The following is a 57,521-nucleotide window of genomic DNA, read 5'->3' on the forward strand; positions in this document are numbered from 1 at the left end:
GCCATCGAGGAAAACTGTGCATATCAACCGCTATATGCAATCTGGTGTGCTCCCTTGTATTTTTCTTTTTTACGTACCTTTCGGTACGACAAACAAAAATCCAATCGCACGACTACACATAGCCCTGCGTTAGGCATAATTTAAAATCAACCAAGATTGAAAAAAGACTTTCTAATAAGCCTTGTAATACTACTCCTTTCCTTAATCAATATTTTTTTTCATCAAAACCAATTGATTTCACTTTCAGTTGGAATATCCGTCCTTGGTATAATAGGATTTATTTCTTTTATTTTAAAAAACAACTTATACAAAACACTATTCTTAATTTGGATATTAGCACAGTTTCCAATAATTGAAGTACACGAAATCAAGAATGGAATTAAATACGTAAACCCCATATTTGATTTATCACAAGCTTTCAGAATTAAAATCGGATTTGGACTGACTTATTTACCAAAAACTTTTTATATCGGCATAAACTTTATTCCTTTTGCATATTACGCATTGTATAAATTATTGGTGGCAAATTCACTGATTTCTAGTAGCGTGACAATTATTCCTGTAAGCGAACAATCTCCGATAACTAAATTCGCTCCTTTAACCGCCAAAATAATCGATACTGAAAATGGATTTTTAAAAGCCGAACTTTCCGAAAAAATTGAAATCGAAGGAAATGAGTATCAAATTTTATTATTTAAAACTATAGATAAAAGCATTTTTAATCTTGATAAAACAAGACAAAAATGTATTATAAAATTGATTCTCATCAACACTGGAATAGAATTACAAACAGAGGGATTTATAAAATAAAAACTATGCCTAACAAAGAACTGAGATGAAAAACAAGCTTTTTTAGCTCAATGTTGACATAAAGTTTTCATCATAGGGAAGTCCGTTTTTTACTACGCCAAAAGCTTGTTTGTAGCCTTCTCAAAAAATAGGACAGTTTAAAATTCAGATTTTCTAACTTTAATTTTTAACTGCCGTAGAATTATCAGTAATAGTTTTTGGATATATTTCGGTACATAAGTATATTTCTTTTCCATTGAAAATACTTACTAGATGAACTACCTACAACCTACCTATTATTTCGACTTTGAAAGCACTGAAATTCAAGAGCTGATCAGATCACTTCAAAACAAAGAGTTATATAATAAAGAAAAAACCGTTGTACTGTACACAAAAATAAGGGATGATTGGAGGTATGACCCTTATAGCATTAGCCTTACAAATGACAATTACAAGGCAAGTGTCATCGCCAAAAAAAATTCCGGTAATTGTGTTGAAAAGTCCATCTTACTAATTGCTTGTTTACGTGGCCTTGGTATACCCTCACGCCTACATCTAGGAAAAGTAAAGAACCACATTGCCGTGGAGCGACTCACAGAAAAATTCGGGAGCAATGAGCTTACTCCTCATGGAATGGTTAACGTTCGTTTAAACAATAAATGGCTTAAAATGTCTCCCGCTTTCAATAGTTCACTTTGTGAACGAATGAACGTAGACCCTTTGGAGTTTGATGGAGAAAATGATTCCTACCTACAAGCCTATAACAATGACGGTACCCAATTTATGGAGTATACGGATGATTATGGTTATTTTGATGACGTACCCGTAGATTTCATGAAAGCCAATATTAAAGAGCACTATCCCCATATTTTTGATACCGGAGAAAACATTACAGAATTTAAACTTTAAAAAATCCTACCATGAACATTACCGTACTGGACGGCTATACCCTTAACCCCGGAGATTTATCTTGGGACGGTCTAAAAGAGCTAGGAAACGTTGTGATTTATGATAGAACTCCGCACGATTCCCCATCTATTTTACAAGCTATAGGAAATTCCGAGATTATTTTCACTAACAAAACGCCCCTAACCGCAGACGTATTAAAAAAAGCACCCCAATTAAAATACATTGGGGTGTTGGCCACAGGATATAATGTAGTGGACATACAAACGGCCACAGAGCTAGGTATTTTGGTCACCAATGTTCCTACTTATGGTACACAAGGAGTTGCACAAATGACCATGGCCCTGCTCCTAGAAATGTGCCATCATGTGGGGGAGCACAACCGATCGGTACATAATGGGGACTGGGTACAAAGTGCCGATTTTTGCTACTGGAACTACCCCCTGGTAGAACTGACAGGTAAAACCATGGGCCTTATAGGGTTTGGAGAAATTGGGCAGGCAACCGCCAAACTTGCCAATGCTTTTGGAATGGAGGTTATTACCACCGGCAGCAGTAGATTAAAGGAACCCCAAGACTGTACCTATGTTAGCTTGGATGAACTTTTAAAAACATCGGATATTATAAGTCTACACTGTCCCTTAACGGAGGAAACTGAAGGTATGATCAATAAACACTCCATTGAAAAAATGAAGGACGGGGTCATGCTCATCAATACCTCCCGCGGCCCATTATTAATTGAGCAAGATGTTCGAGAGGCTCTCTTAAAGGGCAAAATTAGTTTTGCGGCGGTAGATGTCATCTCAAAGGAGCCCATGGAAAAAACGAACCCTTTGTTGGGAGTAGAAAATTGTATCATTACTCCCCATATTGCATGGGCCTCACAAGCTGCTAGAAAACGTTTGATGGATACCGCTGTTTCTAATTTGAAAGCCTTTCTTTATGGTAAGCCACGGAATAAGGTTAATTAGATAAAAATTCTTTAAATAATAACATAAAATTTGATCCTTAGGATATTCAATCCAGTATCTTTGTCGCCTTTTTTTTTATAAACCTTGTGAAACTTCTATGCGCTAACTGGCTAATTAGAAGTTTTTCTTTTTTAAAGATGAATGCGATATGGACCTATTATTTTTCTTAAAACTATTGATTGCCATCGTATTTGTAGTTGGCCTCTCGTTAATTGCAGAAAATGTTAGTCCCAAAATTGCAGGAATCCTTTCCGGATATCCAACTGGCTCCGCAATTACGCTATTTTTTTTCGGATTGGAAGTTAACCCCGAATTCGCCGCAAAAAGTGCTCTTTATAATATGGTGGGCTTAACTGGCGCTCTGAGCTTTGTATTAGCCTATTACATGGCTTCAAGACATATTAAAAAATATCCTATTTTCTTTTCTTCCATATGTGCCATTGTCACATATCTTCTAATAGTATGGATTTTGCACCACTTACAGGAAATAACTTATTGGACTATAATACTTCCGGTAACCTTCTCATTTTTTTGTATTTATTTCCTAAAAAATATAGAGAACTTGAAAATCAAAAAAAAGGTAAAATTGGGGTTGGACACTTTGATAATTAGGGCATTTTTTGCGGCCCTGATTATTTTGAGCATAACCATGGCGCCGAATTTTTTTGGTCCGGAATGGTCAGGTTTATTTTCCGCATTCCCCACTACCCTATTTCCATTGATAGTAATTATACATTATAGCTATTCCAAGGAACATGTACATACAATTATTAAAAATGTTCCAATAGGTATGTTTTCCCTCATCATTTATTCGTTAACCGTATCTATGGTTTATCCTACTTTTGGAATTTACTGGGGCACCCTACTTTCTTTTGCTTCGGCCACAGTTTACCTTTTGTTTTATAGTGTAGCCAAAAAGTATTACACAAAAAAACGAGTTTCATCCCTACATAAGCTGTAAACAAAAAGGGTTCAAAGTTTTGAGGGGTCTATAACCACATGTTTTACGGATTCCCGATTATAGGTGTACGTAGCATGTACCAGACCGTCTTGGGTCTGTATAATAGCCGGATAGGCATACCCATGTTCAGATTCCACATTTTCAAGGGTCATGACCGGTTTCCAATTTTTCCCATCTTCGGAAATAGCTAGATTTAACAGGTCCCTACCCCTATTCTCCTTGGTTCTTACCTTATGGTTATAAATTAACAATTGTCTACCGTCTTTTAAGCTCACGACATCCGTTCCGGAATTGGGGTTGGGCAAATCAATTCCCTCTACCTCGCTCCACGTTATTCCATTATCGCTTGACCAGGATTGTGCGAGAACACCTTGTCGGGTGCGGGCCAAAATCATCAACTTACCGTCCTTCGTTCGCATGATACTGGGCTGTATGGCATCAAAAGTAATTCCGTCATGAATGGGGCCTATCACTTCCCAATTTTTCATTTCAGCATCCGATTTTTCAAAATGGATTTTCCAGTAGGTCTCATCACCTTCTATTCGCTCACTGCTGCTAGGGTGTAAGATGCTTCCGTCTTCCAACTGAAATGATTTATTCTTTACTGGTCCAAGCAGGTGCCCCACTTTTTCATCCCTTCCTATTTTTACCCCTGAAGTCCACGTAGACCCATTATCATCAGAAGTTTTCATCATTCCCCACCAATCGCGTGGATTGGGTCCTTCTTTATAAAAAAGATAAAGAGGTCCGTTTTTGGGCTGTAACAAAACGGGGTTCCAAGTGGCATACCTCAACGTATCGTTATGAAATCCGTTGGCCACTTCCACGGGGTAAGTCCACTTATTATTTTTTAGGTGTGTCACCCTAATCCCCACATCTGGATGGTTTTCATGGGGCCCTGCAAAAAAGGCTGCAACTAGGCCAGACGGCGTTTCCACTATGGTAGAAGCATGGGCACTGGCCTCTGGCCTGTTGTCCAATTCATAGATAAAATCTCTTTTTAATAGGGCTCCCTCCCCAACTTTCTCCATAGGGGGAATAAAGAATTTACCGGTAACATCATTGGGTTTCTGTTGTTTTTGTGCCGATAATCCCAAGGTAATAGCAAAGAGTAAAAAGGTATATTTTAAATACGTCATAGGAGCAAATACTAATGTTCTACAATGAATAAAGTTTTGATTTGGAAATATACAAAACAACTTCGCAAGGATTCTGCCAATTTCTTATCTATAACTGGTGGTTTTTTAGCCTGTGGTTCATGAAAGGGTATCCATACCTGACAAATGTCATATTATAAGGTAGCGCTAAATCCTAAGTTTGCTTTAAAATTCTATCTATGTGCCAATTAATTCAAAAATATAATGTTGCGGGACCCAGGTATACAAGCTATCCTACGGTACCCTATTGGAACATCCATGATTTTTCTGGAAAAAAATGGGAAGCTTCGGTACTTAAAAGCTTTGAAGAAAGTAAATCGGAAGGAATTAGCCTTTACATTCATCTCCCTTTTTGTGAAAGTCTCTGTACGTTCTGCGGATGCCATAAAAGGATAACCAAAAGGCATGAAGTGGAAGTACCTTATATACAATCGGTACTAAAAGAATGGAAATTATATGTTGACCTATTGGGTAAAAGACCCAAAATCAAACAGCTTCACTTAGGAGGAGGTACGCCCACGTTCTTTTCCGTTGAAAACCTTGAATTGCTGATCAACGGTATTTTTAGAAAAGCCGACCGTGCCGAAAGCTATGAATTCAGTTTTGAGGGCCACCCGAACAATACAACTAAAGCACACCTGCAAGGGCTTTATAATTTGGGCTTTAAAAGGGTGAGTTTTGGCGTACAGGATTATAATCTAACGGTACAAATGGCCATTAGAAGGGTGCAGCCTTTCACCAATGTACAAAAGGTGACCGAATGGGCCCGTGAAATAGGCTATACCTCGGTCGGTCACGATATCATATTCGGTCTGCCCCATCAAACGCAAAATCATGTAAAGGAAACCATCTTAAAAACCAACGAATTACGCCCAGACCGGTTGGCTTTTTATAGTTACGCCCACACCCCTTGGTTAAAAGGAAATGGACAGCGCGGTTATAAGGATAGTGATTTACCTTCTGCCGATGAGAAACGTAAACAATATGAAATTGGCAAGGCACTTTTATTGGAAAACGGTTATTATGAAATTGGGATGGACCATTTTGCCTTACCAGCGGATAATCTTTACCAAGCCGTGCTAGAAGGTAACCTACATAGAAATTTTATGGGATATACCGATGCCCATACACAATTGATGATCGGCTTAGGTGCCTCTAGCATAAGTGATAGTTGGTATGGTTTTGCACAAAATGTAAAAGGCATTGAGGAGTATCAACATTTGGTAGCGAATGATGTCATACCAATTTTTAGGGGCCACATACTTTCTGAAGAAGACCAGAACATACGAAAGCATATTCTCAATTTAATGTGCCGCCTAGAAACAAGCTGGCACGAACAGGAAGAAGATTTGTTCAACGTAGCATTGGCAAAATTGGATGAAATGAAAACCGATGGCTTAATTGAAGTTTCAGGTGCAAGAATACGCATTACCGAGAAAGGAAGACCCTTTGTACGCAATGTTTGTATGGCTTTTGACCTTCACTTGCAAAGGAAAGCTCCTGAAACAAGATTGTTTTCGATGACTATCTAGTAGGGCAAAATCAATATGAAAATTGGAGCATACTGTCCAGCGACCAAAAAATTACTTAACTTAAAAGAAAAAATGATTAAAAATTTAAATACAGACGGTTGTTTGAAATTGCTGGGAGAAAACTATATTGGAAGATTAGGGTTTGTCTCTGGCCAAAGTCCATGCGTTATTCCCATTACCTATTTTCATGATGCTGAAGAAAAGTGCATTATCAGTTATTCCTTTATAGGTCACAAATTGGAGTCCATGAGACGCTTTCCCGCTGTTTCCCTTCAAGTAGATAACATAGCAGATGTACACCATTGGCAATCGGTATTAATACAAGGGCGATTTGAAGAACTTAAAGGTAGTACGGCTAAAAAGTACCTCCATAAATTCGCCCAAGGAGTTCAGAAAATTATTGAAGACCGCCAAGATGGCAACCCTAAATCCATAAGTGATTTTTCGGCGAACATCACCGGAAAGGAAGCCCCTGTAGCTTATCTTATTCGTATAAATAATATTAGCGGAAAGTATAGGGAATCAAAATAGATGCGCCCTTGGGCTTCATTCTATGTTAAAGATCGAACTTCGAAGAGTTAACAGACAAAACAAACTCATAATTTTCTATAGAGCCACCAGTTCATATCCCTGGTCAGTTCAAAACCTAATTTTTCATATAGGGAAATGGCCAAATTTCCCTTATTTGTATGTAAGATAGGTTTCTTTCCTTCTTGCAAAATCTCTTTTGTGGTATGTGCTATTAATTGCTTGGCCAAGCCCTGTCTTGTATAATCTGGGTGGGTGACTACTGCGCTTACCTCAATAAATTGATCGGTCTGCATTCGCTGCCCGGTAACCGATACCAATTTCCCATCTTTGAAAATACCAAAGTAATTACCCATTTCATAGGTTCTTTTTCTATAGTACCCCGGCATGACCAACCAAACTAGATCATAGATCTCATCCATCATTTCTTTGGACAGGGGAACTATTTTCTCCGTAATTTCAACATTCGTCAGCTGATTTAAAACCATCTGGCAACCATCAATCTTTTTTAAAAGTTCAATTTTTTCCTCGTCAATTTCTGGAGTTTGGTTTTCGGATACATAGAAAAACTCTTGAATGTTTTGTACATATTCATTGGAGGCAACTTTTGTCTTACGCTCGTCTTCAAACGAACCAAAAGGGCAAACCTCAGGATTGTAAAAACGCACTCCGTTTATTTCAATCGCAAACTTTTTATGGGTTTCGTTCAAGGAATGCCAAACAGGATTTTTAAGTTGTTCCTCTAGTGTAATCATCAATAGGTAAATCTAGGGATTGATTGAAAAAATGCAAAGATAAATGAAATGGAGGCATTTGACCCCCAGGAAGGTAGTAGATAACAACTTAAAATAGCAGCAATCAATTGTGGCATTCCATGGTAGCAGTAGCTGCCATATGATGTACTGGAGCAGGAGAAACGTAAGGAATGCCCAAACCGAGACCGCGAAGAATAAAGAGACAAGCTACGACCACCACAAAAACAGGAATCAATTTTTGTACTTTCAAACGTTGTTCTCCTTTCAGCAATCCACTAAAATACACCACTCCGGTCATTAACGGCACTGTTCCCAAACCAAAAAGCACCATATATAAAGCACCCTCGCCAGGCCCTGCCATCGCTATGGAAGCAAACAGCGCCATATAGACCAGTCCGCAAGGCAATAGGCCATTGAGAAAACCTATGGTCAAAAAAGTATCTGCGCTTTTCTTTTTAAACTCTTTTCCCAAACGGGATTTAACCTTGGAAATCAGGCGGTAAATTGGCTTGGAAATACTGTATTTGTTTAGGAGTTTAGCAGGGATAAGCACCAATATAATCATGAGTACCCCAATAGCAATCGATAGATTCTGTTGCATGCCAAAAACGTACAGACCTTTACCCAAAAAACCGAACAGCAGCCCCAGAATTCCATACGCAAACAGCCTCCCCAAATGATACAGAAAAATTTGAGCAAATTTCTTTAAATTGTTGTTTCTGTCTACCGGCAGCATAAAGGCAATGGGGCCGCACATGCCTATGCAGTGCAAGCTTCCCATCAGACCTAGTATGAGGGCGGACAACAACATTACTTAATAATTAAAGCTTTCTTTTTGAAGGAATTCCACTCCCTGGTATTCCCACATTATTTTAAGGTCCCAACGGCCACCCAACAAACGAGTGTCAGGTATAAGCAAAGATGTGTTGGACAGACGCAAATCGAGGTCAAAGTCCAAATGTTTATTGGATGGCCTATAAAGGGACACTTTTCCTTTTATTTTTTTATAATCTATCGTTTCCGGAAAGACCACTAGCAAGCCTTCTTCCGTTCTCTTCAATTGAATTTTCTCTAATTTCTTGGCATTGTTCTGGGCATCGATTTCATCTTGATAAGCCAATTCATGTTTGTAATATTCTTCGGTGACCAAATCATGGTCGGCCCTATTGTCCATACTCATTCTCACTACAAAAAACAGAATGAAGGAGATAAAAGCCACAAACGCCAATACGATTCCTGTTCCCCAATTAATTTTCATAACACATCTAATTATAACTCCTTGGACCCAAGAAGGCGGTTTTAGTGGTTTCTATCAGTTCACCACCACTGTACACACCTACTTTTATTTTTTCTTTATCACTTTTAATCGCTGCTTGGTTGATTTCTATAAACAGTGTCCCTTCTGCCAGGTCTTGCGCCGGAACCACAAAAGAGTCCCCACTCACCAATTTTACCGTTCCTTTATGCGAAAGCAGTTTGAAACTGACGTTATCTACATCTTCCACCGTTTTGTTCACCAATTTATAGGTATACACATTACTGATTATATTACCCTCTTTATGCTCATACAACTGCCCGGGCAATCTTAGTATATTGGCCTCCACATCATTTCTTAGAAAGAGCATTCCTACTAAGATTCCAACTAAAACGGTGAGTACAGCGGTGTAGCCCTTTAATCTTGGGGTAAACTTAAACTTCTCCTTTTTTTCAATATTCGCTTCACTGGCATAGCGAATCAAACCCTTGGGCTTGTCAATTTTTTCCATAATGGTATCGCACTCATCTATACATGCGGTACAATTGACACATTCCAATTGGGTTCCGTTTCTGATATCTATTCCTGTGGGGCAAACGTTCACACACTGAAAACAATCGATACAATCTCCAAAACCTAGCGCATCCCTATCCTCATTTTTCCTGAATTTCTTTCTTCCGTTTTCCGCTTCCCCACGCTTGTGGTCGTAGGCTACCACAACGGACTTATCATCTAACAACACCCCTTGCATTCTACCATAAGGGCACGCAATTATGCATACCTGCTCCCTGAACCAGGCAAAAACAAAGTAGAAAACAGCGGTAAAAATCAATAAGGAAACCATGGTACTTACGTGTACCAAAGGGCCATCTGCGATATACGCCAACAAGCGATCGCTACCAATGAGATAGGCCAAGAACACATTGGCAATTAAAAAGGATATCAAAAAAAAGATAATCCATTTGGTGACACGCTTTCTTATTTTTTCCGCGTTCCAAGGCTGGCGATCCAGTTTCATTTGAGCTCCTCGGTCCCCATCTATCCAATACTCGATGCGTCTAAAAACCATTTCCATAAAAATGGTCTGAGGGCACATCCAACCACAAAAAATACGACCCCAGGCTACCGTAAACAAGGCAATGAAAATCACACCAATAATCATAGAAACCACCACCAAGTGAAAATCTTGTGGCCAAAACGGGAAACCAAAAATATTGAACCTACGCTCCAGTACATTGAACATAAGAAATTGGTTTCCGTTTATTTTGATAAACGGACTCGCGAATAGAATAGCCAACAGAAAGTAACTAACATACTTTCTGTATTGATAAAAGTTGCCGCTGGGCTTCTTGGGAAATACCCAAGCCCGCTTACCCTCATCATTGATGGTACCAATACTATCCCTAAAATTTTCGCCGTCTTGTGACATCTATAAGATATTGTTAATTGGATTTTAAGCTTTCTTCTATTTCTAGGTCTACCGAGGTTGTAATTGATTATTCAGCGCTTTCCGTATCTACCCAAATATCACCTTCGGCATCCTTAGGATTGGCAGGAGTGGTACCCTGAAATGTCAATACATAACTAGCTACTTGAGCAATTTCGGCAGGCTTTAAGGTTTGTTTCCAGGCAATCATACCTTTTCCATCCCTACCGCCTTCGGAAACAGTGTTGAAAACATTTTTGATGCCTCCACCTAAAATCCAATGCTCATCGGTTAGATTAGGACCAATACCCCCTCCACCATCGGCCATATGGCAAGCAACGCAATTGGATTCAAAAATGGCCTTACCTGCACTTAAATCAGCGGCATCGGTAAGCGTTTCAACCGTGCTTGCATCGACCAAATCTTTTGCCGTCTTCTTATATTCCTCAATTTCTTGAGCTGCAATGGCCATTTCGGTCTTAAATTCCTGTTCTTGATCATAGTCATTGAAAATGTGGAAGCGCACCAAATAAATAGCACCAAAAATTATGGTAGCGTAAAACATATATACCCACCATGGTGGTAAATTGTTATCCAATTCTTGAATGCCATCATAATTATGGTCTAGGATAATTTCACCTTCTTCCTCCACAGGTTTGGAACCTAATAATTTTTTATAGGTCTTTTTACCCCAGCTCCATTCCCAACCTTTACTCTTGGAGTCCAAATACCGCTTTTTTCCTTCTTCGGACAAGGTCTGGAACATTACATTCTCAATAGCATTGATGATCAATGCTATGGCAATTAACAATACTAAAACGAACACTAAAAAAGCCTGTACCATCCTATTCTCTATGAATGCCGGCATTTCACCGGAATCCACCATATATTCCGTTAGTCCCAGGACGAGGAAGAAGGCTACGGGAATTTTTATCCACCAATTGTTTTTCATAATTCTATTTTTTATTGGTTGTTTTCATCTAAGGGTAATTCGCTCATTTCTTTTACATATGGCTTTGATGCGGTAAAAACCCACCAAAAAAGCAATGCAAAAAAGACGAAGAATATGAGTAATGATATCATTGGATAGGTGGCAATGCCCTCTATCGTTTCCATATGACCTTTTACGAATTTCAACATGACCTCTTAGTTATTTGATAGTAATTCATCAGTTTCTTTAATCTTAATATCCGTACCCAAACGCTGCAGATAAGCGATGAGGGCCACGATTTCACGGTCTCTCATTTCAACAAAATCCTCACCGTTTTCTTGTGCATATTTTTTATCCGCCTCGTAGGTTGCGGCAAAATCTGGATCGGTATACAGATTCTTTTCTATTTGCTCCGCTTGTTGGGCCATAGACTGCTCTGCATTAGCAATATCTTCATCCGTATACGGAACGCCCAAGGAAACCATGGCTTCCATCTTGGCCTTAATGCCACTTCTATCATGCTCATTGCGCACCAGCCATTGATAAGCTGGCATAATGGAACCGGAAGAAGTACTTTGCGGATCGTACATGTGGTTAAGGTGCCAATTGTCTGAATACTTGCCCCCTACCCTTAACAAATCAGGTCCTGTACGTTTACTACCCCAAAGGAAGGGATGGTCATATACGAACTCGCCCGCTTTCGCATACTCACCATATCGCTCTACTTCACTACGGAAGGGCCTTACCATCTGTGAGTGACAACCCACACATCCTTCCCTGATATAAAGGTCTCGCCCTTCCAATTCCAGAGGAGTATAAGGCTTCACGCTGGTGATGGTAGGTATATTCGATTTTACCAAAATGGTGGGAACAATTTGTATAATCCCTCCTATTAAAATGGCGATGGTCGCCAAAATGGTCAATTGAATGGGCTTGCGTTCCAACCAAGTGTGAAAAGTTTCACCGGCCGTTCTTCTTTTAGAAACTTTGGTCAAGGCAGGAGCCTCTGCCAACTCATCTTCAATTACAGAACCGGCTTTAATAGTTAGTACTACATTGTAAATCATCACACAAGCACCGATAATATACATGCTGCCCCCAATGGCGCGCATCCAGTACATGGGCATTATCTCGTTTACGGTCTCTAAAAAGTTACCATAGACCAAGGTTCCGTCAGGATTAAAATCCTTCCACATAAGGGCTTGGGTGAAACCAGCTACATACATAGGCAGCGCATACAGCACAATACCCAAAGTACCGATCCAAAAGTGGAAATTTGCCAGACTTAAGGAGTGTAATTTTGTTTTGGTCATTTTAGGCACCAACCAATAAATCATACCAAAGGTCAAGAAACCGTTCCAGGCCAAGGCCCCTACGTGAACGTGGGCAATGATCCAATCACTAAAGTGGGCTATGGCATTTACATTTTTCAAAGACAGCATGGGTCCTTCAAAAGTGGCCATACCATAACCGGTAATGGCTACTACCATAAATTTTAAAACAGGGTCGGTACGGACTTTATCCCACGCCCCACGCAAGGTCAAAAGTCCGTTAATCATCCCTCCCCACGAAGGAGCAATCAACATTACAGAAAAGGCAACCCCCAGATTTTGTGCCCAATCGGGTAATGAAGAATACAACAAGTGGTGAGGTCCGGCCCAGATATAGATAAATATTAATGACCAAAAGTGTACAATCGATAAACGATAGGAATAGATAGGTCTATTGGCAGCTTTAGGTACAAAATAGTACATAAGCCCCAAGAAAGGTGTAGTCAAAAAGAAAGCCACCGCATTGTGCCCGTACCACCACTGCACCAATGCATCTTGTACACCGGCATATACCGAATAACTTTTTAATCCGCTAACGGGAAGCTCCAAACTATTGAAAATATGTAATACGGCTACGGTAACGAAAGTTGCCAAATAAAACCAGATGGCCACATAAAGATGACGTTGCCTTCTTTTGAGAATGGTACCGATCATATTCCAACCAAAAACTACCCAAATAGCAGCGATGGCAATATCTATGGGCCATTCAAGCTCTGCATATTCCTTAGAAGTTGTAAAACCTAACGGAAGGGTTATAGCAGCCGCTAAAATGATTAACTGCCAACCCCAAAAATTAATGTTGCTCAGGGCATCGCTGAACATTCTGGTCTTGAGAAGCCTTTGCATGGAGTAATAGACCCCAGCAAAAATAGCGTTCCCCACAAAGGCAAAAATGACGGCATTGGTGTGCAAGGGTCGCAAACGACCAAAGCTCAACCAAGAAATACCATCGGTTAAATTGGGAAACATGAACATAAAGGCCAACAAGAGCCCAACGGACATACCCACAATGCCCCATACCATAGTGGCATAAAGAAATTTCTTTACAATCTTGTTATCATAATAAAATTGCTGTACCTCCATAATCAATTATTTAGTTCGATAGGTTTATTTTGTTTAAGGTCGTTTTGTTTTTCTGTGGCTTTTTTTACGAGCTCGTCTTCAAAAAGCATTCGTACCGATGGCGTATACGAATCGTCATACTGCCCCCTTTTTACCGAAAAGATAAAAGCGGCAAAAAAGACCAAGGCAACCACAATACTTATAGCGAGTAAAATATAAATGACACTCATTTTTCTAATTTGGTGTAAAACTACAGTTGGTAAAAAGGATTAAATATGACATTCATCAGGTTTTGAAATTATTTCAGTTTTTTTCCTAAAATATTGGTGGCAACCGTCGTAAAGGCTACAATACTAATAGAGCTTAAAGGCATGAGAATGGCTGCTATAACTGGTTCTAACTGTCCGCTCACAGCAAAATAGAGCCCTACCATATTGTACATTAGCGACAGTACAAAACTCATTTTTATGATGCGCATCGCTTTTTTTGAAGCTTGTATATAGGAATACAGCTCATTGAACTTGGTCGCATCCAATATGGCATCGCAAGCAGGTGAAAACACATTGATGTTTTCCGAAATGGCGATTCCTATATTTGCCTGTGCTAAGGCACCCGCATCATTGAGCCCATCTCCCACCATAAGCACCTTTTTTCCTTTTTCTTGAATTTTTTTAATAAAATGGAGCTTGTCTTCCGGTTTCTGGTTGAAATAAAAAGGTGTGGTAGCAGGCAACAATGCCTGGAGCCGCTTTTTCTCGCCTGCATTATCTCCCGAAAGAAGGGCCAATTGCAATTCTTTCCCCATTTCTTCAAAAAGATGGGCAACTCCTTTCCTATAGGTGTTTCTAAACACAAAACAGCCCTTGTAGGCATCGTTGGCTCTTATGTGTACGGATGTATTTTCTATATTTTGGGCGGAAGGACTGCCCACAAAATCGGCCGAGCCTATTTTAATGTTCCCTTTACTTCCGGAAGCCTGAATTCCCTTTCCGGTAAGTTCTTCATAATCCTCTAAAACTTCAATATCATGCTCCGCCAGCAAATCATACAAGCTTCTACTTAGAGGATGATTACTGGAACGTAAAGTATTTTTTAGAAGGGATTCTTCTTCCTCCGTTAAGGGAAGCCCCTCATAATTGGCAACACTTTTGGCGGAGGTGGTAATGGTTCCGGTCTTATCAAAAATAGCGGTATCAATTTGCGCCAATTGCTCAATGGCCTGAGTATTTTTTAGGTAGAATTTCTTCTTTCCGAAAATGCGCAGCATATTTCCTAAGGTGAACGGTGCCGCCAAGGCAATGGCACAAGGGCATGCAATAATCAACACGGCCGTAAACACGTTCAATGCCAAGGAAGGGTCTATCAGCAACCATATAGAAGTTGATATCGTGGCAATACTCAAGACGGCTATGGTAAACCTTCTACCAATACTATCGGTCAAGGTTTGGAACCTTCGGGATTTTTCATCGTTAAAAACCGCATTGCCCCACAATTGGGTTAGGTAGCTTTGTGAAACCGGCTTTACAATTTCCATCTCTATGGCCCCATGAAGTTGCTTTCCACCCGCAAAAACCTTTTCACCGGACTTTTTACGTACCGGTTCTGCTTCCCCCGTTACGAAACTATAGTCGATATGCCCATCACCCTTCATGAGTACACCATCCGCAGGTATTAATTCTTCATTTCTTATGAGTAGTCTATCGCCTTTTTTAATTTCGTAAATCTGGGCTATTTCTTCCTTCCCTTCTTCCGTAAAACGCGTCACGGCAATTGGGAAATAAGATTTATAATCCCTTTCAAAGGAGAGAAAGGAATAGGTTTTTTGCTGAAAGAACTTCCCGAGCAATAAAAAGAAAACAAGGCCTGTAAGGGAATCAAAAAACCCAGGTCCCCAGTTGAAAATGATATCTACCGTACTTCGCAAAAAGAGCACCAAAATTCCTAATGCGATGGGCACATCTATATTCAACATTCTGGAGCGAATACCTTTAAAGGCCGAAATAAAATAATCCCTTCCTGAGTACAGCACTACAGGAAGCGAGAAGAAAAACATAATCCACCTAAAAAGGTCTTGGTATTCATTTAGCCAATACTCCCCTCCTGTTTCTTGATTGGTATTCAAATCAAAATACTCCGGAAAGCTCAAGAACATCACATTTCCAAAAGCAAAGCCCGCAATACCCAGTTTGTAAATTAAACTGCGGTCTACGTTGGTAGGCTTTTCATCAAAATCGGCCAAAGTAATTTGGGGCTCATAACCAATACGGTTCATCATAATGGCCAATTGCTTCAGGCTAATAACCTCCGAATTGAAGGTAATACGAACTGTTTTTTTTGGAAAATCTACCTGAGAGCCCTTGATTCCAGTATTTAGTCTGTTCAGATTTTCTAAAATCCAAATACACGAACTACAGTGAATATGGGGTATATACAAGTTTACTACCTGCATATTGCCATCATTGAATTCCAATAGTTTTTCAATAATGGCGGGAGCATCTAAAGAATCATATTTGCCTTCCTGTTCTTGGGGAGTAGCCCCGGCGGCGGACTGTAGTTCATAATAATAGCTAAGGTCATTTTCCGAAAAAATTTCATAGACCATTTTACAGCCGTTGCAACAAAAGGTTTTTTCGTCATACTCGACGGAGCTTTTACCACAATCGGTGCCACAGTGGTAACAATTCGTATTTTCCATTGACTTTGCTTATACGCCACAAAATTCCTATCTAAGACCTTAAAAGAATATGATAATTGTCATGTTTTGCGTACTTTAGTAGAGCTACTTTTGTTTTGTCAGGTATAACAATCAACTTATGGAAAGCAGATGTGAAAATTGCATTGTTAGGCAGTTTAACTCCCTCCGTGCAATGACCAAAGACGAGCTTAAAAAGGTCTCGGATGCCAAGGTCTACAAGAAAATTAAAAAAGGAGACCCCTTATTTGAAGAAGGGCAAAAACTGGATGGCGTTTTCTGTGTAAGGGACGGTGTGTCCAAACTTTCAAAATTGAGTACCAATGGCAAGGACCAAGTGGTAAAGTTGGCAACCAAAGGATCGGTTATCGGCCAGCGTTCGGTCATAGCGGAAGAACATACCAATCTCAGTGCCGTTGCCGTAAATGACATGGAAGTATGCTTTGTTCCCAAGGAAAATATTCTCAGTACCCTTCAACGTAATCCTGATTTTGCCGTTGAAGTTCTTCGTCATATGGCCCATGATTTAAAAGAAGCCGATGATGTTATTGTAAACATGAGCCAAAAAACTGTAAAACAAAGAGTGGCGGAAGCCTTTCTTTATTTAAAACAAAATTTTGGAGAGGATAAAAATGGTTTCTTGAGACTTACCCTTTCCCGAGAAGATATTGCCAATGTGGTGGGTACTGCTACCGAAAGTTGCATTCGGATCATTTCCGAATTTAAGAAAAAAGGATTTATAGATACTTCAGGAAAGAAAATTAAAATAGCCGATGAGCGCGGACTAAAAGACCTCGCACAGGGGTTTTAAAAACACTCAAAACCAAAGAAAACAGAAACCCAAGCAGGAAAAAATTCCCGCTTGGGTCCTTTTTACCTATCAAGCGAAATGCTTTTCTCGCTTGTCTTTCCTTAAATTATCAAATTGGTATTGAGGACTACGAAGCATTTTTCTGTAGAGCTCCTCATTTACGTTTACCGGTATATTCAGCTTTGGGAACTTAATTTGATAAACATTGTCATTTTCTTTTCCGATCAATGAAACTTTGACAGGTCTATTCTTCATAATCTAACATTTTTAATTTATTAAACCATTTAAATCAACCGTTTAAACCTCCAACAAAGGACGTACCAAACAAAATATCAAAACCTGATATATGTCATAGTTTCAGGATTTTAATGCCCCTAACTTTACCACCTGAAACTAGCAAGTGAATTTATGAAGCAAATTTTAATACCTACGGATTTTTCACTTAATGCATGGCAAGCCATTTGCTATGCCCAAGAACTTTTTAAGGACCAAGAATGTGTTTTTCATTTGCTCAACACCTACACTCCTGCCATAGTAAGTAGTAGGTTTATGGCCCAACACAGAGAAGAAAAACTACATCAACAAGGCTCTGGCAACTATTCCGAAGCAGGACTCAAGGAGTTAGTTGAACGTATACAAAGAAACGGGCCCAACCCCAAACACTATTTTGAAACCTATTCTTCTTTTAGCCTTTTAACCGATGAGGTAAATAATTTTGTGGAGCATGAAAACATAGACCTCATCATTATGGGCATTAAGGGAATGACGGACGGAAACCATATTTATATGGGAAAAAATACGGTGAGACTCATCAAAACCATAAAAAATTGTCCCATTATAGCTGTTCCGCGGGATATCGATTTTTTTCAACCAGATGAAATCTCTTTTAGTACGGATTTCAATATGTTCTACACCCATTCTGAATTGGAACCACTTATTGAAATGGCGCAAACCTTTAACGCCACAATAAGAATTGTTCATATTCAAGATCGTATAAAACCGCTGACAGAAATTCAGCGCTTTAATTTAGGTATGTTACGAAAATACCTGAATGAAATTAAACACTATGTTCATACGGTTTCCGAGGTGAAATCCTTTTCCAACACTCTAATGGCCTTTAATAAAGAGTTGGATATTCATTTATTGGCAATGCTCAATTACAGAAATAGTTATGTGGACAGCATTACCCAAGAACCTATGGTAAACAAGAAAACTTTTGAAGCCCAAGTACCTTTAATGGTGATACCGGAAATGTCAATTTTATACAAAAACCCAAAGAAGAAAAATCAAAATGATATAAGGACAAAACAACACGTAAACTAGCAACTAACAATGACTAACACGTGGGAGCCCCTTTTTATGGAAAGGGGCTTTTTTTGTTGGGATGAACACTTAAATTAAATATATAAAATTGCCAATACCTACAACTCCGGTTAAGCATCCCAAAACCAAATTCATATTACCTGCAAGAGAACTTATTTTCTTTTCTAGCCTACCCGCCAAAAAAGCATATCCAGCATATAAGGTAAAGGAACCTAAGGTGGAACCAATGGAGAAAATAATAGCATTGAGAACTGAGTACGTAAAGAGTTCCATCCCTATCAATATGGAAATTGTAGTAAAGTAATAGGGTATGGCAAAGGTGTTGAGCAAAGACATTCCTATGCCGTGCAAATAAGCTTTTGACTTGTCAATCTCCTCCCTTCCCGGTTCCTTTTTGGTTCCAAAATGCAAGCGAAAAAAGTTAAAGGATAAAACCAATAGAATTCCTGTTCCAATCTTTTGGATAAGGGTAATATGTTCGGAATTCTGCATTAAAACGTTTGATAGATAGGCACCAATATTCGCTTGGAAAAATAGAACCGTAGCAAATCCCGCAATCAAAAACAAGGCCGATTTACTTCCGCTTCTCAAACTGAATTTCACTACCGTCATATTTAGGAAGCTGGGGACAATACTTCCGCAAGCTGCTATCAAAAATCCAAATAGGATGTAGAGAAGAACATTCATAAATACTTTTACTGCAATACTACAGGTATCAAGATGGATGCATTAATCTGAAAGAAGAAAATTTGGAGTCAATAGAAATTGTAATTAGAGGTTTTTAGTACGTCAAGAACTTGTTAATGAGGCAACATTTGGAGCAATATTAATATTATAGTCGTCTTCATGCGCCTTGTTCATATCCGCTGTATTGTAGTAATTCCATAAAAAACCGGGCATAGCCCGGTTTATGATGTTAAGGATTTTAGTCCTTAATGCTCCAAATCATAGGCCAAGACCTTAAATTGATAAGGAGTGATGGATAGCTCAAACTCATGTTCCACTTCCATGTCATCTAAATGATACTGAACTATTTGATTTGAAGAGGGGATTGAAATATATAAAAACCCTTCAAAATAATCGATAGTGCTTGTTACCGAACCATGACCTGAAGATTCGGTATCCATTGCCACACTTAAGGTTCCGCTGTACACTGTTTCCTTTGTATCTACATTAATTATTACAAATTCACCCGTTTTGGCCACAACAACCACTTCCTCCCCATCTTTGGATACCATACATTTAAACAATTCGGAAGTTTCAAATATGGGAGTAATTTCCTCACTATCGATATCTACAAAATAGGCTCCCTTACTTCCCGTATACCCCACAAAAATGTCTGATTCATCCGTAGCTAACAAACTTCCGAACCACACGTCATCCTCAAAATCGGTAGGATAATCAATAAGCTTCTGTTCGCCATCGTCCTTCACCACCAAGATACCTGTATTGGAACCAAAAATAGCGGTATCATCGTTACCGGCACTTCCATGAATACCTGAGGTGCTTAAACTTTGCCCTTCTTCGGAAATTACCTCCCCTTGTTGATTGATGATATGAACTTTTTCTGGCAATCCGGCTCCTGCTCCTAGATTGGTGACGGCAATAGTACCATTTTCAAAAATTACCATGGCGCCATGATGTGCTGTAGTTCCTGTTGCAATCGTTTCAACGGCTGTGGAGCTATCAATAGTGTTTTCGTTGAACAGACTAAGAGTGGCATCGCCGTCATTGTAAACCGCGACCAGACCTTGCTCCGACTTAAAATGGGTAGGTTTTTGACTTTCAAAACTCACCGCAGCCAAGCCTGTTTCACCCAAATCATGACTGTGGTCACCATGATCGATTTCGCCCCCTAGATTAAACGTCTCCGTAAAATTGTGGTCTCTATGTGTAATGACCCCATATCTTCCGGATTCGGTGGCATATACACTTCCTTTGGCATGCGATGCCTCAAAGGTTTTAACCTCTTCACTAAACGGATTAATAAAGTTCAAGGTAGTTGAGTTAACATCGGAAATCAATAAGGAAACGTTCTCAAACTCCTCATGATCAAGGTCATGGTCCGCATCAGGGTCATTTTCAATGCCATTATCATCATTGGAACATGCCCCCATTAACAAAAAGGCAATTGCCATAGGTAAAAAGCTAATTTTTTTCATTGGTATTTTTAGATTATTTATTGGGCGGTAAAAATAAACAAAGAATATTTAAATGCAACGCAGTTGCATTTAAATATTGAACTTAACTTGTTACAAAGCATATAGAATCACATTATTATGCTGATTGTTAGATAGATAGAAAATATCTTTTTTCAACTTGGTTTCTGTGGTAATATCTTTATGTGAGGGAACACGCCGCAGGAAAGCAACTGGAAATACTAGGGAAGTGTTTGCTGTGGTTTCTTAAAAACAGATAAATGCGTTGTGGGCAATTTACCAACTAAATGAAATTGTAAATACTAAAGTTATGGAGCATTTTGTTAAAGCTCTAGTTGAACCCGGTTCTTCCCTGTTTACTGGCTTTTTATTTTTTGAAAGTTATTTTTCCAATGGGGATGGTTCCAGAACCATCGGGTGCTAGGCTCATGCTGTAAAATAGATTTTGTTCTTTTAAGGTCATGGCTGCCCTTGGAGTTCCCACTGCCCCGTAGGAAAGTGTTGCTAGGAAGAATATATGCTCTTCATTGGGATTGATGGTTTTTTGCAACTCACTGGCTTTATAGAAGTTTGCATCCAAATAAGACTTCATATTGGTTAGTCCGTAATTTATTTCTGAAAGTTTATTCAATTCGACCTTTTGTGGTGGCAAAAACAATCTTAAAAATGCCTCCGGATGCGTAAAAATCGCAAATGAGCTAGCCGGAATTTTGATGTTTAATTCTAAAGGAAGATTAGTATTATTAATTATCCGGGTCCAAAACGAGGCAAACCCATATCTCATTCCTGACGCATCAAAATATTGTTTCCCCTCCGGTTCTATCATTCCTCCCTTGGGAAAGCTGTTCTGTATAGTAATTCCGTTTCCCGTAAAAGAAGTATATGTAGTATCCGAATAAATATAGCGGTTTAAATTAGGGTCTTGAGATAGTTTTTTATTATTATGCAAAGAGGTCTCAAGCCTATATGTAAGGTCAACTACTTCTGATGTCAGATTGTTCTTTTGAGCATAAGAGCAAATCGACATAATTGTTAAAATTGATGTAAATACTTTTCTTCCCATATTTTAGTTAACCAAAAAGGAATTATAAGTTATCAATTTAGTCATTTAGGGGCAAAAGGCTACAGATACTTACCCTTTTGCCTAAAATTTCAAGAGAACAGCGAGACTGTGTTTTTATCTTCCATTTAAATTATCTTTTGCAGAAAACGGGGAAGGCTACATTTGCAATGGAAGATGGAGTTACTGCGACTCAAAGTCGGATGCTTTAATTTTAATGGAATCTCTTACAGGTTCGTCCAAAAGGATTTGACTTATCTCTGGCTTTTCTTTAGAATATTTAACATAGTAATAGATATCTTTTGATTTTCTATCCTTAGAACCTGCTTCTTTATAATACCATTTGTCCGTCACTTTATATTTAAATTTAATGTAGGGTATACCATTGGCCCCATACTCATCATAGATGACTCCAATTGTTAAAATACTGTCATTTAAATAATAATAATTTTTTAGTGTATTGTACCCTATAAATAAGATAACTGCTGCAACTATTGCTCTAACCGGATATTTTTCATCTAATATGCCCATTCTTTTTTAAATTGATTGTCGTCAGACTCTTCTTTTTTATTTCCCCCATTTTCGCCCTCGTACCCAATCTCATCCTTTTTTTGAACTTTACTCTAAGTTACGATTTATGAATAATCAATTGTTGAAAACAGGGAAGGCTACATTTTTAGGGAAGGTTACAGCAGGCATGGGGCATACATTTCGTTGCCATGGTTATTTTAATAATTTGTATCTTCTTATAGATATATAATGAAGCAGACTTAATGCTTTAAGACTATTAGTTTCATTCCCATATTGATTGGAAATACCATGCATGATTCCATGGCGCATCAATTCTGACTTTGGCGAACTCTTGGGATTGAATTTTTGATTGACGGGATTCTTGTCGGTAAAAATATCTAAAAGAAAATGTGTATTGTTCTTCTTTTTAATCTTATCAAAATAAGATTTTGTAAACAACTTTCCATTTGCCAAGCCATCAGCGAGTGATAGAAATAATATTGTAGAGGCATAATACAATTGTCTGTTGTGGCAGATGAATGCCTCTTTAATAATGTGGCTCGATTCTGAAATAATTCTTGTGAGATCACTTTCTATTTCATCAAGATTTTCATGAAATATTTCTTTAATCGTTTCCTGTGCCAATTCACTTTCACTTTGATTGAAGAGCTTTAAAATGATCAAAACCTGTTCAACGGTACATCCATTATAAATGTACCAGCCATATTCCGCAAAAAGCTGGTCATGATCTTTAAATATCATGTCCATTTCATCTGGGTATTCCCTCTTAAATCTTTTTAAAACGTCAGATAATTTAGCTAATGTTTTTTGAAGCTCCGGCGATATAATGTTATCTGATTTCATTCTAATAAAATGGCCAATAAATGTAAACCATCATTGATTATACTTCCACTATAAGCCTAATTGATTGGTTGTAGATAATCGTGCTATTGATTTTTAGAATAGATAGCAAAACCAATTAAAAAGACGACGATCAAAATTGAAATGACTATCATCAGCTTTTCCTGTTCTTTTAAAATCTCTAGGATTAAACTAAATATTTGTTCAAACATCCTTTTTTGAACTTTCAATAAAAGGCATCAAGATAAGCAATAATCAAACAGTGCCGAAAGAGGTTCATTTAGGGACACATTAATTAATTTCTCATTTAAGATTTTAAAAAATCAAAATAAATTGATACATTAGCCATATGTATAACATAATACAAATATGAAAAATTTAATAGCTGCAACTTATGCTCCTATGCATCCTAATGGAACACTTAATCTGGGTATGATAAAAGCATATGGGGAATTTTTAATATCGAATAAAGTGACTGGTGCCTTTGTAAATGGTTCTACCGGTGATTTTGTATCCCTGAGCACATCGGAGAGAATGGATTTGACCGAGGCATGGTCCGATGCAAAAGAGGATGACATCTATGTCATAAATCATGTTGGGCACACTAATATTCGCGAGGCAAAAAATCTTGCCGCGCATTCTGTGGGTCGGGCGAATGCGATAGCGGCATTGGCCCCTTACTATTTCAAACCCAAATCTTTAGAAAGCCTACTTGAATATTGTATGGAGGTAGCATCAGCTGCGCCGGACTTACCATTTTATTACTATCATATACCTGTTTTGACTGGAGTTAATTTTGATATAGTGACTTTTCAGAAGAAGGCGGTATCAGCAATTTCAAATTTTAGAGGGATAAAATTTACGGAAGATAATTTAACAGGTTTCGCAAGTAGTTTGGATTGCTCCAATGATAAAGTAGACATCTTTTTTGGAGTAGACGAAAAGTTTGCATCCAGTATCAAGGTTGGTGCTAAGGGCTGGGTAGGTAGTACCTATAATCATTTGGCTCCCTTATACTATGATATTTTGGCCGAACATGAAAAGGGTTCATTTGAAAATGCTGAAGAAATGCAAAAACTGGCCGTATACTTCGTGAATACTCTTGAAGAAATAGGTGGCTTCCATGGTGGGAGCAAGGGATTTATGAAGTTCTTTGGATTGGAAATGGGACCTAGTCGTTTTCCACATCGGACGTTTAGCGATGAGCAGCTAAATCAAGCTATGGATTTAATGAAAAAAGAATCTCTCTTGGATTATCTGTCGAAGCCTTTACAGCTTAGTAAAATACCTCGAAATTAAAATTTTTTAATGTATTATGTTATACATAATACATTATTTGTATATTTGAGATCAATACTCTAACAATCAAACTCTAAATTTTATGGAATTCTCCAATTACGTAAGAAAAAGCACAACGACATTTATACGCGGTGTGTTGCGGGGAAAGGGCGCTTTAGTCCATTTTCCCCTTTTTGCATTAATGGTTTTGTTTTCTCTAACTTCATATGGCCAAACGAGCCAAATCACTGGTAATGTGATAGGTTCTGATGGAGTTCCCCTACCAGGGGCCTCTGTGGTGGTAAAAAACACAACCAATGGCACTCAGACCGATTTTGATGGCAACTATTCTATTGAAGCCGGTCCCAATGATGTTTTGGTTTTTAGTTATCTAGGGTTCTCTACCAAGGAGGTTCCTGTTTCTAATCAGACCACTATTGATGTTGTTCTGGATGAAAACATGGCAGTATTGGATGAAGTGGTGGTGACGGGATACGGTAGTCAATCTAGAGCTACATTGACTTCTTCTGTTTCTAAGTTGGATACAAAGGTTTTGGAAAATGCAACACGTTCCAATCCTGCCTCGGCATTACAAGGAACTATTGCTGGTTTACGAGTAACCAATACCACAGGTCAACCCGGTTCAACGCCAGAAATTGTTTTACGTGGAGGAACAAATTTCAGTGGGAATGACTCGCCTTTGATTCTTGTTGACGGAGTGCCCAGCTCTTTTTATGCTCTTAATTCAGACGACATCGAGTCTATTGAGGTTTTAAAGGATGCCGCGGCCACGGCCATATATGGTGCGAGATCGGCCAATGGTGTTATATTGATAACTACCAAAACGGGTAAATCAGGTAGGTCTTCTATAAATTATAAATATAGATATAGCCTAAATAATGAACGAAATGACCAACAATATTTAGGTGCGGCCAATCACATCAATTATAATAGGCAATCTATAGCTTGGTACCGTGAGGCTGCCGGAGATCCAGGTGCATTTAGTGCATTTCTTGATGGCAACCAAGGTGCGGGAACCGGGAACAACAGTACTAACGACCCTTTCACTACGCAATTGCTGACATCAGAAAACCGGTACTTGTTAAACCAACCTGGTTGGCAATCCATTCCAGATATATTAAACCCAAATCAACAAATTATTTTCTTTGACAACAAGGGTGTAGGAGATAGAATTTACCAGGATAGTGAATCCAAAGACCATTATATTTCTTTTGATGGTGGTAATGACAGAGGTACTTATTATTTAGGATTAGGTATGTTGGATAATGAAGGTCTCATTTTAGGGTCTGGATTTGAAAGATATTCAGGAAAATTTAGTGGCTCCTATAAAATCAATGATAATGTAAAGGTCAATTCCAATATACTTTATTCGCACTCGAATTTAAGCACTGGTGGCTTAGGAAGTGAAGATACAGTGTTCCGAAGATTTCAAGGGCAGGCGGCCACTTCTAGAACCTATGACAGTAATCCTGACGGAGCATGGTCGGATCAATATGCCGTTGGTCAGAACCAAAGTTTCGGGAATCCGTTATATTACCAAGATAAGTTCGTGCGAAAGAATCTTGAGCAACGTTTAACGGCCACTGCAGGGCTAGATTGGACGGTTGTTGATAATTTAATTTTTTCTTTACAAGGAAGTCACTTCGCTATCAATGATCACTACGAAAATTTCAATAGAGCCTACAGGGTAGGTAGCACTACAGGTCCACTTCGTACAGGTAGGGAGGCGAGTGTGAGTTTAAATAGAACCTTAAGAAATCAGCTAACGGGAACCTTGAACTATATCAAAAGTTTTGGCAGGCATAATGTTAACGCGTTGGTGGGAGTAGAATATTTTAAGGATAATTTCTTCCAAACTTCAGCAGGTACTAGGAACTCGCCAACAGATTTGATAGAAACGCTTAATGCTGGAGCTGAAGCTAATGGCATACCCTATAGCTTTGAAACAGAATATGTAATAACTTCTACTTTTGGTAGATTGTTATATGACTATGATAACAAATATTTGGTAGGTTTCACATTTAGGAACGATGGTTCTTCCAGACTAGGAAATAACAAGTTTGGATTTTTTCCAGGTGTGTCACTGGGTTGGAACGCACACAATGAGAATTTCTTCCAAGAATCGGGATTGGGAAAAGCGATAACCACTCTAAAGCCAAGGTTGAGCTATGGTGTTAACGGAAATCAGGATGTATTGAGCAATTATGGCGTGTATGGTTCTTATGGTTCCCAAGGAATTTATAATGGGCAAACAGGTTATGCTAATTCGAGTTTGGCAACACTTGACTTAAAATGGGAAAAGGCAACAACATTTAATATAGGTTTGGATTTATCCTTGTTTGACAATAGATTGTCCTTTATTGCTGACCTTTACACAAGGGATATAAAGGATAAACTGGCAAGTTTAACCCTTCCTTATTATACAGGGTTCAGCGGGATTCTTACAAATAATGGAACTTACAGAAATAAAGGTTTCGAGCTTCAAGTTAATGGGGATATCATAAGAAAAGATGATTTCACCTGGAACCTTGGAGCAACCATGACCACCAACCGGAACTATGTTGTCAATCTACCGGAAAATGATAATGATCTTAACAGACAGGGAGGTAGTTTAATATGGAACCCTAGCACTGGACAGGAAGAATGGGTAGGGGGATTGCAGGAAGGCCAGCGATATGGTGGTGACTTGGTAGTTGCCTTTGAACAGGAATCCATTTATGCCAACCAAGCAGAAGCAGATGCCGACAATGCTATCACCGATGAATATGTGCCTGGTGCCAGTCGTAACCAAAGATGGGCGGGTGATGTAAAATGGGTAGATCAAAACGGTGATGGTATAATCAATAGTTTGGACCGAAAGGTAATTGGCAGAACAACGCCGGATTTTGTGGGTGGTTTCAATACGAGCTTAACCTATAAAAACTTTAGTCTTTTCGTTCAAACGGATTTTGCTACGGGACATTTGGTATGGAATCATATCAGGAACAAGGGTTATGCACAAACACAAGGAAACTTGGCACAGCCCATAGAGGTTCTAGATTCATGGACCCCGGATAACACAGATGCCGATTGGCCAAGGTTTGTTTTTGTAAACGGTACAAGGAATGTTTGGAGAGGAAGTGAGGGCATTGAAAGTTTACAGACAGAAGCAAATAATAAGTTTTGGGAAAAAGGGGACTATTTGGCTTTGAGAGAAGTAACCTTAACTTATAATATTCCTTCTGAATACTTCAATGATATTATTAAAAGATTAAGTTTCAATGTTACTGGAAGCAATCTTCATTATTTTAAAAGCATGAGTGGAGATACCCCAGAAGTAGGTGGGGTACAGTATGGCGAATTTCCGGTACCTAAAACCTTAACTATAGGACTTAACGTAACATTTTAAAAAAACTACGATGAAAAAGTATATTTGTTTAATAATAATAGCAGTAAGTTTCATTGCTTGTGAAAAGGAATTGGAGCTTGACGCACCTAGTGAATTGACATCCGCCGGATTTTGGGAATCCGAAGAAGGGGTTAGAACGGCGCACACGGGTTTGTTTGCCAATTTGCGTGGAGAAGCTGCAGATTTATGGCTTCTTGGCGAAATTAGAAGTGACGTATGGGGTGGTCGAACTTATGAAACGCCATCCAATATAGATCTTATAGAATCAAGTTTTACGGTATCAACCGCACCTTTTGGTGGATGGGCTGGTATTTATACCAATATTCACAGAGTGAATGACTTTTTATTAAATGCTCCCGGAGTTGAATTCGTTAATGAATCGGATAAAAGTCATTTGATTGGCCAAGCATACGGCTTAAGAGCCTTTTATTATTATACACTATTAAAAACTTGGGGTGACGTACCAATTATTTTAGAGCCTTTGTCCACAGTTGATCCCGAAGGTTTAAGTAAAGAAAGGTCATCCCAAAGTGAGGTTATGGAACTCATTAAGTCAGATATAGAGGCTTCCTTATCAGCATTTGGATCGGATAACAGCTTTTGGCAAGAAAATAGAAATTTTTGGAGCAAGGCGGCAACTTTGGCACTTAAAGGTGATGTCTATATTTGGTCAGGAAATTTATTGGATGGCGGAGCTGCTGATCTTAACGAGGCTAAATCGGCTTTAGAACAAATCGAGGGGTTAGGAGTTAGTTTGGTACCGGATATAGAAAGCCTTTGGGGAGTGTCAAATGAAGGGAACAACGAGTTTATTTTTGCCCTACAATACCAACGTGACGAGGCCTCCAATATATACAATAGCTTTACAGGTAGAAGCACGGAGATTAACCCACAGTTCAACGCTGACGGCGAATCGATGATAGACTTCATAATTGCCGGAGCAAATAGATACGGGCAATCTGAAAAGACCATAAATTTATTGGATGACAATGATGATGCCCGTAAAGATGCGACTTTCATTAGGCTCTATACTGACGACAATGGTGGTTCTGGATATCCCTTGTACAGTGAGCCCACCTATTTTGGGTCTATATTCAAAAAGTTTTTGGGTCAGGTCGATGGGTCGGAACGTATTTTTGAGAATAATGTTCCCTTATACAGATATGCGGATGTACTCCTACTATTAGCAGAAGTAAAGAATTTGTTGGGCGAAGATCCATCAGGTGAAATAAACCAGATTAGGCAAAGGGCCTATGGTGATAATTATTCAACAACCTTACATGGTTATGTGAGCGGATCACAGATGGAAAATACAAATGCAATCCTTACCGAACGCTATAAAGAATTTATAGGTGAGGGAAAAAGGTGGTGGGATCTCAGGAGAGCCGGTGATAGCTTTGTTTTGGATAATGTAACATTTTTAAAATCTGGGGAGGAGTATAAATTATTATTGCCGATAACCGATGACATGATTGGTAGAAACCCCTTGCTTGATCAAACGCCTGGATGGCAATAGTATAATTATAAATTGTTTTTGTTAGTTTTAGATAGCTGAGTTAGTTAATGGAGAAAAGGGATTTGATATATCAAATCCCTTTTTATTTTTAATAGAATGTAAAAGATGAACAAAGTTTAACCTTCAAGGGGATTTTATATCGCTTGGGATAGGAATCTATAGGATTATTTAAGGTTATCCTTTTTTTAATATATGGTCAAAATGAGGCTCGAGATGCCTGCGCATGGCATTTCTAAAGGTTTCCGGAGTACCTACTTTTAAATTGTCTAACAGCATTCTATGCGTTACAAACGTACCCTTGGTATAATGGTATTCGTCCAAGTTCGTGTTTTTAGTTTCCTTCAAATATACATATTCAAAGACAGGCAAAAGCAGACCTTGAAATCTTTGTAATGTCTCATTCTTGGATATTTGGTATAGTTTGCCGTGGAAGGCAACTTCCCTGTCCAAGGTAAAACGTATTTTACCGGTATCTGTTGCCTCCTCGGTTACTACGATTTCCTCTAGCTCCTCCATATTTTTTTGTGTTCTGTTTTCGAAAAGAAAATCGGCCATGCCCATTTCAAGTATCAGCCGAAATTCGAACAGCTGCTTCAACGTGTCTTCGCCCAACAACGTAGGATCCATTATCCGTTCGAAATTATTAATGATATCCGGCTGCTTTAATATCATCCCCCGGTGTTTCTTCGATTCCACTAATCCCAGGGTCCTTAGGCGAAGTAATGCTTCACGAACCACCGTTCTACTGACTCCTAACGATTCGGCAAAGTCCAACTCCTTGGGAATGGCATCACCAGGTTTTAAATTATTTTCCTTAAAAAAGGCCAATAAACGTACCTCCACCTTATCTACAAGAGATCCGGTATCAACGGGCTTTATATTCTTTAATTGCTTCGTCATTGGTGTAATGGATTATGCCAGCCATTATTGCTAGTGCAGATTCAAAAATTAAGTTGATAATTCGGTAAAAATAGGGATTGTTATTTTCTTTTATCTAGGCTTATTGCCATTTGTACATTATTCCCTTTAAACATTACGAAATTTAGGAAAATTTATCTAGTTTTGTATTATGTTATACATATAAAATGAAATTTAGTCAATTATACCAAGAAACATTGTTGAATGATATACTCCCTTTTTGGGAGAGATGTTCCTTGGATACACAATATGGAGGATATTATACTTGTTTAGACCAACATGGAAAGGTTTACGATACCGACAAGTTCGTCTGGCTTCAAGCCAGGCAAGTTTGGATGTTCTCCAAATTGTACAATCAGGTCGAGCAGCGGCCTTCATGGTTACAAATCGCCGGATTAGGGGCGGATTTTCTTAAGAAGAACGGAATGGACGCTAATGGGAGCTTCTATTTTTCCCTGACCAGAGAAGGTAAACCTTTGGTACAGCCCTATAATATTTTCTCCGATTGTTTTGCTGCTATGGCCTTTAGTGAATACGGCAAGGCTTCCAACGATGAGGAGTTCAAGTTGTTGGCTAAAAACACCTACTATAATATTTTAAAAAGGAAGGACATACCTAAAGGAAATTACGAAAAAAGTACCGGAATAAGAAAACTTAAAAGTTTTGCATTGCCCATGATCCTCTCCAATTTGGTATTGGAGCTAGAGCATGTTCTGAAGACCGAAGAAGTCAAAAAAACAATCGATACAAGTGTGCACGAGGTTATGGAAATCTTCCTACAAAAAGATTCCGGACTCATCTATGAAAATGTGCAGTTGAATGGTTCACTGCATGATAGTTTTGAAGGGAGGCTTCTCAATCCCGGTCACGGAATTGAAGCCATGTGGTTCATGATCGATATCGGAGTGAGCAGGAATGATCTTGCTCTGATCCAAAAGGCTACGGATACCATAGTCAACATTCTGGAACATAGCTGGGACAACGAGTTTGGCGGTATTTTCTATTTTATGGATGCAAAGGGCCATCCAACGCAGCAACTGGAATGGGACCAAAAATTATGGTGGGTGCATTTGGAAACCCTTGTAGCTTTGGCCAAGGCCTACGAACATACCAAAAACTCAAAAATATGGGAATGGTACCAAAGAGTACACGACTATACCTGGACTCGTTTTCCTGACCCTGAAAATGGGGAATGGTTTGGGTATCTTAACCGACAAGGGCAACCTTTATTGACCTTAAAGGGCGGGAGATGGAAAGGCTGTTTCCATGTTCCAAGAGCGATGTATCAATGCTATAGATCCTTTGAAAAAATCGAAACTGAACAATAAAATCCAAAAAAAATGAAAAAAACAGCGCTATACATCCTATTGGTTCTTGCCGCCTTTTCCTTGAAGGCCCAAGACAAAACACCTGCAATGGCCGAAGGATTAAAAACATATCAGGACCTATTTAATACCACTATGAACGATTCGGTTTCTTGCTATCGTATACCCGCGCTCATTACGGCCCCCAACGGAGACCTTATTGCCGCTATTGATGAAAGGATACCCTCATGTAACGACCTTAGGGGCAGTGACGACATCAACATCGTTATTCGTCGAAGCAGCAATAACGGTAAGACTTGGGGACCGATTGAGACGGTAATAGATTTTCCATTGGGTAAGTCAGCTTCGGATCCTTCTATGATCGTTGATGAAATGACCAAAGAGATTTTCTTGTTCTACAATTTCATGAACTTAGATACCGAAAAAGACATCTATTATTTACATGTCACAAAAAGTTCCGATAATGGAAAAACATGGAACGAACCGGAAGATATCACTTCGCAAATTGCCAAACCGGAATGGCATAAAGATTTTAAATTTATAACATCTGGTCGGGGAATTCAAACTAGGTCCGGTAAACTTTTGCACACAATGGTCAACCTAAACAGTGGGCTACACTTGTTCGGGAGTGACAATCATGGCAAAACTTGGTATTTTATAGATACACCCATTCAACCAGCTGATGAATCAAAGGTCATTGAACTTACAGATGGCAGCTTGATGATAAATGCCCGTGTCAATAAAAAAGGAATGCGTTATGTGCATACTTCAAAAGATGATGGAAAGACATGGCAAACCAAGCCGGTACCTGAATTGATAGACCCGGGATGTAATGCAAGTATTGTGCGTTATACCGCTATAGAAGATGGCTTCGAGAAAAACCGAATATTATTTTCCAATGCCAAAAGCAAAAAAGGACGGACCAATTTGACAGTTCGCGTAAGCTATGATGAGGGAGAAACTTGGACGGACGGCAAAACAATTTATGAAGGACCCTCGGCCTATTCATCGCTAACCGTCTTGAAGAATGGGGATATAGGCGTATTTTTTGAAAAAGATGAGTACACCAAAAATGTGTACGCACAGTTTTCCCTAAAATGGTTAACGGATAAAAAAGACAGGTATAAAGGACCTAAGAAAAAGAAATAGTAACTATTGAAACTATTTTAGATCATGACATGAAGAACCTACAGGGATATTTATATTCAAACAAAGCGGAATATCAACATACATGGATAGCACGAGGATTTTAGCAATACTAGCTGCACTTTTTTTGTTCGTTTCGGCCGGTATCGGACAAGAAATACCCAAACTGGGCATTATCGAACTGCCCGACCTTCCTTCTAAAAAAACAGGTAGCCCATCATTAGGCTTCGCTGGCATGATGGGGGGGGCACATGGTAATGTTATTATAGCAGCGGGGGGAGCTAATTTTCCGGATGGCCTGCCATGGCAGGGGGGTAACAAGGTCTATAGTGATGATATTTACATTCTGAAAGAAGGCCAATGGCAATTGTCGGACCAGAAATTGTCGACACCATTGGCATATGGCGCTTCCTTGACCCTTCCCGAGGGCGTTTTGATCATGGGTGGGGAAAACGAAACGTCGACCTCCGACAAAGTGTACTTATTGCGTTACAATGTCTCAACCAATACTATTGAGATTAAGGAATATCCTCCCCTACCCGAACCTTTGGCGTATTCCGCAGCAGTCATCGAAAAAGACTTCGCCTATGTTGTAGGTGGGAAGAGTTCGGAAAAAAGCGTTAATTCATTTTACAGGCTGTCCCTATCACAGCCATTGAAATGGGAAAAATTGGAAGACTTTCCCGGTGCTGCGCGAGCGTTACATACCACAGCGATTCAGGAAACCAAAGATTCAAGAAAACTTTTCGTCATTGGCGGGCGTAATCAAATGGCTGGAAATAAGTCAAAGCCTTTGACCGACTACCTTTCCTATGATCTAAGAGAAGGTATTTGGAAAAACGAAGGAGTGCTATTGATCAATGGTCAGCCGAGAGTCTTGATGGGAGCTTCGGCAGAAACCATGGGTTCAATGCACTTGATGGTATATGGGGGATCGGATGAAGTACTTTTTGACACCCTCGAAGACATTGCCTTTCAAATTGTAAGGGAACAGAATGATTCCATTGTAGCAAAGCTCATTGAAAAAAGGGATCAAATTCTAAACACCCATCCCGGTTTTTCGAAAGAAATTTTGGCGTACAACTCCATTACAAAACAGTGGTTTGTTTATGAGACTTTGGTCAATAAAATTCCGGTAACAGCACTATCCTTTAAAAAGGATAAAGATTTTATGATCATCTCCGGAGAAGTTTCTCCTGGAATTCGAACACCAAAAGTTCGGAAATTTAAAATCGCGGAGGCCGTTGAACCGTTTGGCGCTATCAACTATACGGTTTTGGCACTCTACCTCTTGATTTCCCTTTGTATCGGGATTTATTATATGCGCAAACAAAAATCTACTGAAGATTATTTTGTTGGTGGTGGCCGTATTCCTTGGTGGGCTTCTGGGCTTAGCGTATTTGGCACCTTATTGAGCGCCATAACATTCATGGCGATTCCTGCCAAAGCCTTTATAACGGATTGGTCATTTTTCTTTTTGAACATAACGGCCATTCTGATAACACCTTTAATCGCCTTTATCTTTATTCCTTTTTTCAATAAACTCAAGATTCGCACCGCTTATGAATACCTGGAGGATCGTTTCAATTATCTGGCACGGGCCTTTGGTAGCCTCTCATTTATTTTATTCCAGCTCGGCCGAATAGGTATTGTGTTGCTTTTGCCTTCTTTGGCCATCTCTATAGTTACGGGAATTCCAGTCGAAACCAGTATTCTGATTATGGGCGTACTATGTATTCTCTATACCACCTTTGGAGGTATAGAAGCAGTCATTTGGACGGATGTCATGCAGGTGCTCGTGCTCTTGGGAGGTAGTATTTTAGCAGTGGTTTGGATCATGTTACATACAGAAACTTCGTTCGGTGATATGATTACCTATGCCTGGGATAGGGATAAGTTCAATATAATGAATATGGATTTTGATTTTACGAAATCTACATTTTGGGTAGTCTTTATCGGCGGGCTGGCTTCGGCCATGGTTACTCAAGGTACTGATCAAACCATTGTTCAACGCTTTTTGACCAGTTCGAACATAAAGAATTCACAAAAAACCCTTTATACCAATGCGGTGCTGACCCTTCCGGCAACAATCATATTTTTTGGTTTAGGAACCCTATTGTTTATTTTCTATTCGGAAATACCCGAGGCATTATCTCCGGCGATTTCAAATAATGATTCCATTTTTCCTTGGTATATCGTTAGGGAATTGCCTGTTGGGGTCTCTGGTTTATTGGTGGCCGGAATTTTCTCGGCGGCTATGTCGAGCATCAGTAGTAGTCTGAATTCTGTGTCCACTGCCTATTGCAACGATTTTCATCAACACTTCAGACCTGAAACGACGGACACTAAACTGCTGAGAATAGCAAGAATTGCCACTGTATTGACTGGTATTGCAGGTGTTCTGCTGGCCTTATGGATGGCGAATTCTAATATTAAATCCCTTTGGGATGAATTCTATAAATTTCTCGGATTGTTTACCGGTGGATTGGGAGGGATGTTTCTCTTAGGAATGCTGACAAAAAAGGCTAATTCAATAGGGACTTTGTTGGGTTTGGTGCTCAGTGCATTTTTGATATGGTACATCGGCGTTTTTTCAGAAATCAACTTTTTGATGTATGCGTTCTTCGGGGTAGCCTCATGCTTCATTTTCGGATACATATTCAGCTTGATTTTTAAGGATAAAAGGTAGCCTTTGCCGTTTTTTTTGAATGTGCTTTTTTTCTTTCTAGGTATTCCTTCGAAAGTTGCCCAATTAAACGTTTCGAATATCTTTACGGACAACATGGTGCTGCAGCGAGATAAACCAATCCTTTTTTTGAAATTTAATTAAACAATATCAATTAATTTTAAAAATGCAGCAATTAGATACAGTCCACCAATTGTTATAATAGCCCAGGTCAATTCTCTTTGTCTTTTAGAGGACTGTTCAAGGTTTATGATTAGTTTTTCAGTAAGTCTATGGTCCAGCTCAGTATTTCCTTGTTCTGCTACCGCTGCATAATAAGAAGTTCCTTAAATAACATTCAAAGCATAATCATACTTGTTGATTTTATTTTGACATTTTGCAACTACCTCTTTGATTGTATCATCAGAACATCCTTCTGGATAGTTATTGGGTATATTAATGCTACTCATCCTTTATTTGAACTTTTCTCTAATTTACGATTTCTGAATTCTCATTTATATAAAAAGGTGAAGGATAAATCTACATTACCATTTTCACCAGAACTTAATTAAGCGAGATTATAAAACAACAGCCTTGACCAGGTTCGCTTTTAACCTTTATCGAGCCTCCCTGGGACTCAATTTGCGTTTTGGTCATAAATAGGCCAATTCCTTTGGCGTCTGGATGATTATGGAAGACTTTTTTAAAGCCAAAAATATCTTTTTGGTGCTTATCCAGATCAATTCCCAAGCCGTTATCCTTAAAGCTTAACATCAGATGTTCCTTATCTTTCCACGATTTTATTTCAATTAATAAGCGTCTATTTTCGGACCTGTACTTAATCGCGTTGCCAATCAAATTAAGAAAAATACTCTCCATGTATATTTGGTTATAAGCAACCCATCGAACCTTAGAAAAATCCGATTCGATTATACAGTCAGAACTATCGATCTGTGCAATCAGCAGGTTCTGTGTCCTTTCCAATATTTCCTTTAAATCAAGGGATTTATTCTTTTCCGGTGATCTTTTAAACTGTACGGACTCTACCAAAACATCCAACGTATGGTTCAAGCCTGAGACCACCTTGTCGAATTTCTCCATCAGAAACTCTTTTTTGTTCGGTTCACTCTCATAATTATATAGATTTAATAGGAGCTGGAGATTAGTTACCGGTCCTCTTAAATTATGTGATATTATCTCATTAAAATCTGTTAATCGCTCGTTGTTCTCCTTTGACCGCGACAAGGTATTTTTAAGTTGGAGGTTTTCATCCTTCAATCTCAAAATTTGTTCCCTAAATACCGATATATCACGAAGGGCAAAACAAACATAGGGAATCCCCTGGGAGATAAAGGGAACAATGCCGGTCTGAACCGGAACAATTTTGCCGTCCTTACGGATAATTTCAAGTTCATGGTGTTCCACAGGTATTTGAGATACACCTTCAAGAGTATTTAACAATCTATTCATGATTTCAGTTGCCGATACTTTGTTCAAAAATTGACATAGTGAACGGTCGATCAGTCTCTCCGCTTCATAACCTAGCAATTGTAATGTGTTATTGTTAAAGGCCCTAACAGCTCCTAATTTATCCGTTATGATAATAGCATCGGGCAAATGATCAAGCATGCCCTTCCATTCATTTTTCATTTATTAAAATATGGTATTCATTACTTATTTTCCATTTGGATGTATCAGGCAATTCATAAAATATCGGACGCTTACCGAGGTAGTCCGTGAGAAAAAATGCTAGCTACCTTTGACGTGTTAAGTGCTTACTTAAGCACTTTAGCTCATTTAGACACACTCTAGATTTACTAAGTCACATCGGATACGTCCTTTTTTTGGATAAATAGTAAAAATCAAGGGCAAACTATTGGATCCCATGTACTTGCGAGGATTGAAACTAATCCATACTTTTGCCGATCTTTTTTAAAAACCTAAACACCTACAAAACAGCACTGTATATTTTATTTCTCCATTTTTTTCCGAAGAAGTGACCTAATCCAAAAAGAGGTGTCCTAAAGAGATAACCATTAATGTTTGCTTTAGAACCAATTGAGCTTGCCCTTACTACATAAAAGAATTACCGATGAAAAATTGGTCAAAAAACTGATTTCTTCAAGAGAGCCTGAATTATTTGGAGAACTATACGATAGGTATGCCGATAAAGTATTCAATAAATGCTGTGGTTTTGCTATTGACCTGCAAGAGGCCGAAGATTTGACACAGGATATATTTTTGTTGCTCTACATAAAAATTGGAAGCTTTCAAGGAAGGTCTAAATTCAGTACATGGCTTTATTCGTTCGTTTATAATTTTTGTGTCAACCATGTGAATAGAAACAAGTACAGAAAAATGAAGGATAGTTCCCGAAATTTTGAAGAAGGTGACGGGAACCCATTGCAGGAAATACCTGATAGCTCGCTTTTCGAATTAAAATCACAAAAACTGAAAAAGGCCCTCGATCAGATCGAACCCGAGGACAAATCCATCCTTCTCCTAAAATACCAAGATGATGCTACCATCAAAGATTTGATGGCCTTGTTGCAAATTGGTGAAAGTGCAGTAAAAATGAGGCTGAAAAGAGCCAAAAACAAAGTAGTCAACGCTTATCATAATTTAAAATAATGCAAAAGAACAGTAACCCTTTTAAAAATTTAAACACAAAACCAAAACAATTGCCCGTGGAAATAAGAAAAAAAGTTATGGATGATGTGGCCATTGCCAGTTTGTTCATGGACCTTACATTTTTGGTGACCGACAGTTATCCTTCGGCCCTGAAAGGTCTTTTTAAAACGATCGATAGCAATGAGTTCAACTAACTTCCTTGAGAACATGGCTACTATAGACGAATGGAAAGACCTCACATTGGAGTCAATAAAGACTATCGGGGAGAAAATAGGAAGTACCCTACCTAAAATAACCGGGGTGGTATTAGTACTCCTATTGGGTTGGTTGCTGACCAAGCTCGTGCTTATAGTTTTAAAGAAATTATTGATCATCCTGAAGGTAGACCGTTTCGGCGAAAAGGTCAACAACTTGGAGATGATGGGGGGAAGGAAATTACCTATCAAATTTTCGCAAGTCTTACTCGGATTTGCCAAATGGAGCATTTACCTGATGCTGTTCATCGTGGCCTCGGACATTATGGAATGGAAAATAATTTCCAATGAGATCGGGAACCTTTTAAGGTACCTGCCCAAATTATTCAGTGGTATCATCCTTTTTATTGTCGGTATGTACATTGCAAATATTGTAAGACGTGCCATAAGTACCCTGTTCAGTACACTTAACCTGAACGGATCTAGATTGATCGGAATGGCCATTTTTTATCTAATTGCCATTTTCTTTACCATCTCCGCACTCAATCAGGCCGGTGTAGATACGACTATAATCACCAATAACATTACCATGATCTTAGGGGCATTTCTGCTTGCATTGGCCATCGGTTTCGGATTCGGTTCCAAGGAGGTAATCGCCTCCCTATTGTTGACCTTCTACGCCAGAAAAAAATATCGTGTCGGTGATATCATTGAAATCGATGGGTTGGAAGGAAAGATAGAATCATTGGATAATATGGGGGTAACGCTAGCTATTAAAAATGAAAGGATAATTTTTCCCATAAAAGAAGTTACGGAAAAAAGAATAATTGTAAAAAAGCGATTTGTTAGTTGATTATTGTCGCTTACCATAAGGCGGGACTTGTTAGTTGTCCCGTCTTATTTAACTATCGTTAACTTGGCAATATGAATTTCATGAGCAAGGAAAAAGAAATACTAATAAGTCTATCATATATGTTTTCTTACCGATACAAAGATTTGTATGGCCAACTGAAAAAAATTTTATCACATTACTCAATTATTATTCTTGATAGGTAAATGGAAAATTGAATTCAATAAGCCTTGGATTAAAATTGCTTTATAATTTAGAATACCAACAGCATGCAGGGAGAATAAAGTACTTTTTGCGCCGCGGTCCCCTCTTGCAGTTTTGCTCACCTGTACATTCCATTTGATTGCTTTACTGCTCCTTGATCGATTCCAATGCTTTTTGAATTGTATCGCCCATCATCGGTCTAGGAAACAGACCGTCCACCACAGAATTTTTATTTTCAATTATTTTAAGCGTATTACGATCAGCAATTACAAATATTTTGACTTGCCCTTTTAACCTTTTTTTAGCAAATACAGCAATCTTTGAACGTTCCCTTAGGAACTCCCCCATGTCGATATTTAGGAATATTACCGAGGTGGTCCTGACAGAATCGGAATTTGCAGCTGCATGTTCCAAGGCATCGGTAACACCCTGACAAACGGTTACTTTATTGACGATTTTCTCTCTTTGCAAACAATATCTCGAAGCAAAAAGAGAAACAATGTTATCGTCTACCAAAAATACATCCATCATTAGCTATATTTAATAATAGTCATTAGTTAGTAGGATAGTTAATCCTTTTTATTAACATATTTAGTATCTCCATTTTTCATTATCGGCCAAAGAATCGGAACGGTCGACTTTACATTTTTCCCTATTTTGTTTTCTGAAGGTCCATTCATGGGTCAACACCTTGATGAATTTTCCACTATTTGACTAATTTTTGGGTAATGGGGATTTTCCTTTCAATAAGACACATTATTTTGGAAAAGGCCACACTTAACTATTTTGAGGCTATTGATAAAGGTTCCATAGAATTTGGAAACCAGAATAATCGGAACACCTTGCGGGTTCGGACCATATAACCTCAAAATAGAAACTTTACGGTTCGGGCGATTCGATTTTCATAATAACCTTTCATCAAAGTTCGGAACTGGTAACGACCTTACCCCTGGGATGTAGTTCTTCTCCATTTTTTTCAGAGGTAATAAATAACTTTGCGGGCTTATATGGTGTGACCGCCCTTAAATTGGCTTCGCCCCTGCCGTCTACATCAAGCATCCCCAGATTTTTGGTTATACCATCTTCGGTCTGTATCCAGACAACATAAATCTCTGAATCCGTTGACAGGCGACTTGGTTCTGCCAAATGTTTTGCGGTTAGAAAAATTTCAACATTCCCATTATCCTCACTCTTCTGCTTTATCCTGATATCGGCTGCTGGGGTCAGTTGCGAAACCGGCATTAAGGTTGAAGTTTTACAGGAAAACAGGAGAAAAGAAATAGTCAGAACAAAAATTATTTTTTTTTCATTATACATGACAGGGTATTATTGTAGCTCCTTGATTATGTAATAATATTCTATTCAAGAAACTGATTCTGTTTTATAGAAACAAAAATTTCCAAAAAGTCACCTAATGATATATAAAATTGTATTTATTCTTAATATGGATAGAAAATTGAATCCTTTTTTTGAACTTTCCTCTAAGTTACGATTTCTGAATTATCAATTGTCGAAAATGGGGAAGGCTATGTGGGTTACAGAACGACTTTAAACTCATAGGTTAATTATTCTTTTCACATATTAATTCTTTAAACCAATATATCACTAAAAGAATTAAGCGATTTTCAAAAAACTACACAGACAAGGCCTTGTCTTGCTAAAATCTAGGGTGAGTTAATTCTAGAATCCCAAATAATTATCTTATAGTTATATTTGTTGTGTTTTCAACAGAAATCCGGGCCTCTTCAAGACTTTTCATTCTCTTGCCCCCAAAAGTCAAATTTTCAATAGCGACCCCCTTGATACTATTTTTATGATCCCAACCTTTTATCAAAGAAGGTATAACCTTTTCTGAAACTACTTGAATGTCCTTAAAAATTACATTTTCAATATGCCCTCGGTTTTTAGAGTAAGAAGACCTCTCATTTTGTGGCAAATAAAGCCATTGACCTCTATTATCGTTTGCGTCGGGATCTCTAAGAGAATCAGGAATATTAAACCCAAAACGTCTAGAATATTTAGCAGGAATGTCAATACTATAAATCGATAGTCCGATATAAAGATCAATTAGTTCATCACGTGCATCCTCCACACGTACATTTTCGAAAGTTACATTTTTAACTGTGGTATTTTCAGCATTGTGAATGCTTAATGCTGCCCCCCGCTCAACTCGGATAATATCGCAATCTCGAAAAGTTATATTTTGGACGAAATCACCCTTTAGTTCGAATCCAACTTCTAGGGCGTTGCCACCTCTAGCGTTCCACAAAACGGTTTTCTCAATTAGAATATTATCGACTTTCGGACTACCCCGCCGACGGACAATATCGGGTTGTTTGCTTTTTACAGCTATACAGTCATCTGAACTACGAATAAAGCAATTTTTAACTTCAACGTTATGACTGGCCTCTATATCGATTCCGTCACAATTCGCACGCCACCCAGTCTGTTTATGATTATCTATTACTACGTTGTCACAGCCCCGTGGGTGCAATGTCCATCCCCAAGCATCATGAATTTGAACATCTTGAATTAATACATCCTCACACTCAGTTAGAAGAATGGAATTGACTTTTAGAGTTTTTCTCGTTGATTGATCTAAGATACCGCTTCCTAATATTTTAATATTATTTACATTGTCGGCCGTCACATAGCCTTGCACAATAGCACCAGGTTCTAAATACAATGTCTCGTTATCATACAACCTAATTTCTCGAGCATCGTAAATCTTACCTGCTTCGTAATAACGAACATTGGGGTCTTCTTTGCTAGGGACATTATCACGTTCTGGACTGGTAAATAAAAAAAGTGGTCTTTTTATATCATTGTCAAATTCAATACTCAGATTCATTGCCGTGGGAATTGAGAAAATGACCTTGTTTCCCTCAATCTTCGGTTTGATTCTGGCATTTAACGGACGAACAACAACATCTTTAAAAGGTTTTTTGCTAACTACAGTAACTGTGCATTTACCGTTAACAATGGCATACGACATTGCCGCAATGGTGCCCTCCAAAACAGGTAGTTCTTTCCCTCCTGCTGTAACGTAAAAATCTTGAGCACGGGGATATTCCTCCGAAAAATTTGGCACTATCACACTTTCGGGTGAAAGTTGCGTAAAGGCAATATTTATACAAAGAATTCCAAAAACAGAAAGAGTATGTTTTATAGCTTTTCTATAATTCACTTCAAGAAAATTGTGTTTTGTCATACTTTATCTTCTGCTTTTTAAAATCGTTTATATACTAAATTTTCTCACATACCTTCTCCAAAACCTCATATGTACGTGCTTTCATCCCATCGGTATTCATCTTTTTATCACCTCTATACCAGTTTTCCCAATTCCCTTGTGAGCCCAGTTTTTTACCTTCGTCTATGAGTTCAAAAGCCTTTATGGATTCTTTTAATTCGCTGGATACCTGCTCCCAATTTTGGTTGTTACCCAAGGCTATTTGCGCTTTAATACAACCTTGTAGCCATTTTCCCAGGCCAAATAAAATTTTGGTCTGTCCAACCATATTGGACTCGAAAAACGAAAGAGAATCTCCGCTTAATTTTTCTTGTTGCTCTTTAGCAATTACTAAAGTGTAGGACAAAGAATCTACTTGTTGGGTCAACTGAAACAATTGATTATGTAAGTCTCCTTTGGCTCTTGGATATGCATTGGTTAGGCTGGCAGAAAAAGGATCAACTTTTTTCGAATTTTTCTTTTCATTAACTTTTATTCCATCCAAGATTTTTTCTATTTCGTTCAAAATTCGAAACCCCATTAATTTCTGAAGACCGTCAAGAAATAGTGGGTATTGTGTGTCATTTGTAAGAGTATAAGAATCAAAGAGCTTTTTATAAGCCATATAGGTTCCTTCTGGAGCATCTGGAAAACGCTCGACGCACCAATTCATAATATAATTGGCAGAATCAAAACTGTCCATCTGCCATAACATTTCTGAAGAGGCTTGAAGTGCCAAAGTAAACTCTCTTATGTTAGAAACGTTCATGATGGCATAGGTATTAGAATTGTATTCCATAGCCTCCTTGAATTGAGCGTAAGTTTTTGATGGAGGTACCGCCTGTGTCAAGTGAGGACCTGAACTCCAAAGTTGATGATGGTAATACACCCCGTACAAAGAACTGGGAAGTCTTTTGGTCTCGTAAAAATCCTTTTGCCAAACCCAACCTGCGCTGTTATCTGAAAATATAATCATCGCGTCATTGGGAATGTCTAAAATTCCCTTTTGATAAAAATAAGATCCCTCAGCCCAGAGTGTCGTGGACAACAAAGGATTATCATCACCTGTGATATCCTGGATGATTTCCTTCTGCACATGCATGGCATCGGAAATGATTTGGGCCCTTACCTCATTAGATTGAGGAACCCCAGGATCGGCAAGCCACATAGGTCTGTCCGCAATACCCCTTAACCCAATTTGCCAAATGACATCAGGGTATTTCGCCCACCTTTTAGCGTATTCCCTCCAAGTTTCCATTAGTTTTTCCTTTTCACTATAAAAACTGAACAAGGGTTTCTCGCCTTTTTCTTTCCAATAGTTCTGATACCCAAAAGCACTTACCCCCAAAGGTTCGATGTGATGCATAGAAATATATAAACCTCGTTTTGACACCTCTGCAACTAACCGTTCCTCCTCCGGATTTCTAATATCTATAAAGCTGGCTGGGATTATCAAATTATAGCGTAAGCGAACAGCTGCCTCGGCAACTTCTTTGATTAGGGAGGTATTTACCACCTGTCCATAATAAGGATAATCAATATTCCGTGCCCCACCACTTTCCTTAAATTCGCTCAGTAAATCCTCATCGTTAATAAACCAACCACGAAACTTAAAGTCGGGTTCCCCACTTACGTAATCGATGTTTTCTAATTCTATTTTATTTCTTTTTTGTGGTTCGTAACCAGTCCAAAACCTTAAAGGATCAACGCCTAGTTTCTTCTCCAAAAAGTAATATATCCCGAACATAGTACCACGAGGATTACTACCAATTATATTTAATCTTGATCGTATACCGTCTTGTGAAGTATATATCAGATACCTCTCCCATGAACCTTCTATGACAGAGAGTTTATCCGTATTCAAAATATTCCGTATTACCGTATCACTTGCTGTTCCTATTACTATACAGTTACCGATACAGTTTTCTATGGAAGTTGCTATTTTTATATTCAATCCTATAATCTGCTCAACATCTTCAATTAAGTCTTTAACGGCAAGTCTAACGTATTCGGGCTCGTTTTGATTTAAAAAGATTGTGATGTTCGTATCCTTAGAAAAAGTAAATGGAAGAGTCTTTGTTTTACACTGAATGGATGATAATATAACGCTAATTAATAATAAAGGCTTCAGTATGCTTTTCATAAAAGAATCTAAAAGTTTAATTACTGTTTAATTCTTGCCTAGATTTAGTACTGCTTGAGCATACTCCTTTCCCAAAGCTCGGGCAGACTTTGAATCCAAATGGGTTCCATCCCCTTTATCCTTCGCATTTTTTAATTTGACCACCTCGTAATTTTTAACTATATCTTTTAAGTCTAGTATAGCACTATTAACTGCTTGTGCATATCTGTTCACTTGCCGCCTACCCTGTACTTTTTTTACAACTTTAAATTTTGACAATAAGCCTGCAACAAAAGGAAGATTGTCTATACCCAAATCCTTCCTAAATCTTTCTATAAGCACATTTAATTTTTGTTGATAGTTATTAGCCCCTTCTTTATTACTATCACTTTCACCTTGATTCCAAATTATCCCTTTCAATTCTCCGGACCTCATTGCAGATAGGGCACGATCAATTGCCTGATCATAGGGGTACAATTTGGTCTTTGTATCAAAAGCACCCGGCTCCCAGAGACTTATACTTGTACCCCCCACCGCTGCAGGGATTAGCCCTACAATAATAGTAGTATCCCTTTTTACTAATTCCCTAGCGAAAGATAATCCTGGTCCCATACCAACAATGCTCTTGTCTACTCTCAAGGGTTCCTTCGCAATTTCCCATTGATAATCCTGATTAAATCGAAGAATTCTATTGTGGGGAATAGTGTCGGATGGCTCTATAGGAGAACTACCAGCCATATTGGATTGACCCGCTAAAAGATACAGATGTACTTCTTTTGACTCATTTACGGGATTAACAATCTCTCGAACCCTTGGGGAAATTGATGTCTGGGCCGTCCCAACTAAAGTTAATGACACAAAAACGCAGAAAAGATACATTCTTAACATAGACCTTTTATTTGAATACTGATAAATTAGTCGAGGCTTCAGAGGCATGAATCAACCCCTTTATGTAACCTATACCAAAAAGATTGCCTTTCATTTCATAGCCAACATTTTTATTGTCCTCTCCGGCCATGGTAGGTACATGGTCTGATCGTATCGGACCCTCAAAACCAACTTCTGTATAAGCTTTCATCATCTTAAACATGTCGGTAGGTCCATTATCATGAAAGGTTTCCCTAAAATCTTTTGGAGTTCCCTGCACATCTCTGATATGAACAAAGAATATCTTTTCGTTGGCACCGTGTTTCTCGATCATTGACGCCACATCCTCGTCCATTGTGGTAAAAGTACCTTGACAGAAGGTCAATCCATGGGAGGGGCTTCTAGAAAGTGATAGGGCCCTGTCCATAGCTTGGGCCGAAGTTAATATACGGGCAATTCCGTGTACCGGACTTATTGGTGGATCATCAGGGTGCAACGCCATTTTAACATTATTAGCCTCTGCTACAGGCATTACCTGTTCGATGAACCACTGGTAATTTTCCCAAATTTGCTCTTCTGAAAAAGTGCCCCATTCGGAAATAGGTTCTTTTTTGGCCACTTCATAGTTAAATCCGCTGACAATCGCGCCACCTCTTTCAGGAATGGCGTGATGGGTTCGGTACCAGCCAGTGGCCATAAAATTGTAACACAGCAAGGGAACACCAAGACGACCCATGTTTTCAAGCATCCTTTGATACCTCTCGATGTCTTTTTCCTTTCCATCTAAACCCAACTTGATACGGTGCATGTCAAACTGGTCTCCCTCCAGTCCATAGAGCTGGAATCCGTTTTCCTCAAATATTTCCTTTGAACGGGCAAAGGAATCGTAATCGTCAATCGAAGGGTTTCCAGTAAGTTCAGGGGCCAACTTGGCAATGGCATAGTCAATACCCATTTGGCGACAGAGCTGCCATTTTTCATCAGGACTATTTCCAAAAAATAAAAAAGAGAGTTTCATAACAAGCGTCGAATAATTTAAAAGTATCCCCCTTTATCTGAGATTTCCTTTGCTGATTGGCCTTCCTTTACCCAACCAAAAATTTTCTTTTCGTTCTCGCGTATTTCTTCCGCCCGTATTAATACTTCGTAAGCAATATCTCTTGGAACAGCAAGTACGCCATCTACATCGCCTAAAATGATATCGCCCGGCTTAATAAAACATTTATCTATCTGAATGGGTACTTGGTAATCCGTAATAAGACATCGGCCCAAACTACCATTTGAAGAACGATATTTGTAAAAAACCGGAAAATCCGCCTCTAAAATTTGATGGGTATCTCTAATACCACCATCTACGCAAGCTGCTTTTACTCCTTTTTCTTTAGCTGTTGCGGTCATTACCCCACCCCATGAAGTAGATTCTTCATCTCCGCTAGTGTCGTAAATAACGAAGGCATTTTCATGCATCTCATCAAGCATTTTAGTACGGAATTCCATTTCTCCGCTTACCCTTGTGCTAGATGAACTTTTAACGGTGAAAGCAAACCCCGCTACAGTTTGATAATTTTTTAGAGCCTGTATTCGGATGGGTAGGGCTTGATTCAATAAAGTAAACTCTCTAAGCACATCACTTATAGCTCCAGTATATATTTTTTCATAACGGCTTAAAAGCTCCTTGTCAGCTATAGGAAACTTTTTCATTGATACTCCCTCTCTAACTTCAATCAACTTTTCGAGGTTCATCATTCCGACTTCTTTCTTATAATCTTCTACACTCATCTTACTCAGGTTTATTTTTATCAGATTTTAATTTAATCAGGCTCTTTTCTGCAATTAAAATTGGGGAATCATAAATTGGAATGTTGCTAAACTTGTAATACGTTCCTTTTTTGGTCCAATCTCTTTTAGGAATTTCATACACCTCACCGGTACGCATATCAACATAGACGGGCTCGTCAAAATTCCCGTTCGAAAATTCAAAATCAATAGTGGTCTTTTTTGTTGAGTCGTTTGGTGTGTCACCATTTTCCCAAATAGTCACAACCTGATAATCGGAACTGTCAGCTCGGTATCCGTAAACGGAAAGAGAACCTGAGGTATCAGTTACATATGGATAATTGGGAATTCGCTTTAGAGAGTGGTCGAAAATGGACGTTAAATTTTGATAAGCAAAATAGGACGGTTTTAAGTAATCTACTGTATTATCCTTTTTAGCTTTAATAAGTCCCTTGGTATTTACCGTATATATTGGATTTTTCAATTTAACCACTTTTCCATTTTCTTTACCTAAGACGCGAACATAATTCATATCAATTATTGTAAAGTACAAGGAAGGGATATCTCTACCAAGATCTCCCAGTAGTTTTCTTAATAACCATTTTGATTGAGAGGTTTCTGTCCATGGATAATTTTTTAGTGCGTAATAGCTTTGGTTTTCTGAAGGACAACCTAATTCGCCCTGTCCTATAATAATATGGTCTGAGTAAGTTTGAATCAGGTGTTGAATCTTCTCATATCTAGGATATATCTCTTCCGGTCGGTAAGTATAACCATGAAGTGTGATTACATCAACCAAATGTAGCTTGTTAGCTTTCTTGAGATAATTTAGGAATGGAGCTACATATTCTATTTTAATGTGAGCCAATGAAAGCGCATATATTTTTGCTTCAGGAATTTTCGATTTTATAATTTCTGCAGTACGTACGAAAAGTTTAGAGTACGCCTCTGGCGTATTTTCCGAATTAAGATCACTCTCGTTCCAAATTTCCCAAATTTTAACCCTACCCTTATATCGATTTACCAGTGCCATAACCCACTGGTCCCAAGCTGTCAAAGCTTCCTCTGATACCGGAAAGCCTCCAGAAAGATTGGGCATTCCGCCTCCTTCGTAAATAGGATTTCCATAAGATGTTTGCAACCAGGGTTCCACGCCTTGTGCAATTACTTCATCAATAATTTTGTCAAGCCATTCAAAGTTATATTCACCCTTTTTGCGCTCACATTTAGCCCATCCTGCTTGCAGTCTAATTTTTTTGGCTCCCGTTGCTCCTAAATATTGCTTCCATTGGTCAAAATCTGTAAAATCACGATCCATTGTTTCACCTCCTATAGACCAATTAGAAGCAGTTATTTCGTTTGAGCTACGAGGTTGTAACAGTCCAATCGAATTATAGGTTATAGCTTGTTTGTTTTGAGCATAAGAAAGCAACCCTATTAGGGCGACAAATAGATGACTAATCCTAAAATATGTTTTCATAATAAATATTTTTGAAATATTAAACTCCTGGGCTGGACAAAAAACCCCCGTCTACAGGTATAGTTATACCTGTTACGAATCCGGCATTTTTTTCATCAATCAACCAATTCATACAACCTATGAGTTCGGAGGCTTCGCCAAAACGTTTCATTGGTGTTTGCCTTAATATGTTTTGCGCACGTTCCGTTTGGGAGCCATCTGAGTTAAACATTATCTTTCGGCTACGATCATTCAAAAAGAAGCCTGGGGCAATGGCATTTACACGAATATTTGCAGGTGCCAAATAGGCCGCCAACCATTGTGTAAAACTTTCGATTCCAGTTTTAGCCATTGCATACGCTGCTACCCTTGTAATGGGCCTGTAGCTGGTCATCGAAGCAAAATTGATGATGTTGCCCTGCTTATGTTTCGCCATACTCTTTCCAAACACAAAACAAGGTATAACAGTTCCCATCGTGTTGATTTCTACAACGTTTTGAAAAACCGTCATGTTTAGATTAAAAAAACCTTTTATCTCAGTATCATGTTCTAATTCACGTTCATCAAATTCTGTTATATTGGGAAGTGCATCATTTTGATTGCCTCCTGCACCGTTAATAAGCAGTGTACAAATACCTAATTCATTTTCAACAGTATCTTTTGCGGCCTTCATAGCTTCCTCATTCGCTACATCTCCGCATACAGAAATGGCAATGCCTCCTTTGATTTTAATTTCGTGCTCCACAAGTTTTAATTTCTCCTCGGTTCTACCTAAAAGCGCCACCTTATACCCTTGTTTGGCCAAATCTATTGCCATCGCCGAACAAAGAGTTCCGCCCGCTCCAGTTACTACTGCAACCTTATTTTCCATATATAATTAGTTAATATTTAGTATCCATTTTTTTGCATTCCTAAAACAAACATCCTCTATCAATTCTTTTAAGATGAACAGATCATTTGGAAGTAGCCCTTGCTTTACCCAGGTTGACATAAAACCACAGAAAACCCTTCTAAAGTATTCGTGTCGAGACATCGACAGAAAACTGCGTGAATCCGTAGTCATGCCAATTGAATTGTGTAAAAGCCCGTGACTGGCTAAGGCCTTTAACTGATTTATGATGCCTTCATAGTGGTCATTATACCACCAAGCTGGCCCAAATTGAATTTTTCCCGTTATACCATCTTCTGAAAAAGATCCCATTATTGAAGCAAAAGCAGCATTATCGACTGGGTTCAGATTGTAAAGTATAATTTTTGGCAAATCGCCGTTTTTATCCATTACATCTAGTGCTTGAACGAGTGTCGAAATATTCGTTGGGCTCCCAATTGAAGCGTAACCACCTGCTCCGCCGACCAATTTCTTTAATTGTGAGCTGGTCTTTCGTTGAGCTCCGATATGTAACTGCAAAATCCAATTCTGTTTAGCGCAGGCTCTTCCAACCATAACTAATAGATAGGATTGTAAAGAAATAATATCTACGTCACTTAGTTGTTCCTCTGATAAAAATCGCTTGAAAATTGAATCAACCTTTGATTTATCTACGTAATGGAACTCGAAACCTGAATCCAAAGCCTGATCGGCAAGCTTGCAGCCGGCTTCTGAAAAGAGTTCAAATCTTTTTAGTATTGCGGCTTCGTAACTATCCAAATCTTTAATTTTAATTTGAGAAAGATTTTCCAATACTTTATGCCACTTCTGAAACTCCTCAGGTTTATTCACTATACTATCAGTACGTAACGAAGGTAGAACGGCAACTCCTTTTTCGGAGGCCTTTTTATGTATAGACACGTCGTCAAGTAGATCATCTGAGGTGCAAAGTGCTTCCACATTAAATTTTTTGAGTAATGAAATAGTAGAGAGCTTTCCAGAATCAATCTGCTTTTGGCATTTATTCCAAATTTCAGCAGCCGAACTTTCATTAAGTGGTGAATCAATATTAAAAGCCCTTTTTAGTTCGAGATAACTCCATTGATAAAGTGGATTTCCTAATGTTCGTGGAAGAGTTTTAACCCAATTCAAATATTTGTCATAATCAGTAGCAATTCCTGTAATTCCATCTTCGGGAATACCGTTAATTCGCATAGCGCGATGCTTATATGGATCAGACACCACCCACATTTTGGATAAATTTTCCGGATGAGTGTCGTTGGCTATCATCGATGGGTCTAGATGATTATGAAAATCAATAATTGGTAATTGCTGGGCAAAATCAAAATATAATGACCTTGACAGGTCATCGGACAATAAAAAATCCTTGTGAATATATGGGGTCATCTCTTTCATTTTTTTGATTTATATGAAAATTTATGGCTTCCAGTTGTTAGCCACTTTAAGATTATGGCCAGTAGGATGCAGCCTCCACCAATAGCCAAAGCAATTTTTCCACTTTCCATTCCGAAGGAAGGTATACTTACCGCACAAAATAATAGTCCAGATGCTCCAATGGCAATTGAAAAAAGATTGGCTAATGCCCAACGAAATTTAGAATCTGGTTCGTCAATTTCATTAGGACTCAAGGGAGTCTGTATTTTCTCAAAAAAATTATTGACCCTTTTTTTATAATTTTCTTTGGAACTTAGCAGAAATCCTGAAAGGAAGAATATGGTAATACAACTTACAATTTGTATTAATGTCGCCAATTCCCAAGAGAAATCGCTTGACGACGTCAAAATCAATCCTGAAAAAATACCTGCCAAAACAGTAAAAAAGGCGCCGACAGAATTTGTTTTCTTGAACAATAGTCCCAATACAAGTGGAATGGCTAAAGGTATCGCAAAAAGTCCTGTCAAGATTTTATTAGCCTCAAAAGCCCCTCCGAGTTTTCCAACAAATAAGGACCCGGCAACGACAATGGCACCAACTAATAATATATTTAAGCGAGCCGCAAAAATTAATTGTTTTTCTGTGGCACCAGGGTTGATCAGGCGTTTATAAATGTCATTGGTCAATACCGCGGACATGACGTTGAATTCTGAGTTTAAAGAAGACATTGTGGCCGAGAACATGGCGGCAATCATTAAGCCTAACAAACCTGCAGGGAGCAAATGTACTGCCACGGCTACATAAGCTTGCTCCGGGTCCTCAAGCCCAGGCAAAATATCGGCTGCCGCAATTGCTGGAAGTAAGAATATTATGGGAAATATCAACAATAACGCTGCCGAAAAAAAACCTAATTTTCTGGTAGCATTTTCATCTTTTACACTGTAGAATCGCTGAATAAAGACCCAATTTCCATTGTACTTAAAAAGAATCATTACAAAATAAACCATTAGCCATAACGGTTGGCCTTTAGGACCAGAAAAGAACTCAAAATGACTGGGGAGCTTATCCATCAAAATGGCTAGCCCTCCGGTAGCCTCCAGGGATAGAGGTACTAACAATACGGAAACAAAAATTAAGATAACAAATTGCAAGGTGTCCATAACCACTACGGCCCATACCCCACCCACTATGGTAAAAAGTGTAGTTATGGCTCCGGAAAAAATGATGGCCTGCACAAACGTCAAATCCGTGGCGGTAACTAAAAAAATACCCATAGCATACTGCCGTACCATGTTATCTAGAAATCGCATGCCCAATCCTGTCCATCCAAATAATTGACGAATATTAGCATTAAATCGTGTTTCGAGATATTCAACCGGAGTGATGATTCGAGACCGAACCCAAAGTTTCCCTATAATCAACGCAGCAAACACAAAGGGTATAACTGCACTCCATAATACAGTCACCCCAATAAGCCCATCCTTATAAGCAATACCTGCGTAAGCAATAAAAACAAAGGTGCTGAGTGATCCCATAAAATTACTGATACCAGAAATCCCCCATGGAATGGTATTGCCTCCCTTGAAGTATCCCTTTATGTCTTTTACGAACCATCCGAAAAATAGCCCAACACCGGCCATTAGTAGTAAGTAAATTCCAATGGAAATATAATCTAACGTAGCAAGTTTGCTCAAAATAGAAATGTAGTTAAAAGTTGTTACGCGCATTAAGTTTATAAAACACCCCGGAAAAATTTTTCCCGGGATGTAATAAACTAACTAAACAACATATTTTTAATAACCCGGATTTTGTTCAAGTTTTCCATTTATATTGGCCTCAATTTCTTTAGCTGGAATAGGCCAGATATTGTGGTGATCAAGAATATCATCTGTGTTCAAATCATTATATAGTCTTACCCTTTCGACTAATTTATCTACTCTTTGTAAGGTAATCCTGCGCTGTTCTTCCATAGCAAGTTCCCGTGCTCGTTCATCCAGAATAAAGTCGAGGTCCACTTCACCAGGAGTTACAGGTAAAGCATTTGACCGTTCGCGTATGCGATTTATATCGGCAGCAGCGTTACCCATTTCACCTTTGCCTAGATAGGCTTCAGCGCGTAATAAATAAGTCTCTGCCAATCTAAGATAATATGCATCCGAAAATGTAGGTCCCGCACTATTTTTCAATATGTTCAATGTTGGGTCCGCTATAACGTTGGCCGGATGATTACCAGGTGTTGTGACCTTACTCAAATGAGGATACCATCGCCAATCTTGATTTAGTAAAGTTGGACCTGGATTATCCTTCGCACTTTTTCCAAACCAAGCAGATTCCGGATTATCATATATAACATCTCGGACGTAATTGTGTGGTGCGTTACGAATGTCGTTATCAAAATTATCTAACCAAAGGTCATCTTCAAAAAAGGCGGTTGGCCTTAAGAAGGAAACACCCCTACCTGCAACATTCAAGTCGGATCTGGGGCCCAACATACCGGGGTTGCCATCAGGGTCGTTCAAGGTCCAGGTCACAGGAGAATGGTATCTTTCATATAAATTACCTGAATTTTCATCGGTGGTCAGCAATCCGCCCGGAATATCATGTTCAATTTGGGCGACCCAAAGAGATTCTAAATTTCCGCTTGAACGGTTTTGATTGCCTCTTCGGAACAAGTCCCAATAAACGTCACCTGGCATTTCCCCTGCTCGCGATCCAAACCTATCGGTCATCAAAGCTGTGGAGGGATTTTCTATAACTACCGATGCCGCTGCTATGGCTTCGTCAAAATTGTCCAGAGAAATGTAAGTCTCGGCTAACAGGTGTTGGGCCACCAAGTTGCACAGTTTACCATCGTCCACTTCCGCAATATCAGGTAGATTGGTTGCGGCAAAAGTGGCATCAATTATAATCTGGTTCAAAACATCATCTTTCGAGGCCCTTGTAAAATCGGTCTTGGGCTCTGAAAGTTCTTCGAGTACTAAGGGCACACCGCCATACAGATATACCAAATGACGGTAAGACAAAGCCCTGAACAGTCTGGCCTCCCCTTCAACCCTGATCTTTTCTTTGTCAGTCAGTTCCGAATTGTCCAACTTCGCAATTATGGTGTTCGCGTTGGCTATTATTTTATACCATCTATCCCAATGCCATTCGGGTACGCTACCAGTAGGGTCCAATGTAGAAACATAATTTCCAAAACGCCTCGCTTCTTCCGTATCACGAGCATTTTTTAATATATCTGTACCCCATTGGTAGGAGAAGGAAAAAAAACCACCACTATCCCCAGTATAGAAAATATAACGGTACTTGGCATATAAGTCTGCCAAGGAACTTTCAAAGTTTTCCAAAGTCACGAAGGAATTGGCCGGATCAAAGAAATCCAACGGTTCCTCTTTCAAAAATTCATCCTCACTACAGGAAACTGCAATGAATATCGAAATAGAAAGTATCAGTGTTCTTTTGATATATGTTTTCATCTTAGCTATTTTATTGTTAAAAGGAGATATCCAATCCGAAGGTTACACTTTTCATAACGGGTAGGCCACTATTTGAACTGTCAAGTCCTTGTCCCGTTTCGGGGTCCCAACCTTCCCAATCTGTCCACGTGACTAAATTCTTTCCACTCAAAAAAAGTTTTAAATTTTGGATTCCGATATTATCTAAAACATCCTGCGGGAGGCGGTACGATAAGGAAACATCTTGCAAACGGACAAAACTTCTGTCAAAAAATCTTTGAGCAGTGACAGGTGCATTAACTCCTAGACGCCTATAGGTAGAATTTGGATTAAGAGGTGACCAATAGTCTATATCTGAAAATCGGTTGTTGTTTTGTGCATTTCCAAAAGAGTCTTGCAAATCAGGATTGTTTCTTCCCAAATATCCGTCACTACCTCCCTGAATTGAATTAATAAAGAATTTGAAAGCAAAGTTTTTATAGCTTAGTGAGTTACTTATACCAAACTGATAAGCAGGCTCTTCTCTCCCGAGAATTCTTCTGTCCGCGTCCGGAGTAATATCACCACTATTGTCTAAATCTACCAATCGTTGTAACCCTGGGCTCCAACCATCGGGAATGTTATCATCGTCTACCTGATAAAATCCGTCTACTTCATAATCATAAATGGTACCTATAGATTCCCCAATGAACAAACCGTTGGCAATAAGGTCATCTTCCCGGCCATCGCTATCAGCGTCAATACCTAAGAGTTCAACAATTTCATTTCGATTAGATGCGAAATTGACGCCAAAATCCCAATTGAACTGTTCGGAACGGACTGGAGAAAAGCTTAAGGTAAATTCCAACCCCGTATTTTTTATTTCCCCCACATTAGACCGAATAGAACTGAAACCGCTTAGTTCAGGAAGAATAAAATCCCACAAGAGGTCCTTCGTTCTCGAATTGTAATAATCAATTGAACCAGAAGCCCTGTTTTGAAAAAAACCAAAATCAGCACCTATATTAATACCATCGGTACGCTCCCATCTCAAATCAGGATTGGCCAAAGAAATAACTGTTTGTCCATTTACTGTTGTGCCTCCATCTCCAAAAAGGTAGCGTGATTCTGGAGGAGTTTCTAATCGCGATAGTGAGCTATATTGTGATGTAAGATTTCCATTGCTACCGTAACTACCTCTTAGCTTTAGATTGGTAACGGCTTCTGAATTGGCAAGAAATTCTTCATTTGAGATAACCCAGCCCAATCCAATCGATGGAAATAGTGCAGTTTTGTTATTTTCGGAGAAACCACTAAATCCGTCTCTGCGCAAACTAGCGCTTAACAAATACTTTCTTTTAAAATCATAGTTGATTCGTCCAGTCTGCGCGGTATAGCTTTCCTTAGAAGCATCGGAAGATATTCTTTGTATAACGGCCTGCTCCAAACTATTGTAGGATAGCGCCAGATTCCCAAATCCTGAGCCCTCCGCCATTGTCTGCTCATAATCTATAGTATTTAAACCTACGACCAAGGTCGCCTTAAAACCATGGTTTTCATCTTGGCCATAACGTTTGTCAAAAGTTAAAATATTATCAACTAATACATCGTGGGTAGAGGAGGTTTCTTTGAATGCACTACCGGTTAATCCCGCACCATAGATATTGGAATTACCACGTAATGACCACCGATAGTTATTACTATAGTTAACTCTGAAATTTAGGCCATCAACTTGAGGTATATCAATAGAGGCGTAAAATATGGCCGAAATATTATTTAAATTATCTCTGTCATCTGCCGAACTCGCCAAAAAGGGATTGACTATATTGTTTCCTAAAGGATTGATAATATACTCTCCTTCTTCATCACGGGGGGTTACTAGCGGATTCATTCTAGCCAAGGCATTTAATCCAGGATTCACACCAGAAAAATCGGAGAAGGTTCCAAAGGTATTTGCGCCAATGGTTAGCCAATCAGTGATTTTGGTATCAATATTGACTCGAACTGTTTGCCTGTCGTAATTATCGTTGGTAATCCAACCTACCTGATTTGTCAAACCTGCTGAAATAAAATAGGAGGTTTTATCCGAACTGCCTCTTATACTCAATTGGTGGTCTTGTGTATATCCAGGATTTGTGGCAGTACCGAACCAGTCGAAATCAGTTCCATTGCCAACACCTTCAAAAGAGGTAGGATTAAAAACCGGATCAACCCCTGGTGACCAAGCAGGATTATCCTGAGTGTAATCAGGTGCTAAGTATCCATTTTCCCAGTCAACATCTCGAGCTGACCTAAGAAATTCATCCCTATTGTTGGTCCTTCTAGTATTCGTCGGGGTTTGAACTGCATAGAAAGTTGAGTAATTTATTGTTGGCCTCTGGGTTGATTTACCACTCTTTGTACTAACAATGACAATGCCATTTGCTGCCTGTGCGCCGTAGATTGCTTTGCTGCTAGGATCCTTTAATACATCTACTGATTTAATATCCTTTGGATTTAGGTCATTAAGTCGACCTCTATAGATGACACCATCAACTACAATTAAAGGGTCTTGACTACCATTTAAAGTAGACCTTCCCCTAATTTGAATGTCAGGTTCTGCACCGGTAGTAGAGGTTTGCCCCACCGTAATACCTGGAAGAGAGCCTTGTAATGACTGTAAAACACTTGTATTTGGGGATTCTTGAAACTGTTCAAGGTCTGCGGATACTATTGCACCCGTCAAATCTTGCTTTTTCTGAGTACCATAGCCTACCAAAACAACTTCATCAAGGGCCTGAGCATCTTCTTCAAGAGTAACATTCAAATCAGAAATATTGACTGCTGAAATTTCTTGAGTACCAAAGCCAATTGAACTGAATACCAAAATGGGGGTTTCCGTGGTTACTTTTATCGAATATAATCCATCAAAATCGGTGACTGTGCCATTGGAAGTTCCTTTTTCAACAACGTTAACACCGGGCAACGGTTCTCCATTGTTTGAAGTGACCTCTCCTTTCACTGTTGTAGTTTGTGAATGTATTATTTGAGAGCTAATGAACATGCAAATAATGAATGAAAAGAATAATTGATTCATACCATTTAGTTTTGAGTTTAATCAGTTATAAATTGAGTTGACAAAGTTCCGTGTGCGTTAACGGGATTAGATAAAAAAAATATGTTGGTCGGATTTATCTATTTATCAATTATAAAATGAAATTTTTTCAGCATTAATT

Annotated in this window: 48 protein-coding genes; 17 read left to right on the forward strand and 31 right to left on the reverse strand. The window is 38.8% G+C overall.

Annotated elements, in window-relative coordinates; translation table 11 throughout:
* Positions 1-156 precede the first annotated feature (156 nt).
* The 4 genes from BIZ36_RS17430 to BIZ36_RS17445 all read left to right on the forward strand — a co-directional run bounded on the left by BIZ36_RS17430 (position 157) and on the right by BIZ36_RS17445 (position 3,627).
* On the forward strand, positions 157-810 hold the full coding sequence (locus BIZ36_RS17430; protein WP_187459176.1) for a hypothetical protein: 654 nt from the start codon (positions 157-159) through the stop codon (positions 808-810).
* 252 nt (positions 811-1,062) lie between these two features.
* Entirely contained in the window at positions 1,063-1,698 is a 636-nt protein-coding gene (locus tag BIZ36_RS17435; RefSeq protein ID WP_187459177.1) for a transglutaminase-like domain-containing protein, read from the forward strand.
* Between the two features lie 11 nt (positions 1,699-1,709).
* Positions 1,710-2,666 carry a D-2-hydroxyacid dehydrogenase gene (locus BIZ36_RS17440; RefSeq protein ID WP_187459178.1) on the forward strand — a complete coding sequence of 319 codons (957 nt, stop codon included), beginning with the start codon at positions 1,710-1,712 and terminating at the stop codon, positions 2,664-2,666.
* Between the two features lie 148 nt (positions 2,667-2,814).
* The gene (locus BIZ36_RS17445; RefSeq protein ID WP_187459179.1) at positions 2,815-3,627 is read left to right on the forward strand and encodes a hypothetical protein; all 813 of its coding nucleotides are present in this window, start codon (positions 2,815-2,817) and stop codon (positions 3,625-3,627) included.
* Between the two features lie 11 nt (positions 3,628-3,638).
* On the opposite strand, the gene BIZ36_RS17450 is transcribed toward BIZ36_RS17445, so the two are convergent.
* Positions 3,639-4,766 (reverse strand): sialidase family protein, encoded by a 1,128-nt coding sequence (locus tag BIZ36_RS17450; protein ID WP_187459180.1) that lies wholly within the window; start codon positions 4,764-4,766, stop codon positions 3,639-3,641.
* A gap of 197 nt (positions 4,767-4,963) precedes the next feature.
* On the opposite strand from BIZ36_RS17450, the gene hemN reads away from it, so the two are divergent.
* Both hemN and BIZ36_RS17460 read left to right on the forward strand, forming a co-directional pair.
* The gene (gene hemN / locus BIZ36_RS17455; protein ID WP_187459181.1) at positions 4,964-6,316 is read left to right on the forward strand and encodes an oxygen-independent coproporphyrinogen III oxidase; all 1,353 of its coding nucleotides are present in this window, start codon (positions 4,964-4,966) and stop codon (positions 6,314-6,316) included.
* Between the two features lie 72 nt (positions 6,317-6,388).
* Positions 6,389-6,847 carry a pyridoxamine 5'-phosphate oxidase family protein gene (locus BIZ36_RS17460; protein WP_187459182.1) on the forward strand — a complete coding sequence of 153 codons (459 nt, stop codon included), beginning with the start codon at positions 6,389-6,391 and terminating at the stop codon, positions 6,845-6,847.
* Between the two features lie 65 nt (positions 6,848-6,912).
* Here the strand turns inward: BIZ36_RS17460 and BIZ36_RS17465 are convergent, their stop codons facing one another.
* The 9 genes from BIZ36_RS17465 to BIZ36_RS17505 all read right to left on the reverse strand — a co-directional run bounded on the left by BIZ36_RS17465 (position 6,913) and on the right by BIZ36_RS17505 (position 16,299).
* Positions 6,913-7,599 (reverse strand): GNAT family N-acetyltransferase, encoded by a 687-nt coding sequence (locus tag BIZ36_RS17465; protein ID WP_187459183.1) that lies wholly within the window; start codon positions 7,597-7,599, stop codon positions 6,913-6,915.
* Between the two features lie 103 nt (positions 7,600-7,702).
* Positions 7,703-8,410, reverse strand: a complete 708-nt coding sequence (locus BIZ36_RS17470; protein ID WP_187459184.1) for a sulfite exporter TauE/SafE family protein — start codon at positions 8,408-8,410, stop codon at positions 7,703-7,705.
* Positions 8,411-8,413: 3 nt separating this feature from the next.
* Complete coding sequence (locus BIZ36_RS17475) at positions 8,414-8,857, reverse strand: FixH family protein (protein WP_187459185.1); 444 nt, start codon at positions 8,855-8,857, stop codon at positions 8,414-8,416.
* A gap of 7 nt (positions 8,858-8,864) precedes the next feature.
* Positions 8,865-10,283: a cytochrome c oxidase accessory protein CcoG gene (ccoG, locus tag BIZ36_RS17480; protein ID WP_187459186.1), complete on the reverse strand. Its 1,419-nt coding sequence runs from the start codon at positions 10,281-10,283 to the stop codon at positions 8,865-8,867.
* Between the two features lie 67 nt (positions 10,284-10,350).
* Positions 10,351-11,232: a cbb3-type cytochrome c oxidase N-terminal domain-containing protein gene (locus tag BIZ36_RS17485; protein ID WP_187459187.1), complete on the reverse strand. Its 882-nt coding sequence runs from the start codon at positions 11,230-11,232 to the stop codon at positions 10,351-10,353.
* A gap of 11 nt (positions 11,233-11,243) precedes the next feature.
* Positions 11,244-11,420: a CcoQ/FixQ family Cbb3-type cytochrome c oxidase assembly chaperone gene (locus BIZ36_RS17490; protein WP_100871949.1), complete on the reverse strand. Its 177-nt coding sequence runs from the start codon at positions 11,418-11,420 to the stop codon at positions 11,244-11,246.
* Positions 11,421-11,426: 6 nt separating this feature from the next.
* Positions 11,427-13,625 carry a cytochrome-c oxidase, cbb3-type subunit I gene (gene ccoN, locus BIZ36_RS17495; RefSeq protein ID WP_187459188.1) on the reverse strand — a complete coding sequence of 733 codons (2,199 nt, stop codon included), beginning with the start codon at positions 13,623-13,625 and terminating at the stop codon, positions 11,427-11,429.
* 2 nt (positions 13,626-13,627) lie between these two features.
* On the reverse strand, positions 13,628-13,834 hold the full coding sequence (gene ccoS / locus BIZ36_RS17500; RefSeq protein ID WP_187459189.1) for a cbb3-type cytochrome oxidase assembly protein CcoS: 207 nt from the start codon (positions 13,832-13,834) through the stop codon (positions 13,628-13,630).
* A 68-nt stretch (positions 13,835-13,902) separates the two neighbouring features.
* The gene (locus BIZ36_RS17505; RefSeq protein ID WP_187459190.1) at positions 13,903-16,299 is read right to left on the reverse strand and encodes a heavy metal translocating P-type ATPase; all 2,397 of its coding nucleotides are present in this window, start codon (positions 16,297-16,299) and stop codon (positions 13,903-13,905) included.
* A 172-nt stretch (positions 16,300-16,471) separates the two neighbouring features.
* Between BIZ36_RS17505 and BIZ36_RS17510 the strand changes: the two genes are divergently transcribed.
* Positions 16,472-17,107, forward strand: coding sequence for a Crp/Fnr family transcriptional regulator (locus BIZ36_RS17510; protein WP_187459191.1), 636 nt, complete (start codon positions 16,472-16,474; stop codon positions 17,105-17,107).
* Positions 17,108-17,176: 69 nt separating this feature from the next.
* Here the strand turns inward: BIZ36_RS17510 and BIZ36_RS17515 are convergent, their stop codons facing one another.
* Positions 17,177-17,362 carry a hypothetical protein gene (locus BIZ36_RS17515; protein ID WP_187459192.1) on the reverse strand — a complete coding sequence of 62 codons (186 nt, stop codon included), beginning with the start codon at positions 17,360-17,362 and terminating at the stop codon, positions 17,177-17,179.
* Between the two features lie 153 nt (positions 17,363-17,515).
* On the opposite strand from BIZ36_RS17515, the gene BIZ36_RS17520 reads away from it, so the two are divergent.
* Positions 17,516-18,430: a universal stress protein gene (locus BIZ36_RS17520; RefSeq protein WP_187459193.1), complete on the forward strand. Its 915-nt coding sequence runs from the start codon at positions 17,516-17,518 to the stop codon at positions 18,428-18,430.
* Positions 18,431-18,499: 69 nt separating this feature from the next.
* On the opposite strand, the gene BIZ36_RS17525 is transcribed toward BIZ36_RS17520, so the two are convergent.
* The 5 genes from BIZ36_RS17525 to BIZ36_RS17545 form a co-directional block, all read right to left on the reverse strand.
* Positions 18,500-19,117 carry a LysE family translocator gene (locus tag BIZ36_RS17525; RefSeq protein WP_187459194.1) on the reverse strand — a complete coding sequence of 206 codons (618 nt, stop codon included), beginning with the start codon at positions 19,115-19,117 and terminating at the stop codon, positions 18,500-18,502.
* Positions 19,118-19,362: 245 nt separating this feature from the next.
* On the reverse strand, positions 19,363-20,592 hold the full coding sequence (locus BIZ36_RS17530; protein WP_187459195.1) for a hypothetical protein: 1,230 nt from the start codon (positions 20,590-20,592) through the stop codon (positions 19,363-19,365).
* 364 nt (positions 20,593-20,956) lie between these two features.
* Entirely contained in the window at positions 20,957-21,652 is a 696-nt protein-coding gene (locus tag BIZ36_RS17535) for a hypothetical protein (RefSeq protein WP_187459196.1), read from the reverse strand.
* 180 nt (positions 21,653-21,832) lie between these two features.
* Complete coding sequence (locus tag BIZ36_RS17540; protein WP_187459197.1) at positions 21,833-22,180, reverse strand: hypothetical protein; 348 nt, start codon at positions 22,178-22,180, stop codon at positions 21,833-21,835.
* Positions 22,181-22,372: 192 nt separating this feature from the next.
* Complete coding sequence (locus tag BIZ36_RS17545; protein WP_187459198.1) at positions 22,373-23,023, reverse strand: hypothetical protein; 651 nt, start codon at positions 23,021-23,023, stop codon at positions 22,373-22,375.
* Positions 23,024-23,389: 366 nt separating this feature from the next.
* On the opposite strand from BIZ36_RS17545, the gene BIZ36_RS17550 reads away from it, so the two are divergent.
* The 3 genes from BIZ36_RS17550 to BIZ36_RS17560 all read left to right on the forward strand — a co-directional run bounded on the left by BIZ36_RS17550 (position 23,390) and on the right by BIZ36_RS17560 (position 29,223).
* Entirely contained in the window at positions 23,390-24,319 is a 930-nt protein-coding gene (locus BIZ36_RS17550) for a dihydrodipicolinate synthase family protein (protein ID WP_187459199.1), read from the forward strand.
* Between the two features lie 82 nt (positions 24,320-24,401).
* The gene (locus BIZ36_RS17555) at positions 24,402-27,707 is read left to right on the forward strand and encodes a SusC/RagA family TonB-linked outer membrane protein (RefSeq protein ID WP_187459200.1); all 3,306 of its coding nucleotides are present in this window, start codon (positions 24,402-24,404) and stop codon (positions 27,705-27,707) included.
* A 10-nt stretch (positions 27,708-27,717) separates the two neighbouring features.
* Positions 27,718-29,223: a RagB/SusD family nutrient uptake outer membrane protein gene (locus BIZ36_RS17560; RefSeq protein ID WP_187459201.1), complete on the forward strand. Its 1,506-nt coding sequence runs from the start codon at positions 27,718-27,720 to the stop codon at positions 29,221-29,223.
* A gap of 174 nt (positions 29,224-29,397) precedes the next feature.
* On the opposite strand, the gene BIZ36_RS17565 is transcribed toward BIZ36_RS17560, so the two are convergent.
* Positions 29,398-30,123 carry a FadR/GntR family transcriptional regulator gene (locus tag BIZ36_RS17565; RefSeq protein WP_187459202.1) on the reverse strand — a complete coding sequence of 242 codons (726 nt, stop codon included), beginning with the start codon at positions 30,121-30,123 and terminating at the stop codon, positions 29,398-29,400.
* A 185-nt stretch (positions 30,124-30,308) separates the two neighbouring features.
* Here BIZ36_RS17565 and BIZ36_RS17570 point away from each other — a divergent pair, with 185 nt between their 5' ends.
* From BIZ36_RS17570 to BIZ36_RS17580, 3 genes are all read left to right on the forward strand, one after another.
* Positions 30,309-31,469: a n-acyl-d-glucosamine 2-epimerase gene (locus tag BIZ36_RS17570; RefSeq protein WP_187459203.1), complete on the forward strand. Its 1,161-nt coding sequence runs from the start codon at positions 30,309-30,311 to the stop codon at positions 31,467-31,469.
* Positions 31,470-31,481: 12 nt separating this feature from the next.
* Positions 31,482-32,615 (forward strand): sialidase family protein, encoded by a 1,134-nt coding sequence (locus tag BIZ36_RS17575; protein WP_187459204.1) that lies wholly within the window; start codon positions 31,482-31,484, stop codon positions 32,613-32,615.
* Between the two features lie 82 nt (positions 32,616-32,697).
* Positions 32,698-35,301 carry a sodium:solute symporter family protein gene (locus BIZ36_RS17580; protein ID WP_187459205.1) on the forward strand — a complete coding sequence of 868 codons (2,604 nt, stop codon included), beginning with the start codon at positions 32,698-32,700 and terminating at the stop codon, positions 35,299-35,301.
* Positions 35,302-35,841: 540 nt separating this feature from the next.
* Here BIZ36_RS17580 and BIZ36_RS17585 read toward each other — a convergent pair.
* Positions 35,842-36,927, reverse strand: a complete 1,086-nt coding sequence (locus BIZ36_RS17585; protein WP_187459206.1) for a sensor histidine kinase — start codon at positions 36,925-36,927, stop codon at positions 35,842-35,844.
* Between the two features lie 414 nt (positions 36,928-37,341).
* Here BIZ36_RS17585 and BIZ36_RS17590 point away from each other — a divergent pair, with 414 nt between their 5' ends.
* From BIZ36_RS17590 to BIZ36_RS17600, 3 genes are read left to right on the forward strand one after another with little or no spacing between them, the layout of a single operon-like run.
* Positions 37,342-37,908 (forward strand): RNA polymerase sigma factor, encoded by a 567-nt coding sequence (locus BIZ36_RS17590; RefSeq protein ID WP_286174932.1) that lies wholly within the window; start codon positions 37,342-37,344, stop codon positions 37,906-37,908.
* A gap of 56 nt (positions 37,909-37,964) precedes the next feature.
* Positions 37,965-38,102, forward strand: coding sequence for a hypothetical protein (locus tag BIZ36_RS17595; protein ID WP_187459208.1), 138 nt, complete (start codon positions 37,965-37,967; stop codon positions 38,100-38,102).
* Positions 38,089-38,955: a mechanosensitive ion channel family protein gene (locus BIZ36_RS17600; RefSeq protein ID WP_187459209.1), complete on the forward strand. Its 867-nt coding sequence runs from the start codon at positions 38,089-38,091 to the stop codon at positions 38,953-38,955. Before BIZ36_RS17595 ends, BIZ36_RS17600 begins: the two co-directional genes overlap by 14 nt.
* Positions 38,956-39,300: 345 nt before the next feature.
* Here BIZ36_RS17600 and BIZ36_RS17605 read toward each other — a convergent pair whose 3' ends face one another.
* From BIZ36_RS17605 to BIZ36_RS17665, 13 genes are all read right to left on the reverse strand, one after another.
* Positions 39,301-39,687 (reverse strand): response regulator, encoded by a 387-nt coding sequence (locus tag BIZ36_RS17605; RefSeq protein WP_187459210.1) that lies wholly within the window; start codon positions 39,685-39,687, stop codon positions 39,301-39,303.
* Between the two features lie 387 nt (positions 39,688-40,074).
* A complete protein-coding gene (locus BIZ36_RS17610; RefSeq protein ID WP_187459211.1) occupies positions 40,075-40,398 on the reverse strand; it encodes a hypothetical protein in 324 nt (107 codons plus the stop codon).
* Between the two features lie 454 nt (positions 40,399-40,852).
* Positions 40,853-42,367 (reverse strand): glycosyl hydrolase family 28 protein, encoded by a 1,515-nt coding sequence (locus BIZ36_RS17615; RefSeq protein ID WP_187459212.1) that lies wholly within the window; start codon positions 42,365-42,367, stop codon positions 40,853-40,855.
* A gap of 34 nt (positions 42,368-42,401) precedes the next feature.
* On the reverse strand, positions 42,402-44,528 hold the full coding sequence (locus tag BIZ36_RS17620) for a glycosyl hydrolase 115 family protein (RefSeq protein ID WP_187459213.1): 2,127 nt from the start codon (positions 44,526-44,528) through the stop codon (positions 42,402-42,404).
* Positions 44,529-44,555: 27 nt separating this feature from the next.
* A complete protein-coding gene (locus BIZ36_RS17625; protein WP_187459214.1) occupies positions 44,556-45,395 on the reverse strand; it encodes a sialate O-acetylesterase in 840 nt (279 codons plus the stop codon).
* A gap of 7 nt (positions 45,396-45,402) precedes the next feature.
* A complete protein-coding gene (locus BIZ36_RS17630; RefSeq protein WP_187459215.1) occupies positions 45,403-46,392 on the reverse strand; it encodes a mannonate dehydratase in 990 nt (329 codons plus the stop codon).
* Positions 46,393-46,409: 17 nt separating this feature from the next.
* Complete coding sequence (locus BIZ36_RS17635; protein ID WP_187459216.1) at positions 46,410-47,153, reverse strand: RraA family protein; 744 nt, start codon at positions 47,151-47,153, stop codon at positions 46,410-46,412.
* Position 47,154: 1 nt separating this feature from the next.
* Entirely contained in the window at positions 47,155-48,630 is a 1,476-nt protein-coding gene (locus tag BIZ36_RS17640; RefSeq protein WP_187459217.1) for a GH39 family glycosyl hydrolase, read from the reverse strand.
* A gap of 19 nt (positions 48,631-48,649) precedes the next feature.
* Positions 48,650-49,480, reverse strand: a complete 831-nt coding sequence (locus tag BIZ36_RS17645) for an SDR family NAD(P)-dependent oxidoreductase (RefSeq protein ID WP_187459218.1) — start codon at positions 49,478-49,480, stop codon at positions 48,650-48,652.
* Positions 49,481-49,486: 6 nt separating this feature from the next.
* Positions 49,487-50,893 carry a glucuronate isomerase gene (uxaC, locus tag BIZ36_RS17650; protein WP_187459219.1) on the reverse strand — a complete coding sequence of 469 codons (1,407 nt, stop codon included), beginning with the start codon at positions 50,891-50,893 and terminating at the stop codon, positions 49,487-49,489.
* On the reverse strand, positions 50,890-52,566 hold the full coding sequence (locus tag BIZ36_RS17655; RefSeq protein ID WP_286174936.1) for a sodium:solute symporter family transporter: 1,677 nt from the start codon (positions 52,564-52,566) through the stop codon (positions 50,890-50,892). Before BIZ36_RS17655 ends, uxaC begins: the two co-directional genes overlap by 4 nt.
* 99 nt (positions 52,567-52,665) lie before the next feature.
* The gene (locus BIZ36_RS17660) at positions 52,666-54,348 is read right to left on the reverse strand and encodes a RagB/SusD family nutrient uptake outer membrane protein (protein ID WP_187459221.1); all 1,683 of its coding nucleotides are present in this window, start codon (positions 54,346-54,348) and stop codon (positions 52,666-52,668) included.
* Between the two features lie 16 nt (positions 54,349-54,364).
* Positions 54,365-57,382 carry a SusC/RagA family TonB-linked outer membrane protein gene (locus BIZ36_RS17665; protein ID WP_187459222.1) on the reverse strand — a complete coding sequence of 1,006 codons (3,018 nt, stop codon included), beginning with the start codon at positions 57,380-57,382 and terminating at the stop codon, positions 54,365-54,367.
* Positions 57,383-57,521: the final 139 nt, after the last annotated feature.

Source organism: Cytophaga sp. FL35, assembly GCF_014349235.1.
GTDB lineage: Bacteria > Bacteroidota > Bacteroidia > Flavobacteriales > Flavobacteriaceae > Euzebyella.

Coding starts and splice junctions, on each gene's coding strand:
- BIZ36_RS17435 (WP_187459177.1), top strand. CDS start 1,063: ATGAACTACCTACAACCTACCTATTATTTCGACTTTGAAAGCACTGAA.
- BIZ36_RS17440 (WP_187459178.1), top strand. CDS start 1,710: ATGAACATTACCGTACTGGACGGCTATACCCTTAACCCCGGAGATTTA.
- BIZ36_RS17445 (WP_187459179.1), top strand. CDS start 2,815: ATGGACCTATTATTTTTCTTAAAACTATTGATTGCCATCGTATTTGTA.
- BIZ36_RS17450 (WP_187459180.1), bottom strand. CDS start 4,766: ATGACGTATTTAAAATATACCTTTTTACTCTTTGCTATTACCTTGGGA.
- hemN (WP_187459181.1), top strand. CDS start 4,964: ATGTGCCAATTAATTCAAAAATATAATGTTGCGGGACCCAGGTATACA.
- BIZ36_RS17460 (WP_187459182.1), top strand. CDS start 6,389: ATGATTAAAAATTTAAATACAGACGGTTGTTTGAAATTGCTGGGAGAA.
- BIZ36_RS17465 (WP_187459183.1), bottom strand. CDS start 7,599: ATGATTACACTAGAGGAACAACTTAAAAATCCTGTTTGGCATTCCTTG.
- BIZ36_RS17470 (WP_187459184.1), bottom strand. CDS start 8,410: ATGTTGTTGTCCGCCCTCATACTAGGTCTGATGGGAAGCTTGCACTGC.
- BIZ36_RS17475 (WP_187459185.1), bottom strand. CDS start 8,857: ATGAAAATTAATTGGGGAACAGGAATCGTATTGGCGTTTGTGGCTTTT.
- ccoG (WP_187459186.1), bottom strand. CDS start 10,283: ATGTCACAAGACGGCGAAAATTTTAGGGATAGTATTGGTACCATCAAT.
- BIZ36_RS17485 (WP_187459187.1), bottom strand. CDS start 11,232: ATGAAAAACAATTGGTGGATAAAAATTCCCGTAGCCTTCTTCCTCGTC.
- BIZ36_RS17490 (WP_100871949.1), bottom strand. CDS start 11,420: ATGTTGAAATTCGTAAAAGGTCATATGGAAACGATAGAGGGCATTGCC.
- ccoN (WP_187459188.1), bottom strand. CDS start 13,625: ATGGAGGTACAGCAATTTTATTATGATAACAAGATTGTAAAGAAATTT.
- ccoS (WP_187459189.1), bottom strand. CDS start 13,834: ATGAGTGTCATTTATATTTTACTCGCTATAAGTATTGTGGTTGCCTTG.
- BIZ36_RS17505 (WP_187459190.1), bottom strand. CDS start 16,299: ATGGAAAATACGAATTGTTACCACTGTGGCACCGATTGTGGTAAAAGC.
- BIZ36_RS17510 (WP_187459191.1), top strand. CDS start 16,472: ATGACCAAAGACGAGCTTAAAAAGGTCTCGGATGCCAAGGTCTACAAG.
- BIZ36_RS17515 (WP_187459192.1), bottom strand. CDS start 17,362: ATGAAGAATAGACCTGTCAAAGTTTCATTGATCGGAAAAGAAAATGAC.
- BIZ36_RS17520 (WP_187459193.1), top strand. CDS start 17,516: ATGAAGCAAATTTTAATACCTACGGATTTTTCACTTAATGCATGGCAA.
- BIZ36_RS17525 (WP_187459194.1), bottom strand. CDS start 19,117: ATGAATGTTCTTCTCTACATCCTATTTGGATTTTTGATAGCAGCTTGC.
- BIZ36_RS17530 (WP_187459195.1), bottom strand. CDS start 20,592: ATGAAAAAAATTAGCTTTTTACCTATGGCAATTGCCTTTTTGTTAATG.
- BIZ36_RS17535 (WP_187459196.1), bottom strand. CDS start 21,652: ATGGGAAGAAAAGTATTTACATCAATTTTAACAATTATGTCGATTTGC.
- BIZ36_RS17540 (WP_187459197.1), bottom strand. CDS start 22,180: ATGGGCATATTAGATGAAAAATATCCGGTTAGAGCAATAGTTGCAGCA.
- BIZ36_RS17545 (WP_187459198.1), bottom strand. CDS start 23,023: ATGAAATCAGATAACATTATATCGCCGGAGCTTCAAAAAACATTAGCT.
- BIZ36_RS17550 (WP_187459199.1), top strand. CDS start 23,390: ATGAAAAATTTAATAGCTGCAACTTATGCTCCTATGCATCCTAATGGA.
- BIZ36_RS17555 (WP_187459200.1), top strand. CDS start 24,402: ATGGAATTCTCCAATTACGTAAGAAAAAGCACAACGACATTTATACGC.
- BIZ36_RS17560 (WP_187459201.1), top strand. CDS start 27,718: ATGAAAAAGTATATTTGTTTAATAATAATAGCAGTAAGTTTCATTGCT.
- BIZ36_RS17565 (WP_187459202.1), bottom strand. CDS start 30,123: ATGACGAAGCAATTAAAGAATATAAAGCCCGTTGATACCGGATCTCTT.
- BIZ36_RS17570 (WP_187459203.1), top strand. CDS start 30,309: ATGAAATTTAGTCAATTATACCAAGAAACATTGTTGAATGATATACTC.
- BIZ36_RS17575 (WP_187459204.1), top strand. CDS start 31,482: ATGAAAAAAACAGCGCTATACATCCTATTGGTTCTTGCCGCCTTTTCC.
- BIZ36_RS17580 (WP_187459205.1), top strand. CDS start 32,698: ATGGATAGCACGAGGATTTTAGCAATACTAGCTGCACTTTTTTTGTTC.
- BIZ36_RS17585 (WP_187459206.1), bottom strand. CDS start 36,927: ATGAAAAATGAATGGAAGGGCATGCTTGATCATTTGCCCGATGCTATT.
- BIZ36_RS17600 (WP_187459209.1), top strand. CDS start 38,089: ATGAGTTCAACTAACTTCCTTGAGAACATGGCTACTATAGACGAATGG.
- BIZ36_RS17605 (WP_187459210.1), bottom strand. CDS start 39,687: ATGATGGATGTATTTTTGGTAGACGATAACATTGTTTCTCTTTTTGCT.
- BIZ36_RS17610 (WP_187459211.1), bottom strand. CDS start 40,398: ATGCCGGTTTCGCAACTGACCCCAGCAGCCGATATCAGGATAAAGCAG.
- BIZ36_RS17615 (WP_187459212.1), bottom strand. CDS start 42,367: ATGACAAAACACAATTTTCTTGAAGTGAATTATAGAAAAGCTATAAAA.
- BIZ36_RS17620 (WP_187459213.1), bottom strand. CDS start 44,528: ATGAAAAGCATACTGAAGCCTTTATTATTAATTAGCGTTATATTATCA.
- BIZ36_RS17625 (WP_187459214.1), bottom strand. CDS start 45,395: ATGTTAAGAATGTATCTTTTCTGCGTTTTTGTGTCATTAACTTTAGTT.
- BIZ36_RS17630 (WP_187459215.1), bottom strand. CDS start 46,392: ATGAAACTCTCTTTTTTATTTTTTGGAAATAGTCCTGATGAAAAATGG.
- BIZ36_RS17635 (WP_187459216.1), bottom strand. CDS start 47,153: ATGAGTGTAGAAGATTATAAGAAAGAAGTCGGAATGATGAACCTCGAA.
- BIZ36_RS17640 (WP_187459217.1), bottom strand. CDS start 48,630: ATGAAAACATATTTTAGGATTAGTCATCTATTTGTCGCCCTAATAGGG.
- BIZ36_RS17645 (WP_187459218.1), bottom strand. CDS start 49,480: ATGGAAAATAAGGTTGCAGTAGTAACTGGAGCGGGCGGAACTCTTTGT.
- uxaC (WP_187459219.1), bottom strand. CDS start 50,893: ATGAAAGAGATGACCCCATATATTCACAAGGATTTTTTATTGTCCGAT.
- BIZ36_RS17660 (WP_187459221.1), bottom strand. CDS start 54,348: ATGAAAACATATATCAAAAGAACACTGATACTTTCTATTTCGATATTC.
- BIZ36_RS17665 (WP_187459222.1), bottom strand. CDS start 57,382: ATGAATCAATTATTCTTTTCATTCATTATTTGCATGTTCATTAGCTCT.